Below are 46,391 nucleotides of genomic sequence, written 5' to 3'. Positions count from 1 at the left end.
AGTTCGAGCTCGACCCCGTTTTCGGCGAGCACCGCAGGTTGCCCGCAGCGAAGCGAAGGGACCCGGACCATCGGGTCGCCTTTTTCTTTGCTTACTTTCTTTTTGGCGACGCAAAAAGAAAGTGAGTAGCCGCCGGGCTACCCCCGGCAAGTTGGCGTGCCCGCCCGTCGGAAATAGTGGAGGCGGTCAACCAACCTTGCCAAGCAACAAAAACTCCATCAGTGCCTTCTGCGCATGCAATCTGTTTTGGCTACGGCACGCGGCTTGATGCCGCTTCACGTGTGCTGCGCACACATGAGCCTGCGCCGAAACAGATCGCCGGCACTGGCGGGCCGCGTGTTGAATGTTATTCGACCCGTCCGAGCAGAAGGAACTCCATCAGTGCCTTCTGCGCATGCAATCTGTTTTCTGCCTCGTCCCAGACCACGGACTGCGGCCCGTCGATCACATCAGCTTCAACTTCTTCCCCGCGGTGCGCCGGCAGGCAGTGCATGAAAAGCGCGTCGGGTTTGGCGGCTTTCATCATGTCGGTGTCCACACACCAGTCGGCAAAGGCTTTTTTGCGCTCTTCGTTTTCGGCTTCATAGCCCATGCTGGTCCAGACGTCGGTGGTCACCAGGTCAGCGCCGGCGCAGGCCTGCATCGGGTCCTTGAAGACCTTGTAGCTGTCGGCTGAGCGAATGCCAGCCACCGACTGGTCCACCTCGTAGCCGGACGGCGTGCTCAGATGTACCTTGAAGCCGAGGATTTCGCTGGCCTGCAGCCAGGTGTTGGCCATGTTATTGCCGTCGCCGACCCAGGCCACGGTTTTGCCCTTGATGCTGCCGCGGTGCTCGATATAGGTGAAGATGTCGGCCAGGATCTGGCAGGGGTGGAACTCGTTGGTCAGGCCGTTGATCACGGGCACGCGTGAATGCTCGGCAAACAGCTCGATCTTGGTCTGCTCGTAGGTGCGGATCATCACCAAGTCGACCATGCGACTGATCACCTTGGCGCTGTCTTCAATTGGCTCGGCGCGGCCGAGCTGGCTGTCGCCGGTGGTCAGGTTCACCACCGAGCCGCCCAGCTGGTACATGCCGGCCTCGAAGCTCACGCGGGTGCGCGTGGAGGCCTTCTCGAAGATCATCGCCAGCGTGCGGTCGGCCAGCGGGTGGTAGGTCTCGTAGCTCTTGAACTTCTTCTTGATGGCGGCCGCGCGGCGGAACAGCCACTCGTGCTCCTGCGCGGTGAAGTCGCTGAACTGCAGGAAGTGCTTGATCGGTGCGTGCGCGTTCATTCTTTGAGGAAGGTCTTGACCAGCGGCGCCAGGATCGCCACGACTTCGTCGGCCTGCGCCTGGGTCATGATCAGCGCCGGCACGATCCGGATCACGTTGCCGGCCGTCACGTTGGTGAGCAGGCCCGCATCCAGTGCGCGCTGCGTCAGCACGCCGCAGGACTTGGCCAGCTCGATGCCGATCATCATGCCCTGGCCGCGGATTTCCGTCACCCCCGGCAGCTCGCCCAGTTCGCGCACCAGTGCGTCCTTCAGGTAGGTGCCCACGCGCGCCGCGTTCTCCACCACGCCGTCTTCTTCCATGATGCGGATGGTTTCCACCCCGGCGCGCATGGCCAGCGGGTTGCCGCCGAAGGTGCTGCCGTGGTTGCCGGGCTGGAAGATGCCGGCCGCCTTCGGGCCCGCCACCACCGCGCCGACCGGCACGCCGGAGCCCAGGCCCTTGGCCAGCGGCATCACGTCGGGCACGATGCCCGCCCACTGGTGGGCGAACCACTTGCCGGTGCGGCCCATGCCGCACTGCACCTCGTCGATCATCATCAGCCAGTCGCGCTTATCGCACAGCGCGCGCACCTGGCGCAGGTACTCGTTGCGCATCGGGTTGATGCCGCCTTCGCCCTGGATGGCCTCGAAGAACACCGCCACCACGTTGGGGTTGCCCTCGGTGGCCTTTTTCAGCGCCTCGATGTCGTTCAGCGGCACGCGCACGAAGCCTTCCACAAGCGGGCCGAAGCCGCTGTACACCTTGGCGTTGCCGGTGGCCGCCATGGTGGCCATGCTGCGGCCGTGGAAAGCCTTCTCGTAGACCACGATCTCCGGGCGCTCGATGCCGCGGTCCACGCCGTATTTGCGCGCCAGCTTGATCGCGCACTCGTTGGCTTCCAGGCCGGTCGAGCAGAAGAACACGTTGGTCATGCCCGACAGTTCCACCAGTTTGGCCGCCAGCACCTCCTGGTTGGGCACGTGGTAGTAATTGGAGCTGTGGATCATCTTGGCCACCTGGTCCTGCAGCGCGGGCACCAGCTTCGGGTGGTTGTGGCCCAGCGTGCTGACCGCGATGCCGGAGAACGCGTCGAGATAGCGCCTGCCGTTCACGTCCCAGACGTGCACGCCGTCGCCGTGCGTGAGCGCGATCGGCAACCGGCCGTACGTGTTCATGAGGTGCGGAGAAGCCGCTTCGACGAATGCCATCTGGGTATCCTTGGGGAAGAGTCGCGGCCCAAAAAGGCGGGCCGCCGATGCGTGCAATTCTAGGCACACGGCCCGCCGCCGCGGGTTGAGAATTCCGCATCACTGCGATGCGCCCCGGCTTCCTGCCGGATGTTTCAAGTCTTATATAAGATACAATAGTTGTTGCGCCGCAGCAAACGCCTTATCGATGGTCCCCAGCTCCTACAAGGAAGTGTTCATCCAGGGCATCACCCGGGACGGGCGCACCTTTCGCCCGAGCGACTGGGCCGAACGCCTGGCCGGCGTGATGAGCTCGTTTCGCCCCGGCGGCGCCCAGCCCGGCGACCACATCAGCTATTCGCCCTGGTGCGTGCCCACGGTGATCGGCGGCATCAAGTGCGTGATCGTCAACAGCGCGCTGCGCACGCTCGAACCCATGGCCTGGGACTTCGTGATGAACTTCGCCAAGGACAACGACCTGCGGACCAGCGAAACCGCTCCGCCGGCGAGCGAGGCGTCACCGTCCGCATCCTCCGAATGACAATCGCCTGAAGGCCGCGTCCCAAGAAAAAACCGCCCGAAGGCGGTTTTTCTTTTTTGCTTTGCTGGCAGCGCACCGGGATCAAACGGCGCAGGCGGTGGGCCTGCGGGCTGGACCTGAGTGACTTGGAGTCTGGCTCAGGCGGTGGCAGGGGCGGCGGTGGCCAGGGCTTTCACCTTGGCCGACAGGCGGCTCTTGTCGCGAGCGGCCTTGTTCTTGTGGAAGATGTGTTTGTCGGCGACCGTGTCCACGATGCTCTGCGCTTTGGCGAACAGTTCGGTGGCCTTGGTCTTGTCGCCCGCGAGGACCGCCTTCTCGACGTTCTTCACAGCGGTACGGTACTTGGAGCGCAGCGAAGTGTTGGCTGCGTTGAGCTTCACGTCCTGGCGCGCGCGCTTGCGGCCCGACGCGAGGCGGGGGTTCTTTTTCTTCGGCTTGGTGGATGCCATGGGGAAATTCCTTGGAAGGGTTTGAGGATGATGCCAGCAAAGCCCTCCATTATAGCCGCGCGCCAAAGGCCCTTTGCGGCCGCCGCTCGCGCCGCAAACCCGCGGCTACACTCGCGCCGGTGAGCCTGTTCAAAGCCGCTTCCACCGTCTCGCTGCTGACCCTGGCGTCGCGCATCACCGGGCTCGTGCGCGACGTGCTGTTCGCCGCGTTCTTCGGCGTCAGCGCGCTGACCGACGCGTTCTACGTCGCCTTCCGCATCCCCAACCTGTTTCGCCGCGTGTTCGGCGAGGGCGCCTTCAGCCAGGCCTTCGTGCCGGTGCTGGCGAGCTGCCGCACGAAGGAGGGCGACGAGGGCGCCAGGCGCATGGTGGACCATGTCTCCACGATTCTGTTCTGGGCGCTGCTGCTGCTGTGCGTGGCCGGCGTGGCGGGCGCGCCGCTGCTGGTCTGGGCGCTGGCCAGCGGCATGAAGAAGACGCCGCACGCCTACGACGCGGCCGTGCTGATGACGCGCTGGATGTTCCCCTACATCGGCTTCATGTCGCTGGTGGCGCTGGCCGGCGGCGTCCTCAACACCTGGAAGCGCTTCGCCGTGCCGGCCGCCTCGCCGGTGCTGCTGAACGTCACGCTGATCGGCTCCATCGTGCTGGCCGCGCCCTGGTTCCAGCGCATGGGAATCGAGCCGATCTACTCGCAATGCATCGGCGTCATGCTGGGCGGCGTGCTGCAGCTGGCGATCCAGGTGCCGGCGCTGCGCCGCATCGGCATGTGGCCGCGCATCGGCCTGGCTTTCTCGGGCCTGCGCGCGGCGTGGCAGGACGAATCCACTCGCACCGTGCTGCGGCTGATGCTGCCGGCGCTGGTCGGCGTCAGCGTGGCGCAGATATCGCTGCTGATCAACACGCAGATCGCCTCGTACCTGCCGGCTGGCAGCGTGAGCTGGCTCAACAATGCGGACCGGCTGATGGAGTTCCCGACCGCGCTGCTCGGCGTGGCGCTGGGCGTGGTGCTGATGCCGCAACTGGCCGCCGCGCGCGCCAGCGGCGACGACGCGCGCTACTCCGGCATGCTCGACTGGGGCCTGCGGCTGGTCGTGCTGCTGGCCATCCCGAGTTCGGTGGCGCTGCTGGTGTTCGCCGCACCGCTGGTCGCGACGCTGTTCCACTACGGCGCGTTCAAGGACAGCGACATCCCGCAGGTGGCGCTCGCGCTGGCCGGCTACGGCTGCGGCCTGCTGGGGCTGGTGGCGATCAAGGTGCTGGCGCCGGGCTACTACGCCAGCCACGACATGAAGACGCCGATGCGCATCGCCATCGCGGCGCTGGTCGTCACGCAGCTGCTGAACGCGGCGCTGGTGCCGTTCCTGCACCACGTGGGGCTCGCGCTGTCCATCGGGCTGGGCGCGCTGGTGAACGCGGGCGCGCTGCTGGTTGGTTTGCTGCGCCGCGGCAAATACCGCCCTAGTCCGGGCTGGCCGATGTTCGCGCTGCGCGTGCTGCTGGCGAGCGCCTTGCTCGGCGGGTTCCTGTGGTGGGTGGCGGGGCAGTTTCCCTGGATCGGCTGGCGTACCGAGCCGCTCAAGCGGATCGGCGCAATGGCGGCGGTGCTGGTGGGCGCCGGCGTGCTGTACTTCGGCGCGCTCGCGGCGACCGGTGTTCGCCTGCGGCAATTTGTCACGCGATGATGCAGGGACCTCGACCGCGGCTTGACGGGTCCGGGCGCCTCCATTACAAAGAATCCATGCTCAACTTCCTGTCGCCAAGCTCGCTCGATTACTTCGGCTCGCTGGTGCACAGCGATGAGCATTTCCCGCTGCTGGAATCCGCCGCCTGCCTGGCGCAGGACGAGTACCCCGACCTCGACTTGCAGCAGGTGCTGGGCGACGTGGACCAGCTGCTCGCGCGCCTGAAACGCCGGATTCCGGCCGACGCCGCTCCCTTGCAGAAGCTGCGCACGCTCAATCAGTTTTTCTTTCGCGACCTCAGCTTCGGCGGCAACGTCAACGACTACTGCGACCCCGACAACAGCTACCTGAACGTGGTGCTGCGCACGCGGCGCGGCAACCAGATCTCGCTGGCGGTGCTGTGGATGGAGCTGGCGCAGGGCATCGGCCTGCACGCGCGCGGCGTGTGCTTTCCCGGCCACTTCATGATCAAGGTCAACCTGCCGCGCGGGCAGGTGGTGATCGACCCGTTCAGCGGCCAGTCGCTGTCGCGCGAAGAACTGTCCGAGCGGCTGGAGCCCTACAAGCGGCGCAGCGGGCTGATCGACGAGTTCGAGGTCCCGCTGGGCCTGTACCTGCAGGCCGCGCCGCCGCGCGACATCGTCGCGCGCATGCTGCGCAACTTGAAGGAAATCCACCACGCACAGGAAGACTGGCAGCGCGCCATCGCCGTGCAGGACCGCCTGCTGGTGCTGCTGCCCGACGCCTGGGCCGAGTATCGCGACCGAGGGCTGGCCCACGCGGAGCAGGGCCACACCAGCCTGGCGGTGGACGACCTGGAAACCTATCTCGTGCACGCGCAGGACGCGCTGGACATCGACGTGATCGCCGACCGCGTGGCCGACCTGCGCCGCGCCAAGCAGTAGGCGCGCCGGCTGCCCCGTTTTACCGTTTGAGGAATTGCGGAATCTGCCGCGCCTCGCGCGGCGTGGTGGCGCGCGGCCGCGCCGGCTGCGCTGCCGGCTCCTCCACCCGTGACCTGCCACCGGCAAGAACGGCCAGCCGCGCGCCGTGGATCAGCGACTCCTGCGCCGGCATCAGGCTGGCCGGGCGCGAGCCGCCGACGCGTTGGCCAGCGGCCGGCGCGGGGTCGTTTGCCGCCGGCTGCGGCGCCTGCATCAGCGGCTGCAGCCACGCAAGGATCGGCTCCCATTGCGCGAGGTCGATAGTGGCCTTGCCAGACGGCAGGTCAAACACCGTGAGGCCGCGCTCCAGCGCACGCACGTAGAGCTGCGTTTCGCGCAGCACGCCGAGGAACGGAACGCCCAGGCCGTCGGACCATTGGCGCAGCACCTCGCCGTGGCGGGTGCGCCCGTCCACCCGCATGCCCACGACGGCTACCTTGCAGCGCCCGGACGCGATGCGCGGCAGCGTGGCCAGTTCCGCGTGGCAGGCCGCCGCCGATTCGCGGTCGAACACCGAAGGGCACACCGGCATGACGATGGCGTCGGCGAACATCACGATGCGCGCCAGCTCGAAGCCGTGCAGGCCGCCCGGCGTGTCCAGCACCACGTGGGTGATGCTGGGCGGCACGCGCAGCATCTGCTTGTGGTCCATGGCCCAGGGCGCGATGGCGGGCAATTCCGCCGGCCGGCGCCGCAGCCAGCCCCGGCTGGACTGCTGGCGGTCCACGTCGCCCAGCATCACGGCGTGTCCCTGGCGCGCGGACCACGCCGCCATGTGCGCGGCGAACGTGCTTTTGCCGCTGCCACCTTTGCGGTTGACGACTGCGATGACGGGCATGGTGACTTTTTCTCGTTGCGGGAAAGAAACAGTTTGGTACGACTCGGCTTTGGAGTCCAGTGGGTCTTGGGTTTGTGCTAGAAATTTTGTAGCTAAAACAACGGTTCTGGCGGGGCTTGGGTGGAGGTGCGCCGCGTCAGGCGGTGCCCGCCGGGGCTCATGCTGTGGCGGTCGGCGCTGCGCGCCGACTTCGCTGGTCTGTTCGGTCCGCAGCCGGTGCGGGGGAACTCACTTCGCGCTCTGCGAGCGCTCCGTTCCGACAGCCCCCGCAAGTCAGTTCACAAAGCGCGCAAGCGCGCCCGGCTCCGGACCGAACAGACCAGCCGCCCCAGAAATCGCCCCCGCCGGGCACCGGCTGCCGCGGCGCGTGGCATGGGGGCGCTCAACCGGCGGCGCGCCTGCATCGTGCCTGCAAGTCGCGCGCGGGCGGGCCGTGGCGCGCAGTTGGGCATTGCGCCTGCGGTGGATGGGAGCGGGGCTGGCGCGCTTCAGCGCGCTCGTGAACTGACTCGCGGTAGCTGTCTGAGCGGAGCACCGCTTGCGGTGCGCAGCGAGTTCTACCGCTCAGACCCGCTCCCATCCGCCGCAGGTCTGCCCGCGCGAAGCGCGGGACGCCATGTCCGCGCGCTGCGGCCCGCCCGCGCGCGACTTGCCGCGAGGTCTACGCATGAAAAGGGCCGATTACGGCACCAACGTATGTGTCGCACCAGTGAATCCGCGCTCCTCGGCGAACCACCGCAGCACCGGCACCGTGCCGGGCAGCACCGGCTTCACCGCCACCGGCAGCGCCTCCCACGCGAAGTGCTGGCCTTCGCGCATGTGCATCGCGCCGGACCATTCATGGACTTTGCAGAAGTTCAGCCGCACCAGCGCATGCGGATAGTCGACAAGCTCCACGCGCCAGGGGTGTACCGCGCCGATGGTGACGCCGATTTCTTCCTGCAGTTCGCGGCGCAGCGCCTGCTCCACCGTCTCGCCGGCTTCGACCTTGCCGCCGGGGAATTCCCAATAGCCTTCGTACACCTTGCCGGCCGGGCGGCTGGTGAGCAGGAAGCAGCCGTCACCGCGGATCAGCACGCCGACCGCGACTTCCACTTCCTTGCGGTCCGGGCCGCCCTCGCGGGGTCGGTCTCCATCCGCAACGAGCACCTGGTTCATCCGCCCTGCCGCCCCGCGTAGTCGCGGGCGAACTGGTAGGCCACGCGGCCGCTGCGCGAGCCGCGCTCCAGCGCCCACACCAGCGCCTCGGGCCGCGCGGCGTCGACGCGCTCGGGCACCACACCGAAGTGCGACAGCCACTGCGCGGTGATCGCCAGGTACTCGTCCTGGCTGAAGGGATAGAAGCTGACCCACAGGCCGAAGCGCTCGGACAGAGAGATCTTTTCCTCCACCACCTCGCCCGGATGGATCTCGCCGTCGTCGGTGTGCTTGTAGGTGAGGTTGTCCTTCATGTGCTCGGGCAGCAGGTGGCGCCGGTTGCTGGTGGCGTACACCAGCAGGTTCGGCGTGGCCGCAGCCACCGAACCGTCGAGGGTGGACTTCAGCGCCTTGTAGCCAGGCTCGCCCTCCTCGAAGCTCAGGTCGTCGCAGAACACGATGAACTTCTCGTCGCGCGCCGCCACCACCTCCACGATGTCGGGCAGGTCCACCATGTCTGTCTTGTCGACCTCGATCAGGCGCAGGCCGCGCGGGGCGTATTCGTTCAGGCAGGCCCGCACCAGCGACGACTTGCCGGTGCCACGCGCGCCGGTCAGCAGCACGTTGTTGGCGGGCAGGCCCTCCACGAACTGCAGCGTATTGCGCTGAATCTTCTCCTTCTGCGGCTCGACTTCATTCAGGTCGTCCAGCCGCATCGCGCCGACGTGGCGCACCGGCTCCAGCACGCCATGGCCCGAAGCGCGCTTGCGGTAGCGCCACGCAATTGCCGCGTTCCAGTCGGGGGCGGTCAGCGGCTGCGGCAGGACGGCTTCGATGCGGTCCACCAGCGCCATCGCGCGCGCGATCAGTTGCTCGAACTTGTCGTTCATCATCGGATGGAGCCTGCCGGATTCAGCTCTGCCGCCACGGCAGGCCGCGCAGGCGCCAGCCGCCCTTGCGGCCGCGCTGTCCCTGTTCGTCGGGATCGCCTTCGAAGCCTTCGAGGATGTTGTAGGCCTCGATGCCCAATTCGGTGGCGCGCTTGGCGGCGGCGACGGAGCGCACGCCGCTGCGGCACAGCAGCAGCACCTTCTTGCCGGCGGGCGCCGCGGCCTGCAAGCCTGTATCGAAGCCGGCGTTCATCGCCATGCCGGGCCACTGCTTCCAGGCCAGCGGCACCGCGCCCGGCACGAAGCCGACCCATTCGCGCTCGGCATCGCTGCGCACGTCCACCAGGACGGCGTCGCCCGACTGCAACCACTGGTGGGCCAGTTCGGGCGTGACGTCGCCGGCATAGCCCTCGGCCGGGCGCGGCGACAGGTGGTCGGGGGAGATAGTGGCAGCGGGTGTGGTGCTCATGGCTGGATTTTGCCAGCCGCGCGCACGGGCGGGCCCGCCATCGGCTTCAGTGGCTGCCGCCCAGGTAGGCGGCCTTCACGGCCGGGTCGTCGCGCAGCTTGGCGGCTTCGCCGTGCACCGAGATGCGCCCGTTCTCCAGCACGTAAGCGTAGTCGGCGACGTTCAGCGCCGCGGCGGCGAACTGCTCGACCAGCAGCATGGTCATGCCCTCGCTGCGCAGCCGCTCGATGATGCGGAACACTTCCTGCACCAGGATCGGCGCCAGGCCCATCGACGGCTCGTCCAGCAGCACGACCTCGGGGTTGAGCATCATCGCGCGCGCCATCGCCAGCATCTGCTGCTCGCCGCCCGACAAGGTGCCGGCCAGCTGCTGGCGCCGCTCCTTCAGCCGCGGAAAATACTCCATCGCCCGCTCCAGGTCGGCCTGCACGTCGCCCTTGGGGCGCGCGCCGGTGAAGCGCGGAAAGGCGCCCAGCAGCAGGTTGTCGGTGACGCTCATGGTGGAGAACACGCGCCGGCCCTCGGGCGAGTGCGCGAGCCCCAGCTTGGCCACGCGGTAGGGCTCCTGGCCGGTCACGTCGCGCCCGCCCAGCATGACCGTGCCCTGGCTGGGCGCGATCATGCCGCTGATGGCGCGCATGGTGGTGGTCTTGCCGGCGCCGTTGCTGCCGATCAGCGTCACCACCTTGCCCTTGGGCACCTCCAGCGAAATGCCGTGCAGCACCTCGACCTTGCCGTAGCCGGCGTGCAGGTTGGAAATCGAAAGCATGTCGCTCCTCCCTGCCTCAGGCGTTCGCCACCTCGGCACTGCCGAGGTAGGCTTCGATGACCTTTGGATCGGCCTGCACGTCGGCCGGCCGGCCCTCGGCGATCTTCTGGCCGAAATCGAGCACGGTGACGGTGTCGCAGATCGACATCACCACGTCCATGTGGTGTTCGATCAGGATCACCGTGATGCCGTGTTCGCGGATCTTGCGCACGATGCCAACCAGCTCGCGGATGTCCGGCGCCGTGAGGCCGGCGGCGGGCTCGTCCAGCAGCAGCAGCTGCGGGCTGAGCGCCAGCGCGCGGGCGATCTCCAGCAGCCGCTGCTTGCCGTACGGCAGGTTGCGCGCCTCCTCGCCGGCCAGCGTGTCCAGCCCCACGAACTGCAGCAGCGCATGCGCGTGGGCCGCCGACGCGCTGTTCTCGCGGTTGTAGCGCGGCGTGTGCAGCGCCACGTCCAGCAGATTGCTGCGAAAGCTGTGGTGCAGGCCGACCAGCACATTCTGCAGCGCCGTCATCTCCCCGAACAGCTGCACGTTCTGGAACGTGCGCGCGATGCCCGACAGCGCGATCGACGACGAGGTGCGGCCGATGACGGTATTGCCCTTGAAGTCGATGCGGCCCGCCGTGGGCACGTAGATTCCGGTGAGCACGTTCATCATCGTGCTCTTGCCCGAGCCGTTGGGCCCGATCAGGCCGTGGATGGTGCCGCGCGCCACCTTCAGGTCGACGTTGTTGAGCGCCTTCAGGCCGCCGAACTGCATCAGCACGCCGCTCGCGTCCAGCATCACAGGCGGCGCGTCGGCGCCGGCCGCCGACACCGCGTCCTTCACCACCGGCAGGTCGCGCGCCGCCTCGGCGTCGGCCCGGGCGTGGCCCCGGAGGTTGAACATCGCGCGCACGAAGCCGACGATGCCGTCCTGCAGGTAGTAGACGACGAACAGCGTGATCACGCCGAAGACCGACAGCCGCCAGTCGGTCATGGTCTCCAGCACGAAGGACACGGCGGCCAGCGCGACGCTGCCGGCCACGGGAATCGCCACGCGCGCCAGGGTCGCCTTGCGCCGCTGCAGCAGCACCGCCGCGCCGATGGTCACCACCACGGCCAGGGCGACCGCCGCATAGCGGAAGGTCTCGATGTCGTCCAGCAGCTTGGGCAGCATCACGATGATGGTCGCGCCCAGCAGCGCGCCGGTGCGCGTCTTGCGCCCGCCCATGATGATGGCCAGCAGGAACAGCACCGTGAGCTCGAAGTTGTAGGTGTTGGGCGAGATGTACTGCTCGGAGATGGCGTACAGCGATCCCGCCAGGCCGGCCAGGCCGGCGCTGATGACGAAGGCGTAGACCTTGTAGCGGTACACCGACACGCCCATGCAGTCCGATGCGATCGGGCTGCCGCGCAGCGCCTCGAAGGCGCGGCCCAGCTGCGAGCGCAGGATGCGGTCCACCACGATCAGCGAGGCCATCAGCAGCACCGCCACCAGCCAGAAGAACTCGCGCTCGTCCAGCCGGTGCCCCAGCAGCAGCGGCTTGGCCAGCTTGATGCCCAGCGGTCCTTCGGTGAGGAAGGTCATCTCGTTGATCAGGATTTGCACGATGGTGCCGAAGGCCAGCGTCACCATCGCCAGGTAGGGGCCGGTGACGCGCAGCGCCGGCAGCGCCAGCACCGCGCCGAACAGCGCGGTGATGCCGATCGAGGCGATGCCGGTGACCAGCAGCGGCGTGCCCAGCTTGGTGACGAAGATGCCGCAGACGTAGGCGCCGATACCGAACAGGCCGGCGTGGCCGAGCGACACCTGGCCGGTGTAGCCCACCACGATGTCCAGCCCGAAGAGCAGGATCGCGTAGATCATGATCGTCTCGAGCAGGTGGATGTAGTACGGGTTGGTCACCGCCAGCGGGAAGGCGATCAGCAGCGCCAGGCCGACGGCGGCCGCCAGCAGGGTGGAGCGCGACGAAGACGCGATCTTCATCTCAGACTTTCTTGATGGTGGTCTTGCCGAACAGGCCCGCGGGCTTGAACGCCAGCACCAGCAGCAGCAGCACAAGGCCCGGCACGTCCTTGTAGCCGGTGGAAAGATAGAAGCCGGTGGTGGTCTCGGCCACGCCGAGGATGATGCCGCCCACGATGATGCCCATGCCGCTGGTCAGCCCGCCGATGATGGCCACCGCGAAGGCCTTCAGGCCCAGCACCGCGCCCATGGTGGCGCCGGTCAGCGTGAGCGGCGCGATCATCACGCCGGCGAAGGCCGCCGACAGCGACGACAGCGCGTAGGAAAACGTGATCACCAGGCCGGTGTTGATGCCCATCAGCTTGGCGGCATCGCGGTCGTTGAAGGTCGCCACCACCGCCTTGCCGTAGATCGACTTGCGGTTGAACACCTCCACCGCCGCCATCATGGCGATGGCGCCGACCACCACCAGGATTTCCATCGGCAGCACGTTCGCGCCGAACAGCGGGATCGGCGACTCGGGCAGCGGCGACGGGAATTTCAGGTCGTCGTGGCCCCAGACGTTCTCGGCCACGTTCTTGAAGATGATGCCCAGCGCGATGGTGGACATGATCCAGCCGAACTCGCTCTTGATCTTGATCGCGGGGCGCACGCCGATGCGCTCGACCACCGCGCCCTGCACCGCGCCGAACACGCACACGATGGGGATCATCAGCCAGTAGTTGACGCCGGCGCCCACCAGGGTCAACCCCACCAGCGCGCCCAGCATGAGCGCGTCGCCCTGGCCGAAGTTCAGCGTGTCGGACGTGGCGAAGGTCAGCTGGTAGCCGAAGGCGATGACCGCGTAGATCATGCCCAGGGCGATGCCGCTGTAGACGAGTTGCAAGAGGATCTGCATGACCACCCCTCCGGGAAATGGGCCGCTGCGATGTGCAAGCGCCGCCGCGGGACGGGGCCCGGGCGGCGCGCGCGGCGATTGCGTTTACTTCTTCTTGGCCGGTGCCAGGGCACCCTTGGCGTTGGCGTCCTTCAGGCGCACTTCGGCGGCCTTCTTCTGGTCGTCGGCGTAGGCGTAGACCACGCGCTGGCCCTTGACTTCGCCGAACACCGGGATGTTGGCGGTGATGGCGTCGTGGTCGGCCTTGGCGAACGGCTTGTTGTAGATCGTCACCACGCCTTCCACCGGCGCCTTCAGGTCCTCCAACGCTTCCTTGACCTTGGGGCCTTCGGTGGAGCCGGCCTGCTTGATGGCCGCGGCCAGCAGGTAGATCGAGTCGTAGCCCTGCGCGGCCGACACCGGCGAATCGATGCGGTTGTTCTTCGGCTTGAAGGTCTTCAGGTAGTTGTCGATGAAGGCCTTGCGCTTGGGCGTGGTGGCTTCCTGGATGAAGGTCTGCGGCATGCGCGCGCCCTCACCGCCGGGGCCGGCGTTGTCGATGAAGTTGGCCATCGACAGCGTCCAGCTGCCGACGATCGGCACCTTCCAGCCCAGCTTGGTCATGCCGTTGGCGATCTGCGCCAACTCGGGGCCGATGCCGTAGGTCAGCACCGCTTCGGCGCCGGCTTCCTTGGCCTTGAGCAGCTGGGGCGTCATGTCGACGTCCTTGATGTTGAACTTCTCGACCGCCACCGGCTTCACGCCCTTCTGCTCCAGCGCCTTCTCCAGGTCGGCGCGGCCCAGCTGGCCGTAGTTGGTGGAGTCCGCCAGGATTGCGACCTTCTTGAAGCCGCGGCGGGAAATCGCCTCTTCCACGATCATCGGCGCCTGGATGGAATCATGCGCGGAGTTGCGGAAGATGTAGTTCTCCGGCTGGTCGTCGAACTGGTGGGTGACCAGCGAGCCGGTGGCCACGTTGTTCATCACCGGGATCTTGGCTTCCTGGAAGAAGCGCTGCGAGGCGAGCGCCACGCCGGTGTTGATGTAGCCGACCACCGCGGTGACCTTCTCCTTGTTGATCAGCTCCTGCGCGATCTGCACGCCGCGCTCGTTCTTGGCTTCGTCGTCGCGCTCGACCAGCGCGATCTTGCGGCCGAGCACGCCGCCGGCCTTGTTGATCTCTTCCACGGCGAGGCGCACGCCGTCGCGCATGCTGACCCCCATCGAGGAGGAGCCGCCGGTGAACGGTCCGTCGACGCCGATCTTGATCGGGTCCGCTGCGAAGGCCATGCCGGCCGACAGCGCGAGCGCGGCAACGGCGGTGAGTTTGATCGAGGGCATCATGTGTTGTCTCCGAGTCTTGTGAAAATCGATGCAATCGGCATCCGGCATGACGCAGGGGCCTTCGGTCCATGCTAACCCAGCGGCCCCGCTGCATGCCCTGACGGCTGGCTGTCATCCCACCCCGGACAAACCCGCATCTGCACCGTGGCGGTGCACCGGGTTGACATTGACGTTGACGTAAACGTCAAGTAAGGTAGCGATCATTCCCGGGAGCCCCATTCCATGACCGACCTGTCCGCCGAATACAAGGCGCTCGCCAGCTACCGTCCCACGCACAAGGTGCGTTTCGTCACCGCCGCCAGCCTGTTCGACGGGCACGACGCGGCCATCAACATCATGCGGCGCATCCTGCAGGGCATGGGCGCCGAGGTCATCCACCTGGGCCACAACCGCAGCGTGGACGAGGTGGTCACCGCGGCTCTGCAGGAAGACGTGCAGGGCATCGCCATCAGTTCCTACCAGGGCGGCCACGTCGAGTACTTCAAGTACATGGTCGATCTGCTCAAGCAGCGCGGCGGCGAGCACATCCAGGTGTTCGGCGGCGGCGGCGGCGTGATCGTGCCCTCGGAAATCCGCGAACTGCAGGACTACGGCGTCACGCGCATCTACAGTCCCGAAGACGGCCAGAAGATGGGCCTGCAGGGAATGATCGGCGAGATGGTGATGCGCTGCGACAAGGACCTCACCTCCTTCGCGCCGCGCCGCGCCGAGGCCATCCAGGGCCAGGACGACGCCAGCTGGCGCGCGCTGGCCCAGCTCATCACCGCGCTGGAGAACGGCAACGCCGACGCCGAACTGGTCAACACGGTGCGCAAGCACGCCGACACGCGCCACGTTCCCGTGCTGGGCGTCACCGGTACCGGCGGCGCCGGCAAGTCCTCGCTCACCGACGAACTGATCCGGCGGCTGCGCCTGGACCAGGACGACAGCCTGCGCATCGCCGTCATCTCCATCGACCCGTCGCGCCGCAAGAGCGGCGGTGCCCTGCTGGGCGACCGCATCCGTATGAACGCCATCAACCCGTGGCCCAAGCCCGTCGGCCAGGCGGCTTCTCCCGATTCCGGGCAGCGCGTCTTCATGCGCTCGCTGGCCACGCGCGACTTCGGCAGCGAGATCTCCCCGGCCCTGCCCGACGTGGTGGCCGCCTGCAAGGCCGCCGGCTTCGACCTGGTGATCGTCGAGACCTCCGGCATCGGCCAGGGCGACGCCGCCATCGTGCCGCACGTGGACGTGCCGCTGTACGTGATGACGCCCGAGTTCGGCGCCGCCAGCCAGCTGGAAAAGATCGACATGCTGGACTTCGCCGAGTTCGTGGCGATCAACAAGTTCGACCGCAAAGGCGCGGCCGACGCGCTGCGCGACGTGAGCAAGCAGGTCCAGCGCAACAAGGAAGCGTGGACCAAGCGGACCGAGGAGATGCCGGTGTTCGGCACCATGGCCGCCCGCTTCAACGACGACGGCGTGACCGCGCTGTTCCAGGCGCTCAAGCCGCGCCTGGGCGAGCTGGGCCTGAAGCTGCAGGACGGCCGCCTGCCCTCGGTCGACGTGCGCCACAGCACCAACCAGACGCCGATCGTGCCGCCGCAGCGCACCCGCTACCTGGCCGAGATTTCCGAAACCGTGCGCGCCTACAAGAAGAAGGTGCGCGCCCAGGCCAAGCTCGCGCGCGAAGTCCAGCAGCTGCGCGCATCGGCGGCCATGCTGCGCGCCGACAAGCCCGACCGCGCCCAGGCCGCGGAAGCCGCGGACGACCTGGCGGTGCAGCGCGAGCAGCACTTGGAAGCGCCCGCGCGCCACCTGCTGGCCCAGTGGCCCGACATGCAGAAGGCCTACGCCGGCGACGAGTACGTGGTGAAGATCCGCGACAAGGAAATCCGCACCCGGCTGACCACCAAGTCGCTCTCGGGCACCACCATCCGCAAGGTCGCCCTGCCCCAGTACGAGGACAGCGGCGAAATCCTCAAGTGGCTGATGCTGGAGAACGCGCCGGGCAGCTTCCCCTACACCGCCGGCACCTTCGCTTTCAAGCGCGAGGGCGAGGACCCCACGCGCATGTTCGCCGGCGAAGGCGACCCGTTCCGCACCAACCGCCGCTTCAAGCTGCTGTCGGCCGGCACGCCGGCCAAGCGCCTGTCCACCGCCTTCGATTCGGTCACGCTGTACGGCAACGACCCCGACCTGCGCCCGGACATCTACGGCAAGGTCGGCAACTCCGGCGTGTCCATCGCCACGCTGGAGGACATGAAGGTGCTGTATTCGGGCTTTGACCTGTGCGAGCCCAGCACCTCGGTGTCGATGACCATCAACGGCCCGGCGCCCAGCATCCTGGCGATGTTCATGAACACCGCCATCGACCAGCAGATGGAGAAGTTCAAGGCCGACAACGGCCGCGAGCCCACGCCCACCGAAACCGCCAAGATCCGCGAATGGGTGCAGGCCAACGTGCGTGGCACGGTGCAGGCCGACATCCTGAAGGAAGACCAGGGCCAGAACACCTGCATCTTCTCCACCGAGTTCAGCCTGAAGGTGATGGGCGACATTCAGCAGTACTTCGTGCAGCACAACGTGCGCAACTTCTACTCGGTGTCGATCTCGGGCTACCACATCGCCGAAGCCGGCGCCAACCCGATCAGCCAGCTGGCGTTCACCCTGTCGAACGGCTTCACCTTCGTCGAGGCCTATCTCGCACGCGGGATGCACATCGACGACTTCGCGCCCAACCTGTCGTTCTTCTTCTCCAACGGCATGGACCCGGAGTACACGGTCATGGGCCGGGTGGCGCGCCGCATCTGGGCGGTGGCCATGAAGGAGAAGTACGGCGCCAACGAACGCAGCCAGAAGCTCAAGTACCACGTCCAGACCTCCGGGCGCAGCCTGCACGCGCAGGAGATCCAGTTCAACGACATCCGCACCACGCTGCAGGCGCTGATCGCGATCTACGACAACTGCAACTCGCTGCACACCAACGCCTTCGACGAGGCGATCACCACGCCGACCGAGGAGTCCGTGCGGCGCGCCATGGCGATCCAGCTGATCATCAACCGCGAGTGGGGGCTGGCGAAGAACGAGAACCCCAGCCAGGGCTCGTTCATCATCGACGATCTGACCGAGCTGGTGGAAGAGGCCGTGCTGAGCGAGTTCGAGCGCATCTCCGAGCGCGGCGGCGTGCTGGGCGCGATGGAAACCGGCTACCAGCGCGGCCGCATCCAGGACGAGAGCATGCATTACGAGATGCTCAAGCACACCGGCGAGCTGCCCATCGTCGGCGTCAACACCTTCCGCAACCCGCACGGCGACACCGTCATGGACAAGCTGGAGCTGGCCCGCTCGACCGAAGAAGAAAAGCAGAACCAGCTCACGCGCCTGCAGGACTTCCACGCCCGCAACGCTGTCGAGGCGCCCGCCATGCTGCAGCGCCTGCGCCAGGCGGTGATGGACAACGGCAACGTGTTCGAGGTGCTGATGGACGCGGTGCGCGTGTGCTCGCTGGGCCAGATCACCGCCACGCTGTTCGAAGTCGGCGGCCAGTACCGCCGCAACATGTGAGCGCGCGGCCGGCGTCCGATGCCCCCGCCGGCATCGCGCCGGCCAGTTGGTGAAAACCCGACCCGCCCCTTAGCTACAAAAAGTGTAGCATCCGGGCCTCCCCGCGCGGGCTTCGCCGCGAGGCCTCGCCTGGCCGGCGGTGAACCAAGCAAAACTACTTAAGGTTTACCCCCCTTACTGCGGTGCGGCATGCTTTTTACAGTTGCTTGCTTCGCGGGAGTTTTTTTGACCCCCGCACCTGGAGCAGGAGTGCGATTTGCCGGCTGAGTACATTCTGGAGACGAAGGGCCTGACGAAGGAGTTCAAGGGCTTCGTCGCGGTCAACAACGTGGACCTGCGGGTGCGCCGCGGCGACATCCACGCCCTGATCGGCCCCAACGGGGCCGGCAAGACCACCTTCTTCAACCTGCTGACCAAGTTCCTGCCGCCCACCCGCGGCACCATCACCTACCTGGGCCACGACATCACCCACGAGAAGCCGGCGCAGATCGCGCGGCGCGGCATCGTGCGCTCGTTCCAGATCTCCGCGGTGTTCCCGCACATGACGGTGCTGGAGAACGTGCGCGCCGCACTGCAGCGCAACCTGGGCACCTCGTTCCATTTCTGGAAGCCGGAGAAGTCGCTGTTCCACCTGCACGACCGCGCGCTGGAGCTGCTGCACACGGTGGACCTGCAGGATTTCGCGCGCGAAATGACGGTGAACCTGCCCTACGGCCGCAAGCGCGCGCTGGAGCTGGCCACCACCATGGCGCTGGAGCCCGACCTGATGCTGCTGGACGAGCCCACCCAGGGCATGGGCCACGAGGACGTGAACCGCGTCACCCAGCTGATCAAGAAGGTGTCCGAGGGCCGCACCATCCTGATGGTGGAACACAACATGAACGTGGTCTCCAGCATCGCCGACCGCATCACGGTGCTGCAGCGTGGCGCGGTGATCGCCGACGGCCCGTATTCCGAGGTGGCGCGCAACCCGCTGGTGGTCGAGGCCTACATGGGCAGCGCCGACGCGGCGCTGCAGGGCGCCCACTGAGCACCGCCATGGCACGACAAGAACTCCTGCGCATCGACAACCTCCACGCCTGGTACGGCGAATCGCACGTCCTGCACGGCGTGAACATGACCGTCAACGAGGGCGAGGTGGTTTCCATCCTGGGCCGCAACGGCGCCGGGCGCACCACCACGCTGCGCGCCATCGTCGGCCTGACCGGCGCGCGCACCGGCTCCATCCGCATCGCCGGCCAGGAAGCGATCAAGCTGCCGCCGCACAAGGTGGCGCGCCTGGGCGTGGGCTACTGCCCGGAGGAGCGCGGCATCTTCGCCAGCCTCTCGGCCGAGGAAAACCTGCTGCTGCCGCCGGCGGTGGCCGCGGGCGGCATGAGCGTGGCCGAGATCTACGACATGTTCCCCAACCTGAAGGAGCGCGCCGCCAGCCCGGGAACGCGCCTGTCGGGCGGCGAGCAGCAGATGCTGGCGGTGGCGCGCATCCTGCGCACCGGCGCGCGGCTGCTGCTGCTGGACGAAATCTCCGAGGGCCTGGCGCCGGTCATCGTCCAGAAGCTGGGCGAAACCATTGGCACGCTCAAAGCCAGGGGCTACACGGTGGTGCTGGTGGAACAGAACTTCCGCTTTGCCGCCCCGCTGGCCGACCGCTTCTACGTGATGGAGCACGGCAAGCTGGTGCGGGAATTCGCGCAGCACGAGCTGCAGGACAACATGGCGATGCTGCAGGAATACCTGGGCGTCTAGGCACAGCTTTTCACACGAAGGAGACCCCACATGAAACTTACAACCCTGGTCGCGGCGATGGCCGCCGGCCTCGCCAGCTTCGGCGCGATGGCGCAGTCCCAGACCGGGCCGGTCCGCATCGGCTTCATCACCGACATGGCCAGCCTGTACGCCGACATCGACGGGCCCGCCGGCGCCGAGATGATCAGGTGGGCGGTGGAAGACTTCGGCGGCAAGGTGCTGAACCGCCCGGTTGAAGTGATGGTGGCCGACCACCAGAACAAGGCCGACGTCGCCGCCTCCAAGGCCCGCGAATGGATCGACAGCCAGAACCTGTCCATGCTGATGGGCGGCACCAACTCGGGCGCCAACATCGCCATGGCCGGCGTGGCCAACGAGAAGAAGCGCCCGTTCCTCACCATCGGCGCCGGCTCCGCCCGCCTGACCAACGAGAACTGCACGCCCTATACCGTGCACTACGCCTACGACACCGTGTCGCTGGCCAAGGTGGCGGGCAACGCGCTGATCAAGGCCGGCAACAAGAGCTGGTTCTTCCTGACGGCGGACTACGCCTTCGGCCATTCGCTCGAGGGCGACGCGTCCAACGTCGTCAAGTCCAACGGCGGCACGGTGGTCGGCGCGGTGCGCCATCCGCTGAATGCTTCCGACTTCTCGTCGTTCCTGCTGCAGGCGCAAGGCTCAAAGGCGCAGATCCTGGGCCTGGCCAACGCCGCCGCCGACTTCACCAACGCGATGAAGGCGGCCAAGGAATTCGGCATCACCAAGACCATGAAGGTCGCCGGCCTGCTGGTGTTCATCAACGACGTCCACTCGCTGGGCCTGGCCAACACCGAAGGCCTGCAGCTGGCCGACAGCTGGTACTGGAACCAGGACGACGAGTCGCGCAAGTTCGCCAAGCGCTTCTTCGACAAGTTCAAGCGCATGCCCTCGTCGCTCCACGCTGCCGACTATTCGGCGGCCACGAGCTACCTGAAGGCCGTGCAGCAGGCCGGCACGACCGACGCCGACAAGGTGATGAGCACGCTGAAGTCCATGAAGTACAACGACTTCTACCAGAAGAACGGCACCCTGCGCGCCGACGGCCGCATGCTCCACGACATGTACCTGTACCAGGTGAAGAGCCCGAAGGAATCGACCACGCCGTGGGACTACTACAAGCTCGTGACCAAGGTGCCGGGCGAGCAGGCGTTCACCACGGTTGCCGAGAGCAAGTGTTCGCTGCTCAAGAAGTGATCGGCGCACGGCGCTGATCCCAGACGCGGGGCCTGGCCCCGCGTCCCGCTTTCCCTGTCCCTTGTCCCCGCCCCGAGCTGCCGCCCTAGCCTCTAGCCATTCATGGAAATCTTCGGAATCCCTCTCCAGGCCTTTCTCGGCCAGCTGATGCTGGGCCTGGTCAACGGCGCGTTCTACGCCATGCTCAGCCTCGGCCTGGCGGTCATCTTCGGCCTGCTGGACATCGTGAACTTCGCCCACGGGGCGCTCTACATGGTCGGCGCCTTCTTCGCCTGGATCATGCTGGACCGCTGGGGCGTGAACTACTGGGCCGCGCTGGTCGTCGCCCCGCTGCTGGTCGGCATGCTCGGCGTCGTCATCGAGCGCCTTTTCCTCAAGCGGCTGTACGGGCTGGACCCGCTGTACGGCCTGCTGCTCACCTTTGGCCTGTCGCTGGTGCTGGAAGGCATCTTCCGCGACCAGTACGGCGTGTCCGGCCAGTCGTATCCGGTGCCCGAGCTGCTGTCGGGCGCCACCAACCTGGGCTTCATGGTGCTGCCGAACTACCGCGCCTGGGTGATCTTCGCCTCGCTGGTGGTCTGCCTGGGCACCTGGTTCCTGATCGAGCGCACGCGGCTGGGCGCCTACCTGCGCGCCGGCACCGAGAATTCCAAGCTGGTCCAGGCGTTCGGCGTGAACGTGCCGCTGATGGTCATGCTGACCTACGGCGGCGGCGCCGCGCTGGCCGCACTGGCCGGCGTGCTGGCGGCTCCGGTGATCCAGGTGGCGCCGCTCATGGGCTCCAACATCATCATCGTCGTGTTCGCCGTCGTCGTGATCGGCGGCATGGGTTCCATCCTGGGTTCGGTGATCACCGGCCTCGGGCTGGGCGTGATCGAAGGACTGACCCGCGTGTTCTACCCCGAGGCCTCCAACGTCGTGGTGTTCGTCATCATGGCCATCGTGCTGGTGCTGCGGCCCGCCGGCCTGTTCGGCAAGGAAGCCTGACATGACAACCACAGTCACCTCCGCCGCGCCGGACGCTCCTGCCGCGGCGAAAGAAACTCCCGCCGCGGCGAACACCGCAGCCAGCGTCGTCGCCGACAGCGCGCCCACCGGGCAGGCGCAGTCGGGCATCGGCGGCGGCGTGCGGATCGTCTACCTTGCGCTGCTGGTGCTGGCGCTGGTGGCGCCGCTGATCGGCCTGTACCCGGTGTTCGTGATGAAGCTGCTGTGCTTCGCGCTGTTCGCCTGCGCGTTCAATCTGCTGCTGGGCTTCACTGGACTGCTGTCGTTCGGGCATGCCGCCTTCTTCGGCTTCTCCGCCTACGTCTGCGGCTACACCATCAAGTCGCTCGGCTGGTCGCCCGAACTGGGGCTGCTGGCCGGCACCGGCACTGCTGTCCTGCTCGGGCTGGCATTCGGCCTGATCGCCATCCGCCGCCAGGGCATCTACTTCGCCATGGTCACGCTGGCGCTGGCGCAGATGGTGTATTTCTTCTGCGTGCAGGCGCCGTTCACCGGCGGCGAGGACGGGCTGCAGGGCGTGCCGCGCGGCAACCTGTTCGGCTTGCTGCCGCTGGGCAACGACACGGTGATGTACTACGTGGTGCTGGCGATCTTCGTCGCCTGCTTCGTGGCCATCCTGCGCATCGTCACCTCGCCGTTCGGCCAGGTGCTGAAGATGATCCGCGAGAACGAGCCGCGCGCCGTGTCGCTGGGCTACCAGGTGGACCGCTACAAGCTGCTCGCCTTCGTGCTGTCTGCCGGGCTCGCCGGGCTGGCCGGCTCCCTGAAGACCGTGGTCATGAAGTTCGCCACCCTGTCGGACGTGCACTGGTCGATGTCCGGCGAGGTCATCCTCATGAGCCTGCTGGGCGGCGTGGGCACCTTCTTCGGCCCGGTGCTGGGCGCGGGTACCGTCATCGGCCTGCAGAACCTGCTGGCCGACAAGGTGGGCGCCTGGGTCACGGTGATCATCGGCGCCATCTTCGTGGTGTGCGTGCTGGCCTTCCGCAAGGGCGTGGTGGGCGAGCTCATCGCCTGGCGCGAGCGCCGCGCCGCCCGCGCCTGAACCAATCAGCGGCTACAGGCCTTCGAGCGTGTAGTTCTGCGGGCCGCGGCTGGCCACCTTGATGGCGCCCACCTTGTTGCCCAGTTCGGCGCAGCGCGCCAGCGGCCAGCCCTGCTCCAGCCCGTGCAGCAGCGCGCCGCGCCAGGCGTCGCCGCAGCCGGTGGGGTCCACCACCTCGCGCGGCCGCACCGGCGCCACCACCGTCTTCTCGCCGCCGACCCACACTTCGCAGCCCTGCGCGCCCAGGGTCACCACCAGTCCCTGCGTGCGGCGCGAGATTTCGGCGTTGGACAGGCCGGTGCGATCGCACAGCATCTTGCCTTCGTAGTCGTTGACGGTGACCCAGCTCGCCTGGCCGATGAAGCCAGCGAGCTCCTTGCCGTCGAACATCGGCAGGCCCTGGCCCGGGTCGAACACGAAGGGGATGTCCGCGGCCTGGAACTGCGCGGCGTGCTGCAGCATGGCGTCGCGCCCGTCCGGCGAAATGATGCCCAGCTTGACGTCCGCGCGCTTGTCGATGCGGGTGACGTGCGCCTGCATCATGGCGCCCGGGTGGAAGGCGGTGATCTGGTTGTTGTCCCGGTCGGTCATGATCATTGCCTGCGCCGTGTAGGTGCCTTCCACCTGCCGCACGAATTCGCCGGAGATGCCCAGCTCGCGCAGCCGCGCCATGTAGGTGTCGCCGTCGGTGCCCAGCGTGGCCATCGGCAGCGGCGTGCCGCCCAGCAGCTTCAGGCTGTAGGCGATGTTGCCGGCGCAGCCGCCGAAGTCGCGCCGCAGCGAAGGCACCAGGAACGACACGTTCAGGATGTGCAGCTGCTCGGCCAGGATCTGGTCGGCGAAGCGGCCCTCGAACGTCATGATGGTGTCGAAGGCCAGTGAACCGCAGATGATGGCTGCCATGGTGTGTGTCTCGAAAAGAAGGGGAATTGTTCAGGGATAGAAGGCGAGCAGCCGGTAGCCGGCAATGCGTCCGGCCTGGCCATCGGCCGCGATGGCCAGCGTCACGGCGCCGGACCATTCGGCGCCCGCGCCCAGCGTGGCCACCGGGGCGCCCATTTCGGCCGGCGTGAGCACGCGGCGCAGCACCGGCTGGTCCTGCGTGTCGGTGAGCGTGAGCTCCATCGCCGGCACGGCGATCGGGAACACGGCGCCGTTCTTCAGCGTGAACGCCAGGCGGTAGGTGTCGCCGCGCAGCTTGTTGAAGGCGGAGCTGTCGATCGCCACCGCATCGATCTGCCGCGGCGGCCCGACGCGGCAGGCCAGCGGTGCGCACAGCGCTTCCAGCAGCGGCTTGAGCCCGGGCTGCGCGGCGGCGATGCGGTCGCGGTCGTGCACGGCGAACTGCGCCGCGAGCAGCGCGCCCAGCAGCAGGCCCAGGACCACCAGCAGCCCGCGCATGCGGGGCGTGTGCCAGAGCGCGCGGCTGCGCGCGGCGCGCAGGAACGACACGCCCTGCGGCTGCTCGGCCTCCCAGCCGCTTTCGCTTTCGCCCGGCCGCGACAGCCCGAAACCGCTCTCGGCGATCGGCGGCGACACCGAGGGCGCGCCCTCGCTCTCGGCCAGGTCGGATCGCCGGAACACGAAGGGCTGGTCGAGCGGCGACTCCTCCAGCTCGCTGTCGGGCGGTGCGTCCCGCGCGTCCTGGGGTCCGTCTTCCCGCGCCAGCGCCGCGGGCTGGGTGTTCGCCTCGCCGGCGAGCACTTGCGCCACCAGTTCGGCGGGTGGTTCGGTGATCGGGGGTTCCGCGTCCGCAGGCGCCACTGCGGCGTGGGGTTCGACCGGGGGCTGCAACAGCGCAGGGATCTGCGGCTGCAGGGCCGGCGGGTGCAGCACCTGCGGGTGCAGCACCTGCGGCTGCGGAACCGGCGGCGCGGGAGCCGGCGCGGTGACGGCATCGGCCTGCTCCACCAGCGTGGCCGAGGCGTCGAACACCTCGGAACAATGCCCGCAACGCACCCAGCCCTCGGAGATCTTCAGCTGGTCGGGGACCACTCTGAACATCGTCCCGCAGGCAGGGCAGCAGGTGATCAGGCTCATGAGCCCGGGATTGTAAGAGCCGGTGTGCGGTGCGCGGCGTTCACAGCCGCGCCGTCATCAGGATCCAGCCGTCCTCGGTGTCGCTGACCTCCAGCGCGCAGTACGGCGCGTAGGCGGCCTTCAGCTCCCCGGCCTGGCGCTCCAGGATGCCGGCCAGCACCAGGTGGCCGCCCGCCTCCACGTGCGCGCACAGCAGCGGCGCAAGCACCTTCAGCGGCGTGGCGAGGATGTTGGCCAGCACGGTCCGGTACTTGCCCTGCGCGCGGTCCGGCAGGCCGGCTTCCAGCACAACGCCGTTGGCGGCTGCGTTATCGCGCGTGGACTGCACGGCCGCCGTGTCGATGTCCACCGCATCCACCCGCGCCGCGCCGTGCTTGGCCGCGCCGATGGCCAGGATGCCGGAGCCGCAGCCGTAGTCCAGCACACGCTGGCCGGCCGGCGGGTTGCGGGCGATCCAGCGCAGGCACATGCGCGTGGTCGGGTGCGTGCCGGTGCCGAATGCCAGGCCCGGGTCCAGCCGGATCACCAGCTTGGCGCTGGCGGGCGGCTCGTGCCAGGTCGGCACGATCCAGAACTCGGGCGTGATGTCCACCGGTGCGAACTGCGACTGCGTGAGCCGCACCCAGTCCTGGTCGGCCACTGCGGCGACCTCCAACACGGCGCAGCCTTCGAAGAAGTCCTGCACCGCGAGCAGCCGCGCCGCGTCCTGCGCGGCGTTTTCGTCGGGGAACAGCGCCAGGATGCGCGAGCGTTGCCAGCCGTCCTTGGGCGCCGGCATGCCGGGCTCGCCGAACAGGGCGCGCTCGGCCGGCGTCTGCGCATCGGCGTCCTCCACCGACACGCTCAGCGCGTCCAGCGCTTCGAGCGCGTCGCTCAGCGCTTCGACGCGCTCCTCGGGGCACAGCAGGCGCAGCTCGAACATCAGCCCCGCTCCCGGCCGGCGCGCGCCATCAGCGCTTGTGGTGCGACAGCCACTCTTCCAGATAGTGGATGTTGGTGCCGCCGCTCATGAATTTGGCGTCCACCATCAGCTCGCGGTGCAGCGGGATGTTGGTGTTGATGCCTTCGACGACCGTCTCGGCCAGCGCCGTGCGCATGCGCGCCAGGGCCTGGTCGCGCGTGTCGCCGTGCACGATGATCTTGCCGATCATCGAGTCGTAGTTCGGCGGCACGAAGTAGTTGGTGTAGACGTGCGAGTCCACCCGCACGCCCGGGCCGCCCGGCGCGTGCCACATGGTGATGCGCCCGGGCGAGGGAACGAAGTTGTACGGATGCTCGGCGTTCACGCGGATTTCCAGCGCGTGGCCGCGCAGCACGATGTCGCGCTGCGCGAACGGCAGCTTCTCGCCGGCCGCCACCATGATCTGCGTCTTGACGATGTCGATGCCGGTGATGAGCTCGGTCACCGGGTGCTCCACCTGCACCCGCGTGTTCATCTCGATGAAATAGAACTCGCCGTTCTCGTACAGGAACTCGAAGGTGCCGGCGCCGCGGTAGCCGATGCGCTTGCAGGCGGCGGCGCAGCGGTCGCCGATCTTCTCGATCAGCTTGCGCGGAATGCCGGGCGCGGGCGCCTCCTCGATGATCTTCTGGTGGCGCCGCTGCATGGAGCAGTCGCGCTCGCCCAGGTAGACCGCGTTCTTGTACTTGTCGGCCAGGATCTGGATTTCGATGTGGCGCGGGTTCTGCAGGAATTTCTCCATGTAGACCGCCGGGTTGCCGAACGCCGCCTGGGCCTCGGCCTTGGTCATCTGCACCGCGTTGACCAGCGCCGCCTCGGTGTGCACCACGCGCATGCCGCGCCCGCCGCCGCCGCCGGCCGCCTTGATGATCACCGGGTAGCCGATCGACTTGGCAATGCGCCGGATCTCCGCCGGATTGTCCGGAAGCTCGCCTTCCGAGCCGGGCACGCAGGGCACGCCGGCCTTGATCATGGCCTGCTTGGCCGACACCTTGTCGCCCATCAGGCGGATGGATTCGGGCGTGGGGCCGATGAACTGGAAGCCGCTCTTCTCCACCCGCTCGGCGAAGTCCGCGTTTTCGGAAAGGAACCCGTAACCCGGGTGGATCGCTTCGGCGTCGGTGACTTCGGCCGCCGAAATGATGGCCGGCATGTTGAGATAACTCAGCGCCGACGGCGGCGGGCCGATGCACACCGCTTCGTCGGCCAACTTGACGTATTTGGCCTCGCGGTCGGCCTCCGAATACACCATCACGGCCTTCACGCCCAGCTCTTGGCAGGCGCGCTGGATTCGCAGGGCAATCTCGCCGCGGTTGGCGACCAGGATCTTCTTGAACATGCGGTGCGCCGCTTACTCGATGATGAACAGCGGTTGGCCGTATTCCACCGGCTGGCCGTTTTCGCAGAGGATCTGGGCGACGGTGCCGCTCTTGTCGGCTTCGATCTCGTTGAGGATCTTCATCGCCTCGATGATGCAGAGCGTCTCGCCTTCCTTGATCTGTGAGCCGATTTCCACGAACGACTTGGCGCCGGGCGACGAGGCGCGGTAGAAGGTGCCGACCATCGGCGACTTCACGGTGTGGCCGGTGGGTGCGGCAGGTGCCGGGGCAGGCGCGGCCGGCGCGGGCGCGGCAACGGAGGTCACTCCGCCTTGCTGTTGCCCCGGGGCCAGCATCATCGGCTGCATCTGCGCGCCCGCCATGCCCTTGACGATGCGCACCTTGCCTTCCGCTTCGGTGATTTCGAGTTCCGAGACATTGGACTCGGAGACCAGATCGATCAGGGTCTTGAGCTTGCGCAGGTCCATGACTTGTTCACCTTGAAAACACGCGAATCTACAGGAAAACTCGACTTTTTCTCCCTTTTGCAGGGATTTTTATTTTAATTTCATAGCTTCAATGTCGCCTTATTAGTTTGATGGCGACAAATCCTATCAAGCCAGAGAGGCCCATTTTATTAACTCTTCGTTGCGAATTTTTCCCATTCTACGTTGCAGCAGTGTACCGTCGGCCCCCAGAACGACAGTGAACGGCAGTCCGCCATTCAAGTTTCCCAGATCGCGCGTGAGTTGCGGGCCGTCCAGGCCTGCCAAGCCAATCGGAAAACCGACCGGCGTGCGTTGCAGGAAACTGCGCACCGCGCTCGGCTGGTCGATGGCCAAACCGACGACTTGCCAGCCTTTTGCCGACTGTTGGCGGTAAAAGGCATCCAGCATCGGCAATTCTTCTACGCAAGGCGGGCACCAGGTGGCCCAGAAATTCACCAGCAGCGGGCGGCCACGCAATGACGCCATCGCCAGCGCGCTGCCCTGCGGCGTCTGGAAATTCAGGGGCCAGAGCAGCTTCGCGGCGTTATCCGGCGGCGGGGCCAGCCGCGTGCGCCACAGGGCCACACCCGCGCCAACGGCGGCAGCCCCGATGCCGATGCCCGCCATCAGCAGCCCGCGCCGACGCACCGGCTTGATCGGCAGGCTGTCGTTTGCGGCTTCATTCATGCGAGGCCTCCTCCACCAACGCCCGCACCGCCGCCAGGTCGCCGCGCGGCGACCGGCCCTTGGCGTCCTTGCGCAGCGCGCCGCGCACGTCGTCGTGGTCGTAGACCATCAGGTGCACGCCGACCGGCTCGCCCAGTTCGGGACTCATGCTGCTCAGGCTCAGCGCTTCGACCGATTCGCCGTGGAAGCCGGTCACGGTGCGCGCTTCGTAGTCCACGCCATGGTCGATCAGCGCGATCTCCGTCGATTTGGGGTCGTCGCAGAACAGCTGGATATAGATGTCCGACAGCCGCGTGGCCGTGCCGTGCCAGACCGCGCCGCCCAGGTAGGGCCGGAATTCGGGCAGCCGCTCCATCCAGGTGATGGCGAGTTTGCGCAGCGCCGCCAGCTCCGCCGGCTGGGTCTCGGCACAGAACAGGGCGATGTATTCGCGCACCGAATCTTCCACTGCATCGTTGTCCGGCAGCGCGGTGCGGGTGTTCAGGCCGAGCTGCTTGACCGCGCGGCGCTTGGCCGGGCCGTATTCCAGACCTTCCTCGACCACCATGCGCGCGGCGGTCGCCGCGATTTCGAAGGCGATGCTGTCCATCCGGAGCATTGTGCATCGCCGGATAATCGCGCGATGCATATCCATATTCTCGGCATCTGCGGCACCTTCATGGGCGGCGTGGCCGCGCTCGCGCGCGAGGCCGGCCACAAGGTGACCGGCTGCGACGCCGGCGTCTACCCGCCGATGAGCGACCAGCTGCGCGCGCTCGGCATCGACCTGATCGAAGGCTTCGGCGCCGACCAACTGGCGTTGAAGCCCGACGCCTGGGTGGTCGGCAACGTTGTCTCCCGCGCCCGCCTGCCTGACGGCACGCCGCGCTATCCCTTGATGGAAGCCATCCTGGACCAGGGCCTGCCATACACCAGCGGACCGCAATGGCTGGCCGAACACGTGCTGCGGGGCCGGCACGTGCTGGCCGTGGCCGGCACCCATGGCAAGACCACCACCACCTCGATGCTGGCCTGGATCCTGGAACACGCCGGGCTGCAGCCTGGTTTCCTGGTGGGCGGCGTGCCGATGAATTTCCAAGCCTCGGCCAGAATTGGCGCCCCCACGCTCCCCGCTGTGCGAGGTTCGCTGCCCCCCGAGGGGGCTGTTCCGCCTTGGGGAGGCCCGGCGGCGGAACGGCCCGGCGTGTTCGTCATCGAGGCCGACGAATACGACACCGCCTTCTTCGACAAGCGCAGCAAGTTCGTCCACTACCGCCCGCGCACGGCCGTGCTGAACAACCTGGAGTTCGACCACGCTGACATCTTCGACGACCTGGCGGCCATCGAGCGGCAGTTCCACCACCTGGTGCGCACCGTGCCGGCCAGCGGCCGCGTGGTGAGCAACGGGCTGGAGGAAAGCCTGGCGCGCGTGCTGCACACGGGTTGCTGGAGCGAGGTGCGCAGTTTCGGCGCGACCGACAGCGACTTCACGGCCGAGGGCGAACCCCACTGCTTCGCCGTGCTGGAGCGTGGCCGGCGCGTTGCCGAGGTCGCCTGGGAGCTGACCGGCGTGCACAACCAGCTGAACGCGCTGGCGGCCATTGCCGCGGCGGACCACGTCGGCGTGCGACCGGAGGTGGCCGCGGCGGCGCTGGGCAGTTTTCGCAACGTCAAGCGCCGCATGGAAGTGCGCGGCACCGCGGGCGGCGTCACGGTCTACGACGATTTCGCGCATCACCCCACTGCCATCCGCACCACGCTGGACGGGCTGCGCCGCAAGATCGGCGGCGCGCGCATCCTGGCGGCGTTCGAGCCGCGCAGCAACACCATGAAGCTGGGCACGATGAAGGCGCAGCTGCCCTGGAGCCTGGAGCCGGCCGACCTGTCCTTCTGCCACGCCGGCGGGCTGGGCTGGGATCCGCGCGAGGCGCTGCAGCCGATGGGCACGCGCGCGCAGGTGGCCGACACGGTGGACGAACTGCTGGCGCAGCTGCGGCAGGCGGCGCGGCCGGGCGACCATATCGTGTGCATGAGCAACGGCGCCTTCGGCGGCGTGCACGACAAGCTGCTGCAGGCGCTGGGCAGCGCGGCGGCAGGCCGCTGATTCAGTAGGGCGTCAGCGAAACGGGCGCGGTCATGTCCGGCCCGGCAAGCCGGCGGCGCGGCGGGGCGATTCCCACCGGCACCTGCTCGCCGGTGGTCAGGTTCGGGCGGCTGAGCAGCGAGTCGTCATCCCGCAGCGCCGCGGCGCGCTTGGCGTTGGAGGTGATGGTGCCCACCAGGTACAGCGCGGCCAGGCCATGCGCGGCAACCGTCTCGTCCATGCCGGTTCGCTTGGCCAGCTCGCGCAGGGTGGCGGGGGCGCTGGCCAGTTCGCGCATCAGCAGCAGGTGCGAGTCCTTCAGCAGCCGGTGCGCCAGCCGCGGCGGCCGGCGGAAATAGAGGGTGGCGGTGCGGTAGCGCGGCGGCAGCATGTCGCGGCGGGTGCGCATCGCGAACTGCCACATCAGCTGCGACAGGCTGAGGCGCACATAACCTGAGGGAATCTCCGCCGGCTCGCTCACCCGGCGCCACAGCGCATCCTCGAAGTCGAGCAGCGCGGCCGACGGCAGCACGCCGACATCGCCACGCATGTTCACCACCGCGATCAGCCGGCCGTTGAAGATCACCTGGAAGCTGCCGCCGCCGAGCGCGGCATATTGGTCGATCACCACCGAGGCCAGCGCGAACTGCGAAATCGCGGGCTGCAGCCAGCCGGCGAAACGTTCCAGCACCGCATTCTGCTGGGCGCGCTCGGCAAGGTCGAAGGCGTAGGCAGGCGAGAAGCCGGCGCCGGGCAGCGGCCGGGCGAAAGCCACGGGCCGGTCCACGTCCGCAAGGTCGAGCTGCAGAGAGCGGCCGGACGGCGTGCCCGGTCCGACCCGCAGCGTGCCGTCGGGCAGCAGCTGGGTGCGCTGGCCGCTGATCCACCAGGCGTCGGCGTCGGTGAAGGAGCTCACCTCCCAGGTCGCGCCGAAGGCCACCACGCTGCCCACCACCGCACGCGCGGCATCCTGCTGCTCGGCCGAGAAGCCGGCCAATCCCAAGCGCAAAACGGGAAGCTCGAGGGTCATTGCGGGAAGCCTCAAAGGGCGGTGGACGTTCTCGGCAATATAACAGTTATGTTACTTTGTGTAAATTAAAGCCGACGCGAATGTCAGCGGGCGCGGCGCACCTGGACGGCTTCGGCCAGTACCTCCAGGAGGCCCAACGATTCCTCCCAGCCCAGGCAGGCATCGGTGATGCTCTTGCCGTATTCAAGTTGCGTCGCGTCGTCCTTGCCGGGGGTGAACTTCTGCGCGCCGGGCTGCAGGTGGCTTTCCACCATCACGCCGAACACGCGCCGCGAGCCGCGCGCGATCTGCTCGGCGATGCTGCGCGCCACGTCGACTTGCCTGCCGTGCTGCTTGCTGCTGTTGGCGTGGCTGCAGTCCACCATCAGCGCGGGCGCGAGTTGCGCCGCCTCCAGCTCCTTGCAGGCGGCCTCGACGCTGGCCGCGTCGTAGTTGGGTTCCTTGCCGCCGCGCAGGATGACGTGGCAGTCGCGGTTGCCGTTGGTCTGCACGATGGCCACCTGGCCGTTCTTGTGCACCGACAGGAAGTGGTGGCCGCGCGCGGCCGCCTGGATGGCGTCGGTGGCGATCTTGATGTTGCCGTCGGTGCCGTTCTTGAAGCCGATCGGCGCCGACAGGCCCGAGGCGAGTTCGCGGTGCACCTGGCTTTCGGTGGTGCGCGCGCCGATGGCGCCCCAGGAGATCAGGTCGCCGATGTACTGCGGCGAGATCACGTCCAGGAACTCGCTGCCGGCCGGCAGCCCCAGCCGGTTGATCTCGATCAGCAGCTGCCGCGCGATGCGCAGGCCCTCGTCGATGCGGAAGCTCTCGTCCAGGTAGGGGTCGTTGATCAGCCCTTTCCAGCCGACCGTGGTGCGCGGCTTTTCGAAGTAAACGCGCATCACGATCTCCAGCCGGTCGCGGTACTTGGCGCGGACTTCCTTCAGGCGGCGCGCGTATTCCAGAGCGGCGCCGGGGTCGTGGATCGAACAGGGGCCGATCACGGCCAGCAGCCGGTCGTCCTTGCCGTGCAGGATGTTGTGGACCGCGCGGCGCGTGTCGGTGATGAGGCTTTCCACGGCCGTGCCCTGGATGGGGAAGAAGCGGATGAGATGTTCGGGAGGAGGCAACACGGTGATGTCCTTGATGCGTGCGTCGTCGGTCTGGCTGGTTTTGTCGACGGGGCGCGCATGCCAGGCATCGCTGGCGGCGGGGGACGTGGTGTTCATGTGCTGGTTCCTCTCGGTGGATTGGGGCCCCAAAAAAAAAAACCGCCGGGGGTACCGGCGGTTTGTCGAGGGGTCTGTTTGCGTTTGTTGCGCGTACGCTCAGATCTCTCTTCCGCCGGGGGCGTTGGAGAACCAGAAGTAGCCAAAAAAGAAGGGGCGGACGAAACGCATGACGGCCAATGTAGCACAGGGCCATGTCAGCGCAGCCGGCGTGCGGGCGCCCTGTCTCACAGCCGCAACTTCTTCCACCAGGCCACGGCGCGCTGCACCTGCGGCTCGCGCAGCTCGCCCAGCGCCGAGGCGGGGGGCTCGGCAGGGTCGCGCGACAGCCACTGCTCGTACATGTCGATCAGCAGCGTGCCGTCGCCCAGGGTTCGCCAGGCGATCAGCTCGAAATCCTCGGCGCCCAGCATCAGCTCCCGGCTGGCCGGCCCGCCCTCCAGCAGCCACTGGCCGATCAGCACGCGGAAGTTGTTCAGCGCCTGCAGGTACATGGCGTACTCGTACAGGCCACGCCACGGCAGTCCCAGGTTTACCACCAGTTGGCGGTGGCCACGCCGCACGGTCAGCAGGTCCACCAGCTGCGGCGCGACGATGCTGCGCTGGCGGTTCAGCCGCAGCGCTGCCACGATGGCTTCGATGTGCACGGCCAGCTGGGCCAGGCTTTCCGACAGCTGGCGGCTTTCCTCGTCAGCCACCGCGCCTCGCAGGAAATGGCTGAGCCCGCCGAAAGTGTTGATGCTGGGTGCGTTGCTGCCCCGATCGAGGGGCAGGCGGGAGGGGCGGGTGGTCATGCACGCCCCTCGCTGCGCTCAGGCCGTGCCGCCGACGGTCAGCCCGTCGATGCGCAGGGTGGGCTGGCCCACGCCCACCGGCACGCTTTGGCCTTCCTTGCCGCAGGTGCCCACGCCGGTGTCGAGCTTCATGTCGTTGCCGATCATGGTCACGCGGGTCAGCGCGTCCGGGCCGTTGCCCACGATGGTGGCGCCCTTCACCGGATACTGGATCTTGCCGTTCTCCACCCAGTAGGCCTCGCTGGCGGAGAACACGAACTTGCCGGAGGTGATGTCCACCTGGCCGCCGCCGAAGTTGGTGGCGTACAGGCCCTTCTTGATGCTGGCGACGATTTCCGCCGGGTCCCGGTCGCCGCCCAGCATGTAGGTGTTGGTCATGCGCGGCATCGGGATGTGCGCGTAGCTCTCGCGCCGGCCGTTGCCTGTGGGCGCCACGCCCATCAGGCGCGCGTTGAGCGCGTCCTGGATGTAGCCGCGCAGGATGCCGTCTTCGATCAGCACGTTGCGCTGGCTGGGGTTGCCTTCGTCGTCCACGTTCAGCGAACCGCGGCGGTCGGTGATGGTGCCGTCGTCCAGCACCGTCACGCCCTTGGCCGCCACGCGTTGGCCGATGCGCCCGGAGAACGCACTGGATTCCTTGCGGTTGAAGTCGCCTTCCAGGCCGTGGCCCACCGCCTCGTGCAGCAGGATGCCGGGCCAGCCCGGACCGAGCACCACGGTCATTTCGCCGGCCGGCGCGGGGCGCGATTCCAGGTTGGTCAGCGCCGCATGCACCGCGTCGTCCACATAGGACTGGATGTGCTCGTCGTCGAAATACGCCAGGCCGAAGCGCCCGCCGCCGCCGCCCGAACCCATTTCGCGCCGGCCGTTCTGCTCGGCAATGACGGTCACCGACAGCCGCACCAGCGGCCGCACATCGGCGGCGATGGTGCCGTCGGCGCGCGCCACCAGCACCACGTCGTATTCACTGGCCAGCCCGGCCATCACCTGCACCACGCGCGGGTCCTTGGCGCGGGCGGCCTGCTCGGCCTTTTCCAGCAGCTTGACCTTGGCCGTGCTGTCCAGCGTGGCGATGGGGTCCAGGCCGCCATAGAGCGAGCGGCTCTCGGCGATGCGCTGGCGGGGCACCTTGGCGCGGCCGCCGCGCGACGCCTGCGCGATGGAGCGCACGGTGCGCGCCGCATCCAGCAGCGAGGCTTCGGAGATGTCGTCGGAATAGGCGAAGGCGGTCTTCTCGCCGGCCACGGCGCGCACGCCCACGCCCTGGTCGATGCTGAAGCTGCCGGTCTTGACGATGCCCTCTTCCAGGCTCCAGCCTTCGCTGCGCGTGTACTGGAAATACAGGTCGGCGTCGTCCACGCGGTGCGTGCGGATCTCGGCCAGCGCGCGCGCGAGGTGCGTTTCGTCCAGGCCGAAGGGTTCGAGCAGCAGAGCGCGGGCCGTGGCCAGGCGCTCAATCGTGGGTTCGCGGGAGATCATCGGTCCATTGTAGGACCGCACTCAGCTCTGCGAGAGCAGCTTGAACAAGGCCGCATCGTCGAGCTGGGCCAGCCCGGCGTCGCCAGCGCGCTGGAACAGGTCGCGCGCGGCCGGGCCCAGCGGCCCCTCGAAGCCGGCGGCACGCGCCGCCTCCACCGCCAGGCGCGAGTCCTTTTGCAGCAGCGACACGTGCGCGCGCGGCACGTAGTCGCCCTCGATGGCGCGGCTCATGCGGTCGGTGCCGATCCAGCTCTGCCCGCTGGACTGCTGGATCACCGCCAGCGTGGTGGGCAAGTCCAGGCCCATGCGCTGGGCCATCGCCAGCACCTCGGCCGCGCCGCCCAGGTTGATGGCGGCCAGCAGGTTGTTGACCAGCTTGGTGCGTGCACCGTCGCCCGGCCGCTGGCTGATGCGGAACACCTTGCCGCTCAGCATTTCGACCAGCGCGCGGTGCTGCTCGAACACCGCGTCCTCACAGGCCACCATCAGGCTCATCGACCCGTCGCGCGCCCGCGCCGGGCCGCCGGACATCGGCGTGTCGATGGCCGCGAAGCCGCGTTCGGCGAGCTCGCGCGCGAACGCTTCCACGTCCTGCGGCGCGATGGTGGGGCACAGCAGCACGCCAGCGCCGGCCGCCAGGCCATGCACGGCGCCATTGGCGCCGAACAGCACCTCGCGGGCCTGTGCGGCGTCGACCACGCAGATCACCAGCGCCGATGCGCCGGTTGCCGCCTCGGCCGGCGTCGCGCAGGGCCGGGCACCAAGCGCCTGCAGGGCTTGGACCTTCACCGTGTCGATGTCGCACACCTGCACGGCCCAGCCGTGCTTCAGCAGGCGGGCGGCCATGGCGCCGCCCATGTTGCCCACGCCCACGGCGCCGACGGTGCGTGGAGCTTCCATCGTCAGCTCTGCACCAGCCGCCTGGCCTTGGCGATGGACATCAGGATGCCCAGCCCCAGCCCCAGCGTGACCATGGCCGTGCCGCCATAGCTGATGAAGGGCAGCGGCACGCCCACCACCGGCAGGATGCCGCTGACCATGCCCATGTTCACGAAGGCATAGGTGAAGAAGATCATGGTGACCGAACCGGCCAGCAGGCGCGAGAACAGCGTGGACGCGTCCAGCGCGATCGCCAGGCCGCGCAACACCAGGAACAGGAACGCCAGGATCAGGCAGGCGTTGCCGACGAGGCCGAACTCCTCGGAGAACGCGGCGAAGATGAAGTCGGTGGTGCGCTCGGGAATGAATTCCAGGTGGGTCTGCGTGCCCTGCATGAAGCCCTTGCCGAACATGCCGCCCGAGCCGATGGCGATCATCCCCTGGATGATGTGGAAACCCTTGCCCAGCGGGTCCTTGCTCGGGTCCAGCAGGGTGCAGATGCGCTGCTGCTGGTAGTCGTGCAGGATCGGCCAGCGCACGCCCTCGGCGCAGATGCGCGGCTCGAACATCACCACCAGCACCACCACGCCCAGGCCCAGCACCAGCGGCGGCACGATCAGCTTCCACGACAGGCCGGCAAAGAAGATCACCGAAATGCCGGCCGACAGCACCAGCAGCGCGGTGCCCAGGTCGGGCTGCTTCATGATCAGGCCCACCGGCACCGCCAGCAGCAGCGCGGCCACCACGAAGTCCAGCGGCCGCAGCTGGCCCTCGCGCTTCTGGAACCACCAGGACAGCATCAGCGGCATGGCGATCTTCAGGATCTCGCTGGGCTGGATGACCACGCCGACGTTCACCCAGCGCTTGGCGCCCTTCTTGGTGACACCCATGACGGCCACCGCGATCAGCAGCGCCACGCCCACCGTGTAGAGCGGCACGGCGAACACCATCAGCCGCTGCGGCGGAATCTGCGCCACCACGAACAGGATCACGCCGGCCAGCACCATGTTGCGGCCGTGGTCCGCGAAGCGCGTGCCGTGGTCGAAGCCGGACGAATACATGGTCAGCAGGCCGGCGCAGGCCAGCAGGAACACGGCAAAGGCCAGCGGCCCGTCGAAACCCTGCAGCACGGGCAGGAGGCGATTCCTTAACGGGGGTTTGTCGAATACGGCGGCCATCTGCAAATTATCTCCTGCGCACGCGCACGTGCGGCTGTCATCATCGCCCGCATGCAGCCATTGCCGCCCGCCACCCACCTTCTTTACCTGCACGGCTTCCGCTCTTCGCCGCAATCCATGAAGGCGCAAAAAGTCGCGGCGCGCGTGCAGGAACGCCATCCGGCGGTGCACTGGTGGTGCCCGCAGCTGCCGCCCTCGCCGCGCGAGGCGATGGCGCTGGTCGAGGACGGCATCGCCGGCTGGCCGCGCGACCGCATGGCGGTGGTCGGCTCCTCGCTGGGCGGCTTCTACGCGACGCACGTGGCCGAGGCCACCGGCTGCCGCGCGGTGCTGCTCAATCCGGCGGTGGATCCGGCGCGCGACCTTTCCAACTACATCGGCGAGCAGACCGCCTGGCACGACCCGCAGCAGCGTTTCTACTTCGCGCCGAGCTTCGTCGATGAGCTGCGCGTGCTGGAACACGGCGCGGCAGCCCATCCCGAGAATTATTTCGCGGTCATTGCCAAGGGCGACGAGGTGCTCGACTGGCGGGAGATGACCGGGCGCTACCCCGGCGCGCGCATCAAGCTGCTGGAAGCGGGCGACCACGCGCTGTCGGACTTCGACGCGCACATCGGCGAGGTGTTCGCGTTCCTGCACCTCGCCTGACCCGCGCGGGGCGCATGGGAGAATCGATCCCATGTTCCTGTTATTCGAAGAAGCCGGGAAGTTCCTGGCGGGCCGTGTGCTGTCCGAAGCCGATGCCTCCGCGCAGGTCGAGCTCGACAGCGGCAAGCGCGTGAAGGTCAAGGCTGCCAACGTGCTGCTGAAGTTCGACAAGCCGCAGCCGGCCGACCTGCTGCGCGAGGCCGCGGACGTCGCCTCCTCCATCGAGCTCGACCTGGCCTGGGAGTTCGCGCCCGACGAGGAATTCGGCTTTGCCGATCTGGCGCGCGACTACTTCAGCGCCAACGCCACCCTGGTCCAGCAGGCCGGCGCGCTGCTGCGCCTGTTCGAGGCGCCGCATTACTTCCGCCGATCCGGCAAGGGGCGTTTTCGCAAGGCGCCGGCCGAGACCGTGCAGCTGGCGCTGGCCGCCATCGAGAAGAAAAAGCAGGTGCAGGCGCAGATCGTCCACTGGGCCGAGGAGCTGGCCGCCGGCCGCTGCCCGCAGCCGGTGCGCGAGCAGCTGTACAAGCTGCTGTTCAAGCCGGACAAGAACGCGCCCGAATACAAGGCGGTGGTGGACGCCTCGCGCGCCACCCAGACCGCGCCGCTGGTGCTGCTGCAGCGCGCCGGCGCCATCGACTCGCCCTATCAGTTCCACTGGAAACGTTTCCTGCTGGAATATTTCCCGAAAGGCACGGGCTTTCCCGCGCTGGCCGCGCCGCAGATCAAGGACGACCTGCCGCTGGCGCCGGTGGCCGCCTTCTCCATCGACGACTCCGCCACCACCGAAATCGACGATGCGCTGTCGGTGCAGGGCCTGGGCACCGGCACGGTTACCGTGGGCGTGCACATCGCCGCGCCCGGCCTGGCGCTGCAGCCCGGCGACGCGCTGGACCAGATTGCGCGCAACCGGCTCTCCACCGTGTACATGCCGGGCTACAAGATCACCATGCTGCCCGACGCGGTGGTGCAGGCCTACACCCTGCAGGAAGGCCGCGACTGCCCCGCCGTGTCGCTGTACGTGACGCTGGACGAAGCCACGCTGGAACCCAAGGGGTCCGAAACGCGCCTGGAGCGGGTGCCGATTTCCGCCAACCTGCGCCACGACCAGCTGGATGCGCACGTCACCGAAGGCTGGCTGGAAGGCGCGGCCTCGCCCGAGGGCGTGCCCGCCGCAGCGGCGCAGCTGCGCGGGGAAATGTCCTTCCTGTTCCGGCTGGCCAAGCACCTGAAGGCGCAGCGCGAAATCGTGCGCGGGCGGCCCGAGAACTTCAACCGGCCCGACTACAACTTCCGCCTGGCCGGCCACGACGGCAGCGAACCCCGGGGCGACGAGACGGTGGAGATCAGCGTGCGCCGCCGCGGCGCGCCGCTGGACCTGATCGTCGCCGAGGCCATGATCCTGGCCAACAGCAGCTGGGGCCAGTGGCTGGCCGAACTGGGCGTGCCCGCCATCTACCGCAGCCAGGCCAGCATGGCGCCGGGCGTGAAGGTGCGCATGGGCACCAAGGCGATGCCGCACGCCGGCATCGGCGTGAAAAGCTATGCCTGGAGCACCTCGCCGCTGCGCCGCTACACCGACCTGGTGAACCAGTGGCAGATCATCGCCGCCGCCCGCCACGGCCGCACCGCGGCGCTGGCCGCGCCGTTCAAGCCGAAGGACGCGGAGCTGTTCTCGGTGATTTCCGCCTTCGACGCCGCCTACAGCGCGTACAACGGCCACCAGGCGACCATGGAGCGGTTCTGGACGCTCCAGTACGTCGCACAGCACGGCCTGCACGAACTCACGGGCAGCGTGTTCAAGGAAGGCCTGGTGCGCGCCGACGACCTGCCGCTGGTGCTGCCGGTGATGGGCGCCAACGGCCTGCCGCGCGGCGCCCACCTGCGGGTGAAGCTGGGCGAGGTGGACCCGATCACCCTGGACCTCGCCGGCACCCTGCTGGAGCGCCTGGACAGCGTGCCCGAGGCAGCGCCGTCGGAAGAAGACGACAGCGACGACCAACCGGTGGCCGGCCCGATTGCCATTGCCGTCGATGTCAACGACACTGGGGAAACCGCCACCGCCGGCGGCGATAATCCCCCACCGTGAACTGGAAGTCCCTCAGCACCCTGCAGATCGCACTGGGCGTCTCGTTTCTCGTGCACGCAGTGTTGCTGACGGTGCGCATCGTCGATCCGGAAGGCTTCAACCGGGTGTTCCAGGACACCCCGCTCGAAGTGATCCTGGTCAACACCAAGACCAACGAGCGCCCGGAAAAAGCGCAGGCGATCGCGCAAAGCAGCCTGGCCGGCGGGGGCGAGGCCGCCCAGGGCCGCGCCACCTCGCCGCTGCCGCCGTCGGCGCTCAGCGAATTGGGCGACGCCGCCGAGGACGCGCAAAAGAAGATCGAGGCCATGCAGGAGCAGCAGATGCTGCTGCTGTCGCAGCTGAAGCGCCAATTGGCCGCCATGCCGCCGCCCGACCCCAAGCAGGCCGCCAACACCACGCCGGACGCCAAGGCGCAGGAAGACAAGCGCCGGCAGCTTACGCGCCTGCTGGCGGAAATCGAGCGGCGCATCAACGAAGAAAACGCCCGGCCCAAGAAGCGCTACATCAGCCCTGCCACGCGCGAGGAGGTGTACGCCGTCTATTACGACGGCCTGCGCCGCAAGATCGAGGAAAAGGGCACGCACAATTTCCCCGAAGCCGCCGGGCGCAAGCTGTATGGCGAGCTGACCATGATCGTCACCGTCAACCACGATGGCCGCGTGCTGTCCACCGAGATCGCCGAAACCTCGGGCAATCTCACGCTGGACCGCCGCGCGCAGGCCATTGCCCGCGCGGCCGGCCCGTTCGGCCGCTTCAACGACGCCATGCGGCGCCGCGCCGACCAGATCGTGGTGGTGTCGCGCTTCAAGTTCACGCGCGACGAGACGCTGGAAACCAAGCTGACGAACCGATGAGCGCGATGGACCTTTACTGTGTGATGGGCAACCCTGTCGAACACAGCAGGTCGCCGTGGGTGCACGCACGCTTCGCCGAGCTCACTGGCCAGCAGCTGCAGTACGGCAAGCGTCTGGTGCCGCTGGACGGCTTCGCGCAGGCCGTGCGCGAATTCCGCGCCGAAGGCGGCAAGGGCTGCAACGTCACGGTACCGTTCAAGTTCGACTCGCCCGCGCTGGCAACCGAGCTGACGCCGCGCGCCCAACTGGCCGGCGCGGCCAACACGCTGCGCTTCGAAGGTGACCGCGTCTTCGCCGACAACACCGACGGCATCGGCCTGGTCGGCGACATCGCGCGCAATGCAGGCGTGGACATCGCCGGGGCCCACGTGCTGCTGGTGGGCGCCGGCGGCGGCGCTTCCGGCGTGCTGGGCCCGTTCATCGAGGCGCGTCCGCGGCGCGTCGTGGTCGCCAACCGCAGCCGGGACAAGGCCGAGGCGCTGGTCGCGCGGCATGCTGCGCTGGCGGCGGCGCACGGCGTGGAACTGGCGGCGCGCGGCCTGGACGATGCCGGCGGCGGCTTCGGCATCGTCGTCAACGCCACGGCCACCAGCATGGCCGGCACGGGCGTGCCGGTACCCGCGTCGGTGCTCGCGCCCGGGGCGCTGGCCTGCGACATGATGTATGGCCCCGCGGCGCAAGGCTTCATGGCCTGGGCGCGCGAGAACGGCGCGGTGCCGCGCGACGGCCTGGGCATGCTGGTGGAACAGGCGGCCGAGGCCTTCCTGGTCTGGCGCGGCGTGCGCCCGCCTTCGGCCCAGGTCCTGGCCGAACTGCGCGCCACCCTTCCCGCCTGACGCATGCGCGCCCTTCTGCGTTGGCTGGCCCTGGTGGTGGTCGCGGCGGCGGTGCTGGAACTGTTCTTCCTGGTGCGCATCGCCACCATGGCCGGGATCGACCCGCAGTCCACCACCTTCCAGCGCTCCGAAGCCTGGCGCATCGCCACGCACAAGGGCCAGCTGCGCTGGCGCCAGCAATGGGTGCCGTACCCGGCCATCTCCGAGAACCTCAAGCGCGCGGTGATCGCCTCGGAGGACGGCACCTTCGCCAACCACGAGGGCGTGGACTGGGAGTCGCTGGAAAAAGCCTGGCAGCGCAACGCCAAGGCGGAAGAACAGGCGGCAAGGCGCGCGCAGGCCGCGCGCGGTACCGCGCGCGCACCGAAGGTGGTCGGCGGCTCCACCATCACGCAGCAGCTGGCCAAGAACATCCTGCTGTCCGGCGAGCGCACCCTGCTGCGCAAGGGCCAGGAAATCGTGCTCACCTTCGCGCTGGAAAGAATGCTCTCCAAGGAGCGCATCCTGGAGATCTACCTGAACAGCGTGGAATGGGGCGAAGGCGTGTTCGGCGCCGAAGCCGCGGCGCAGCACTACTACCGCAAGAGCGCGCGCCAGCTCTCGGCCTACGAGGCAGCGCGGCTGGCGGTGATGCTGCCGCGCCCGAAATACTTCGAGAAGCTGCCCAACTCCGGCTACCTGGCCAGCCGCGCGTCCACCATCGCCGCGCGCATGCGCGACGCCGAGTTGCCATGATGCGGCAGCCATGAAGCGCCATCTGTCTCCCGTGATGGCCAAGGCCATGAGCCTGTTCCTGCTGGGACTGGTGCGCGTGCTCACAGGCGCGCAGGCGCGCTGGTACGGTTGCCCGCCCAAGGCGGAACAGCGCATCTACTTCGCCAACCACCAGAGCCACGCCGACCTGGTGATGATCTGGGCTGCGCTGCCGCAGGAATTGCGCTCCATCACACGGCCCATCGCCGCCAAGGACTATTGGACCAAGACGCCGCTGCGCCAGTGGATCACCACCGCCGTCTTCAACGCCGTCTACGTGGACCGCGAGCGCAAGGACGGCGAGGACCCGCTGCAGCCGCTGGCCGACGCGCTGCAAAGCGGCGACTCGATCGTGCTGTTTCCCGAGGGCACGCGCGGCAACGCGGAGGAGCCGCAGCCGTTCAAGTCGGGCCTGTACAGCCTGGCGCAGCGTTTCCCTGAAGTGGTGCTGGTGCCGGCCTGGATCGACAACGTGCAGCGCGTCATGCCCAAGGGCGAGGTGGTGCCGGTGCCGATCCTGTGCTCGGTCACCTTCGGCGCGCCGGTGCGGCTGGAAGCCGGCGAGGAGCGGCGCGCCTTCCTGGACCGCGCGCGGCTGGCCGTGATGGCGCTGCGCGACATATGAACGCATTGCGCGCCATGAACGAATATCTGCGCGCGCTCACGCCCACGCAGCAGGTGGCGGCGCTGTTCCTGTTCGTCTTCGGCATCCTGGTGCTGGTGAGCGTGGCCACCACCCTGCTCGCGCTGCGCGAGCGCAAGGCCGCGCCCGGCGCCGAGCGCGAGGCCGAGCTGCGCGATTCGCGCCAGCTGCTGGGCAGCTCGTGGATCACCGTGCTGGTGTTCTGGGTGGCATGGGCCGCCGGCGACGCGTTCGCCCTGGTGCTGTTCGCGCTGATCGCGTTCTTCGCGCTGCGCGAATTCATCACGCTCTCGCCGACGCGGCACGGCGACCACCGCAGCCTGGTGCTGGCCTTCTTCATCGTGCTGCCGGTGCAGTTCTGGCTGGTGGGTGCGCGCCACTTCGATTTGTTCACCGTGTTCGTGCCGGTCTACGTGTTCCTGGCCATGCCGGTGGCCAGCGCGCTGGCCGGCGACACGCAGCGCTTTCTGGAGCGCAACGCCAAGCTGCAGTGGGGCATCATGGTTTGCGTCTACGGCATGAGCCACGTGCCGGCCCTGCTGCTGCTGGACTTCCCGGGCCGGGGCTATGAGGGCAAGAGCGCGTTCCTGGTGTTCTTCCTGGTCTTCATCGTGCAGACCACCATGGTGATGCAGCACCTGGCGGCGCGCCGCCTGCGCCGCGCACCCAGCATTCCCAACGTGAGCAAGAGCTTCAGCTGGCACAGCTGGGGCCTGGGCGTGGCGGCCGGCGGCCTGGCCGCGGGAGTGCTGTCCTTCATCACACCGTTCAAGCCCGGCCAGGCCCTGGGCATCGGGCTGGTGGCGTGCATCGCCGGGTCGATGGGCCACCTGGTGATGAAGGCCCTGAAGCGCGACCGCGGCGTCACGTCATGGGGCAAGCGCGCCTCGGTGACGGGCGCCAACGGCCTGCTGGACCGGGTCGACGCCCTGTGCTTCGCGGCGCCGATCTTTTTCCATTCGGTGCGCTGGTATTTCCGGGTCTAATCGGCGCGAGGCGAACAACATCCCATGCGCATCCTCGGCATCGACCCCGGCCTGCAGACCACCGGCTTCGGCGTGATCGACGTCGCCGGCCATGCACTGACGTACGTGGCCAGCGGCACCATCACCACCACGCATCTCGCGCGCGGCGACCTGCCGGCGCGGCTGAAGGTGCTGTTCGACGGCATCGGCGAGGTGCACACGCGCTACCAGCCCGACGCGTCGGCGGTGGAGATCGTTTTCGTCAACGTCAACCCGCAAGCCACGCTGCTGCTCGGCCAGGCGCGCGGCGCCTGCCTCACGGCGCTGGTGTCCTGCGATCTCCCTGTGGCCGAGTACACGGCGCTGCAGATGAAGCAGGCCGTCGCCGGCCACGGCCAGGCCGGCAAGGCGCAGGTGCAGGAAATGGTCAAGCGGCTGCTCAAGCTGCCCGGCCTGCCCGGCAAGGACGCGGCCGACGCGCTGGGCATCGCGATCACGCATGCGCACGCGGGCCAGTCGATGGCGCGGCTGGCGGCGGCATCGAAGACCGAACGCAAGACCACCGGCATGTACCGGTCCGGCCGCACGTACTAGAAGCGATCACCCCTTTCCGTTCGGGCTGAGCTTGTCGAAGCCCCCCATGCGCACCCTTCGACAGGCTCAGGGCGAACGGTGATCCCGCTCAGGCGACCGTCAGGCGCGCGCCGGTGCCACCGGGCTGGGCCTCGCCGATCACCGCCGCCTGGCCGAAGCCGTGGCGGCGGAACACCTCCAGCACCTTGTCCACCGCCGCCGGCGTGCAGGACACCAGCAGGCCGCCGCTGGTCTGCGGATCGGTCAGCAGCGCGTGGTCGGCATCGCCAAAGTTCGTCGGCAGCGCCACGTCCGCGCTGTAGCCGGCCCAGTTGCGCCCCGAGGCACCGGTGACGAAGCCGGCGGTCGCCAGCGCATGCACGCCTTCCAGCAGCGGCACTGTGTTCCAGTCGATCCGCACCGACAGGCCGGCGCCGCGCGCCAGCTCCAATGCGTGGCCGGCCAGCCCGAAGCCGGTGACGTCGGTCAGCGCATGCACGCCCTCCAGCGCCGCCAGCTCGGGGCCGGGCGTGTTCAGGCGTGTGGTGGTGGCGATCATGCGTTCGTAGCCGGCGGCATCCAGCTGCTCTTTCTTCAGCGCGGCGGACAGCACGCCGACGCCGAGCGGCTTGCCCAGCACCAGCAGGTCGCCGGCGCGCGCATCGGCGTTGCGCTTCACGCGGTCCGGGTGCACCAGCCCCAGCGCCACCAGGCCGTAGATCGGCTCGACCGAGTCGATGGTGTGGCCGCCCGCGATCGGGATGCCGGCGGCCTTGCAGACCGACTCGCCGCCTTCCAGGATGCGGCCGATGGTGCGCGTGCTCAGCACGCTGATCGGCATGCCCACCAGTGCCAGCGCCATGATGGGTTTGCCGCCCATGGCATACACGTCGGAAATCGCGTTGGTGGCGGCGATGCGGCCGAAGTCGTAGGGATCGTCCACGATCGGCATGAAGAAGTCGGTGGTGGCGATCAGCGCCTGCTCGTCGTTGAGCTTGTAGACGGCGGCGTCGTCGGCCGTCTCGATGCCCACCAGCAGCTCGGGCGGCAGCGGCATGCGCGCCGTGCCCTTCAGAATTTCGGACAGCACGCCGGGCGCGATCTTGCAGCCGCAGCCGCCGCCGTGCGACAGCGAGGTGAGGCGGGGTTCGGCGGCGGCGGAAGAAGAGATTGCGTTCATGGCTCGGTTTCCAGTTCGTGCAGCAGATGGAGGAGCGCCTCGCGCTCGGCGCTGGCGTCGAACAACGGCGCGCGCCGTTCGCATTGTGCGCGCAGGCGTTCCAGCAGACCTGCCGCGGGGGCTTGCGCCAGCTGTGTGGCGCGGCAGGCCGACAGCAGAGCAGCCAGCGCGCCGGCGTCGCCCGGCGGGAAGTAGCCGGCGTAGTCGCCGCCCAGCATGCCGACGTTGCCGTCCACGCGGCTGGCCAGCACCGCCGTGCCGCAGCGCACCGCCTCCATAACCACATGGGCACCGCCTTCCAGCGTGCTGGTGTGCACCAGCACGTGGCCAGCGCGGATGTGCTCCAGCGTCTCGGCGTGCGGCAGCGCGCCGAGCCAGCGGTAGCCGGGGCACACCGCGGCGGTGTCGCGCGCCTGCTGTGCCAGTGCCGGTTCGCCTGCGCCGTCGCCGATGTGCGTGATGCGGATGCCCGCATCGCCGCGCAGCAGCCGAGCCGCCGCGAACAGCGTCTGCGGCGCCTTCACCGCGCGCAGGTGGCCCACCATCACGGCGTCCAGCCGGTCGCTGTCCTTGGGCAGCGGCGGCAGCGCCGGCGTGGACTGGAACACCACGCGTGCCTTGTGGCGCTGCTCGGGCGGCAGCGCCGCGGCGCCGCGTTCCTGCAGCACCACCAGCCGCTGCGCCAGCATGAGCGAGCGCCGGGCCGCCGCATCGACGCCGATGTCCTGGTACAGGTCGGTGCCGGTCAGCACCACGGCAAGGCCGCGGCCGGGATGCGCGCGCGCCCAGGCGGCGACGGCGGGGGCGGAGC

The 46,391-nt window shown here is 68.2% G+C and carries 44 protein-coding genes; 18 read left to right on the top strand and 26 right to left on the bottom strand.

Annotated features, from left to right (window positions below; translation table 11 throughout):
* Positions 1 to 346: 346 nt before the first annotated feature.
* Entirely contained in the window at positions 347 to 1,276 is a 930-nt protein-coding gene (gene argF, locus H0U68_RS02320) for an ornithine carbamoyltransferase (protein WP_296352551.1), read from the bottom strand.
* On the bottom strand, positions 1,273 to 2,466 hold the full coding sequence (locus H0U68_RS02315; protein WP_296352550.1) for an aspartate aminotransferase family protein: 1,194 nt from the start codon (positions 2,464 to 2,466) through the stop codon (positions 1,273 to 1,275). Before H0U68_RS02315 ends, argF begins: the two co-directional genes overlap by 4 nt.
* Before the next feature lie 187 nt (positions 2,467 to 2,653).
* Between H0U68_RS02315 and H0U68_RS02310 the strand changes: the two genes are divergently transcribed.
* Complete coding sequence (locus tag H0U68_RS02310) at positions 2,654 to 2,986, top strand: DUF3579 domain-containing protein (RefSeq protein WP_296352549.1); 333 nt, start codon at positions 2,654 to 2,656, stop codon at positions 2,984 to 2,986.
* 137 nt (positions 2,987 to 3,123) lie between these two features.
* Here H0U68_RS02310 and rpsT read toward each other — a convergent pair whose 3' ends face one another.
* Positions 3,124 to 3,435 carry a 30S ribosomal protein S20 gene (rpsT, locus tag H0U68_RS02305; protein WP_296352548.1) on the bottom strand — a complete coding sequence of 104 codons (312 nt, stop codon included), beginning with the start codon at positions 3,433 to 3,435 and terminating at the stop codon, positions 3,124 to 3,126.
* 119 nt (positions 3,436 to 3,554) lie between these two features.
* On the opposite strand from rpsT, the gene murJ reads away from it, so the two are divergent.
* Together murJ and H0U68_RS02295 are read left to right on the top strand one after the other, a co-directional pair.
* Positions 3,555 to 5,120, top strand: coding sequence for a murein biosynthesis integral membrane protein MurJ (gene murJ / locus H0U68_RS02300; protein WP_296352547.1), 1,566 nt, complete (start codon positions 3,555 to 3,557; stop codon positions 5,118 to 5,120).
* Between the two features lie 56 nt (positions 5,121 to 5,176).
* A complete protein-coding gene (locus H0U68_RS02295; protein WP_296352546.1) occupies positions 5,177 to 6,025 on the top strand; it encodes a tetratricopeptide repeat protein in 849 nt (282 codons plus the stop codon).
* A gap of 19 nt (positions 6,026 to 6,044) precedes the next feature.
* Here the strand turns inward: H0U68_RS02295 and H0U68_RS02290 are convergent, their stop codons facing one another.
* From H0U68_RS02290 to H0U68_RS02255, 8 genes are all read right to left on the bottom strand, one after another.
* On the bottom strand, positions 6,045 to 6,902 hold the full coding sequence (locus H0U68_RS02290; protein ID WP_296352545.1) for a ParA family protein: 858 nt from the start codon (positions 6,900 to 6,902) through the stop codon (positions 6,045 to 6,047).
* A 681-nt stretch (positions 6,903 to 7,583) separates the two neighbouring features.
* Positions 7,584 to 8,060, bottom strand: coding sequence for an NUDIX domain-containing protein (locus H0U68_RS02285; protein WP_296352544.1), 477 nt, complete (start codon positions 8,058 to 8,060; stop codon positions 7,584 to 7,586).
* Complete coding sequence (locus H0U68_RS02280) at positions 8,057 to 8,929, bottom strand: ATP-binding protein (protein ID WP_296352552.1); 873 nt, start codon at positions 8,927 to 8,929, stop codon at positions 8,057 to 8,059. Before H0U68_RS02280 ends, H0U68_RS02285 begins: the two co-directional genes overlap by 4 nt.
* A 22-nt stretch (positions 8,930 to 8,951) precedes the next feature.
* Positions 8,952 to 9,398, bottom strand: a complete 447-nt coding sequence (locus tag H0U68_RS02275) for a rhodanese-like domain-containing protein (protein ID WP_296352543.1) — start codon at positions 9,396 to 9,398, stop codon at positions 8,952 to 8,954.
* A gap of 46 nt (positions 9,399 to 9,444) precedes the next feature.
* On the bottom strand, positions 9,445 to 10,167 hold the full coding sequence (locus H0U68_RS02270) for an ABC transporter ATP-binding protein (protein WP_296352542.1): 723 nt from the start codon (positions 10,165 to 10,167) through the stop codon (positions 9,445 to 9,447).
* Positions 10,168 to 10,183: 16 nt separating this feature from the next.
* Positions 10,184 to 12,136: a branched-chain amino acid ABC transporter ATP-binding protein/permease gene (locus H0U68_RS02265; protein WP_296352541.1), complete on the bottom strand. Its 1,953-nt coding sequence runs from the start codon at positions 12,134 to 12,136 to the stop codon at positions 10,184 to 10,186.
* Position 12,137: 1 nt separating this feature from the next.
* Positions 12,138 to 13,013 (bottom strand): branched-chain amino acid ABC transporter permease, encoded by an 876-nt coding sequence (locus H0U68_RS02260; RefSeq protein WP_296352540.1) that lies wholly within the window; start codon positions 13,011 to 13,013, stop codon positions 12,138 to 12,140.
* A gap of 84 nt (positions 13,014 to 13,097) precedes the next feature.
* Positions 13,098 to 14,336 carry an ABC transporter substrate-binding protein gene (locus H0U68_RS02255; protein ID WP_296352539.1) on the bottom strand — a complete coding sequence of 413 codons (1,239 nt, stop codon included), beginning with the start codon at positions 14,334 to 14,336 and terminating at the stop codon, positions 13,098 to 13,100.
* A 222-nt stretch (positions 14,337 to 14,558) separates the two neighbouring features.
* Between H0U68_RS02255 and icmF the strand changes: the two genes are divergently transcribed.
* The 6 genes from icmF to H0U68_RS02225 all read left to right on the top strand — a co-directional run bounded on the left by icmF (position 14,559) and on the right by H0U68_RS02225 (position 22,914).
* The gene (icmF, locus tag H0U68_RS02250) at positions 14,559 to 17,882 is read left to right on the top strand and encodes a fused isobutyryl-CoA mutase/GTPase IcmF (RefSeq protein WP_296352538.1); all 3,324 of its coding nucleotides are present in this window, start codon (positions 14,559 to 14,561) and stop codon (positions 17,880 to 17,882) included.
* Between the two features lie 256 nt (positions 17,883 to 18,138).
* Positions 18,139 to 18,912: an ABC transporter ATP-binding protein gene (locus tag H0U68_RS02245; RefSeq protein ID WP_296352537.1), complete on the top strand. Its 774-nt coding sequence runs from the start codon at positions 18,139 to 18,141 to the stop codon at positions 18,910 to 18,912.
* 8 nt (positions 18,913 to 18,920) lie between these two features.
* Entirely contained in the window at positions 18,921 to 19,628 is a 708-nt protein-coding gene (locus H0U68_RS02240; RefSeq protein WP_296352536.1) for an ABC transporter ATP-binding protein, read from the top strand.
* Between the two features lie 30 nt (positions 19,629 to 19,658).
* Entirely contained in the window at positions 19,659 to 20,861 is a 1,203-nt protein-coding gene (locus tag H0U68_RS02235; protein ID WP_296352535.1) for an ABC transporter substrate-binding protein, read from the top strand.
* 102 nt (positions 20,862 to 20,963) lie between these two features.
* Positions 20,964 to 21,848 (top strand): branched-chain amino acid ABC transporter permease, encoded by an 885-nt coding sequence (locus H0U68_RS02230; protein WP_296352534.1) that lies wholly within the window; start codon positions 20,964 to 20,966, stop codon positions 21,846 to 21,848.
* Between the two features lies 1 nt (position 21,849).
* Positions 21,850 to 22,914 carry a branched-chain amino acid ABC transporter permease gene (locus tag H0U68_RS02225; RefSeq protein WP_296352533.1) on the top strand — a complete coding sequence of 355 codons (1,065 nt, stop codon included), beginning with the start codon at positions 21,850 to 21,852 and terminating at the stop codon, positions 22,912 to 22,914.
* Between the two features lie 12 nt (positions 22,915 to 22,926).
* On the opposite strand, the gene H0U68_RS02220 is transcribed toward H0U68_RS02225, so the two are convergent.
* From H0U68_RS02220 to H0U68_RS02190, 7 genes are all read right to left on the bottom strand, one after another.
* Positions 22,927 to 23,817, bottom strand: a complete 891-nt coding sequence (locus tag H0U68_RS02220; RefSeq protein WP_296352532.1) for a carbohydrate kinase family protein — start codon at positions 23,815 to 23,817, stop codon at positions 22,927 to 22,929.
* 30 nt (positions 23,818 to 23,847) lie between these two features.
* The gene (locus H0U68_RS02215) at positions 23,848 to 24,954 is read right to left on the bottom strand and encodes a DUF3426 domain-containing protein (RefSeq protein ID WP_296352531.1); all 1,107 of its coding nucleotides are present in this window, start codon (positions 24,952 to 24,954) and stop codon (positions 23,848 to 23,850) included.
* Between the two features lie 40 nt (positions 24,955 to 24,994).
* The gene (prmA, locus tag H0U68_RS02210) at positions 24,995 to 25,876 is read right to left on the bottom strand and encodes a 50S ribosomal protein L11 methyltransferase (protein ID WP_296352530.1); all 882 of its coding nucleotides are present in this window, start codon (positions 25,874 to 25,876) and stop codon (positions 24,995 to 24,997) included.
* A 28-nt stretch (positions 25,877 to 25,904) separates the two neighbouring features.
* Positions 25,905 to 27,254 (bottom strand): acetyl-CoA carboxylase biotin carboxylase subunit, encoded by a 1,350-nt coding sequence (gene accC / locus H0U68_RS02205; RefSeq protein ID WP_296352529.1) that lies wholly within the window; start codon positions 27,252 to 27,254, stop codon positions 25,905 to 25,907.
* A 12-nt stretch (positions 27,255 to 27,266) separates the two neighbouring features.
* Positions 27,267 to 27,722 (bottom strand): acetyl-CoA carboxylase biotin carboxyl carrier protein, encoded by a 456-nt coding sequence (accB, locus tag H0U68_RS02200; protein WP_296352528.1) that lies wholly within the window; start codon positions 27,720 to 27,722, stop codon positions 27,267 to 27,269.
* A 126-nt stretch (positions 27,723 to 27,848) separates the two neighbouring features.
* The gene (locus H0U68_RS02195; RefSeq protein ID WP_296352527.1) at positions 27,849 to 28,409 is read right to left on the bottom strand and encodes a TlpA disulfide reductase family protein; all 561 of its coding nucleotides are present in this window, start codon (positions 28,407 to 28,409) and stop codon (positions 27,849 to 27,851) included.
* Positions 28,402 to 28,998 carry a hypothetical protein gene (locus tag H0U68_RS02190; protein ID WP_296352526.1) on the bottom strand — a complete coding sequence of 199 codons (597 nt, stop codon included), beginning with the start codon at positions 28,996 to 28,998 and terminating at the stop codon, positions 28,402 to 28,404. The genes H0U68_RS02195 and H0U68_RS02190 overlap by 8 nt, the downstream gene beginning before the upstream one ends.
* Before the next feature lie 33 nt (positions 28,999 to 29,031).
* On the opposite strand from H0U68_RS02190, the gene mpl reads away from it, so the two are divergent.
* Positions 29,032 to 30,492 carry a UDP-N-acetylmuramate:L-alanyl-gamma-D-glutamyl-meso-diaminopimelate ligase gene (gene mpl, locus H0U68_RS02185; RefSeq protein ID WP_296352525.1) on the top strand — a complete coding sequence of 487 codons (1,461 nt, stop codon included), beginning with the start codon at positions 29,032 to 29,034 and terminating at the stop codon, positions 30,490 to 30,492.
* 1 nt (position 30,493) lies between these two features.
* On the opposite strand, the gene H0U68_RS02180 is transcribed toward mpl, so the two are convergent.
* The 6 genes from H0U68_RS02180 to rodA all read right to left on the bottom strand — a co-directional run bounded on the left by H0U68_RS02180 (position 30,494) and on the right by rodA (position 37,039).
* Positions 30,494 to 31,501 carry a hypothetical protein gene (locus H0U68_RS02180; RefSeq protein WP_296352524.1) on the bottom strand — a complete coding sequence of 336 codons (1,008 nt, stop codon included), beginning with the start codon at positions 31,499 to 31,501 and terminating at the stop codon, positions 30,494 to 30,496.
* A gap of 83 nt (positions 31,502 to 31,584) precedes the next feature.
* Positions 31,585 to 32,709 (bottom strand): 3-deoxy-7-phosphoheptulonate synthase, encoded by a 1,125-nt coding sequence (locus H0U68_RS02175; RefSeq protein WP_296352523.1) that lies wholly within the window; start codon positions 32,707 to 32,709, stop codon positions 31,585 to 31,587.
* Between the two features lie 227 nt (positions 32,710 to 32,936).
* Positions 32,937 to 33,503 (bottom strand): hypothetical protein, encoded by a 567-nt coding sequence (locus H0U68_RS02170; protein WP_296352522.1) that lies wholly within the window; start codon positions 33,501 to 33,503, stop codon positions 32,937 to 32,939.
* A gap of 18 nt (positions 33,504 to 33,521) precedes the next feature.
* Entirely contained in the window at positions 33,522 to 34,982 is a 1,461-nt protein-coding gene (gene tldD / locus H0U68_RS02165; protein ID WP_296352521.1) for a metalloprotease TldD, read from the bottom strand.
* Positions 34,983 to 35,003: 21 nt separating this feature from the next.
* Positions 35,004 to 35,882 carry an NAD(P)-dependent oxidoreductase gene (locus H0U68_RS02160; RefSeq protein ID WP_296352520.1) on the bottom strand — a complete coding sequence of 293 codons (879 nt, stop codon included), beginning with the start codon at positions 35,880 to 35,882 and terminating at the stop codon, positions 35,004 to 35,006.
* Between the two features lie 2 nt (positions 35,883 to 35,884).
* Positions 35,885 to 37,039, bottom strand: a complete 1,155-nt coding sequence (gene rodA, locus H0U68_RS02155; protein WP_296352519.1) for a rod shape-determining protein RodA — start codon at positions 37,037 to 37,039, stop codon at positions 35,885 to 35,887.
* Between the two features lie 51 nt (positions 37,040 to 37,090).
* Here rodA and H0U68_RS02150 point away from each other — a divergent pair, with 51 nt between their 5' ends.
* The 8 genes from H0U68_RS02150 to ruvC are packed head-to-tail and all read left to right on the top strand — an operon-like array spanning position 37,091 to position 44,421.
* Entirely contained in the window at positions 37,091 to 37,687 is a 597-nt protein-coding gene (locus H0U68_RS02150; protein WP_296352518.1) for a YqiA/YcfP family alpha/beta fold hydrolase, read from the top strand.
* 31 nt (positions 37,688 to 37,718) lie between these two features.
* Complete coding sequence (locus H0U68_RS02145) at positions 37,719 to 39,776, top strand: RNB domain-containing ribonuclease (RefSeq protein ID WP_296352517.1); 2,058 nt, start codon at positions 37,719 to 37,721, stop codon at positions 39,774 to 39,776.
* Positions 39,773 to 40,630, top strand: coding sequence for a TonB family protein (locus H0U68_RS02140; protein WP_296352516.1), 858 nt, complete (start codon positions 39,773 to 39,775; stop codon positions 40,628 to 40,630). The genes H0U68_RS02145 and H0U68_RS02140 overlap by 4 nt, the downstream gene beginning before the upstream one ends.
* Entirely contained in the window at positions 40,627 to 41,466 is an 840-nt protein-coding gene (gene aroE / locus H0U68_RS02135) for a shikimate dehydrogenase (protein WP_296352515.1), read from the top strand. Before H0U68_RS02140 ends, aroE begins: the two co-directional genes overlap by 4 nt.
* A gap of 3 nt (positions 41,467 to 41,469) precedes the next feature.
* Positions 41,470 to 42,201, top strand: coding sequence for a monofunctional biosynthetic peptidoglycan transglycosylase (gene mtgA, locus H0U68_RS02130; protein WP_296352514.1), 732 nt, complete (start codon positions 41,470 to 41,472; stop codon positions 42,199 to 42,201).
* Positions 42,202 to 42,211: 10 nt separating this feature from the next.
* On the top strand, positions 42,212 to 42,844 hold the full coding sequence (locus tag H0U68_RS02125; protein ID WP_296352513.1) for a lysophospholipid acyltransferase family protein: 633 nt from the start codon (positions 42,212 to 42,214) through the stop codon (positions 42,842 to 42,844).
* A 14-nt stretch (positions 42,845 to 42,858) separates the two neighbouring features.
* Complete coding sequence (locus H0U68_RS02120; protein ID WP_296352512.1) at positions 42,859 to 43,848, top strand: phosphatidate cytidylyltransferase; 990 nt, start codon at positions 42,859 to 42,861, stop codon at positions 43,846 to 43,848.
* A gap of 24 nt (positions 43,849 to 43,872) precedes the next feature.
* The gene (gene ruvC / locus H0U68_RS02115) at positions 43,873 to 44,421 is read left to right on the top strand and encodes a crossover junction endodeoxyribonuclease RuvC (protein WP_296352511.1); all 549 of its coding nucleotides are present in this window, start codon (positions 43,873 to 43,875) and stop codon (positions 44,419 to 44,421) included.
* Between the two features lie 88 nt (positions 44,422 to 44,509).
* Here the strand turns inward: ruvC and selD are convergent, their stop codons facing one another.
* Both selD and senB read right to left on the bottom strand, forming a co-directional pair.
* Positions 44,510 to 45,580: a selenide, water dikinase SelD gene (gene selD, locus H0U68_RS02110; RefSeq protein ID WP_296352510.1), complete on the bottom strand. Its 1,071-nt coding sequence runs from the start codon at positions 45,578 to 45,580 to the stop codon at positions 44,510 to 44,512.
* The coding region (gene senB, locus H0U68_RS02105; protein ID WP_296352509.1) for a selenoneine biosynthesis selenosugar synthase SenB at positions 45,577 to 46,391 on the bottom strand (815 nt) is incomplete at its 5' end. The genes senB and selD, both read right to left, overlap by 4 nt.

This window comes from Ramlibacter sp. (assembly GCF_013697775.1).
GTDB lineage: Bacteria > Pseudomonadota > Gammaproteobacteria > Burkholderiales > Burkholderiaceae_C > Ramlibacter.
This window is presented reverse-complemented; position numbering and strand designations above follow the sequence as displayed.

Excerpts from the sequence above, each read along its gene's own strand:
- H0U68_RS02255 (WP_296352539.1), bottom strand. The coding sequence starts at position 14,336 with ATGATGCCCTCGATCAAACTCACCGCCGTTGCCGCGCTCGCGCTGTCG.
- H0U68_RS02160 (WP_296352520.1), bottom strand. The coding sequence starts at position 35,882 with ATGGAAGCTCCACGCACCGTCGGCGCCGTGGGCGTGGGCAACATGGGC.
- H0U68_RS02260 (WP_296352540.1), bottom strand. The coding sequence starts at position 13,013 with ATGCAGATCCTCTTGCAACTCGTCTACAGCGGCATCGCCCTGGGCATG.
- H0U68_RS02230 (WP_296352534.1), top strand. The coding sequence starts at position 20,964 with ATGGAAATCTTCGGAATCCCTCTCCAGGCCTTTCTCGGCCAGCTGATG.
- icmF (WP_296352538.1), top strand. The coding sequence starts at position 14,559 with ATGACCGACCTGTCCGCCGAATACAAGGCGCTCGCCAGCTACCGTCCC.
- H0U68_RS02265 (WP_296352541.1), bottom strand. The coding sequence starts at position 12,136 with ATGAAGATCGCGTCTTCGTCGCGCTCCACCCTGCTGGCGGCCGCCGTC.
- H0U68_RS02220 (WP_296352532.1), bottom strand. The coding sequence starts at position 23,817 with ATGGCAGCCATCATCTGCGGTTCACTGGCCTTCGACACCATCATGACG.
- ruvC (WP_296352511.1), top strand. The coding sequence starts at position 43,873 with ATGCGCATCCTCGGCATCGACCCCGGCCTGCAGACCACCGGCTTCGGC.
- rodA (WP_296352519.1), bottom strand. The coding sequence starts at position 37,039 with ATGGCCGCCGTATTCGACAAACCCCCGTTAAGGAATCGCCTCCTGCCC.
- prmA (WP_296352530.1), bottom strand. The coding sequence starts at position 25,876 with ATGTTCGAGCTGCGCCTGCTGTGCCCCGAGGAGCGCGTCGAAGCGCTG.
- H0U68_RS02285 (WP_296352544.1), bottom strand. The coding sequence starts at position 8,060 with ATGAACCAGGTGCTCGTTGCGGATGGAGACCGACCCCGCGAGGGCGGC.
- selD (WP_296352510.1), bottom strand. The coding sequence starts at position 45,580 with ATGAACGCAATCTCTTCTTCCGCCGCCGCCGAACCCCGCCTCACCTCG.
- H0U68_RS02270 (WP_296352542.1), bottom strand. The coding sequence starts at position 10,167 with ATGCTTTCGATTTCCAACCTGCACGCCGGCTACGGCAAGGTCGAGGTG.
- H0U68_RS02175 (WP_296352523.1), bottom strand. The coding sequence starts at position 32,709 with ATGAACACCACGTCCCCCGCCGCCAGCGATGCCTGGCATGCGCGCCCC.
- argF (WP_296352551.1), bottom strand. The coding sequence starts at position 1,276 with ATGAACGCGCACGCACCGATCAAGCACTTCCTGCAGTTCAGCGACTTC.
- H0U68_RS02235 (WP_296352535.1), top strand. The coding sequence starts at position 19,659 with ATGAAACTTACAACCCTGGTCGCGGCGATGGCCGCCGGCCTCGCCAGC.
- accC (WP_296352529.1), bottom strand. The coding sequence starts at position 27,254 with ATGTTCAAGAAGATCCTGGTCGCCAACCGCGGCGAGATTGCCCTGCGA.
- H0U68_RS02190 (WP_296352526.1), bottom strand. The coding sequence starts at position 28,998 with ATGGACAGCATCGCCTTCGAAATCGCGGCGACCGCCGCGCGCATGGTG.
- aroE (WP_296352515.1), top strand. The coding sequence starts at position 40,627 with ATGAGCGCGATGGACCTTTACTGTGTGATGGGCAACCCTGTCGAACAC.
- H0U68_RS02180 (WP_296352524.1), bottom strand. The coding sequence starts at position 31,501 with ATGACCCTCGAGCTTCCCGTTTTGCGCTTGGGATTGGCCGGCTTCTCG.
- H0U68_RS02225 (WP_296352533.1), top strand. The coding sequence starts at position 21,850 with ATGACAACCACAGTCACCTCCGCCGCGCCGGACGCTCCTGCCGCGGCG.
- tldD (WP_296352521.1), bottom strand. The coding sequence starts at position 34,982 with ATGATCTCCCGCGAACCCACGATTGAGCGCCTGGCCACGGCCCGCGCT.
- H0U68_RS02125 (WP_296352513.1), top strand. The coding sequence starts at position 42,212 with ATGAAGCGCCATCTGTCTCCCGTGATGGCCAAGGCCATGAGCCTGTTC.
- mpl (WP_296352525.1), top strand. The coding sequence starts at position 29,032 with ATGCATATCCATATTCTCGGCATCTGCGGCACCTTCATGGGCGGCGTG.
- rpsT (WP_296352548.1), bottom strand. The coding sequence starts at position 3,435 with ATGGCATCCACCAAGCCGAAGAAAAAGAACCCCCGCCTCGCGTCGGGC.
- H0U68_RS02295 (WP_296352546.1), top strand. The coding sequence starts at position 5,177 with ATGCTCAACTTCCTGTCGCCAAGCTCGCTCGATTACTTCGGCTCGCTG.
- H0U68_RS02120 (WP_296352512.1), top strand. The coding sequence starts at position 42,859 with ATGAACGAATATCTGCGCGCGCTCACGCCCACGCAGCAGGTGGCGGCG.
- H0U68_RS02145 (WP_296352517.1), top strand. The coding sequence starts at position 37,719 with ATGTTCCTGTTATTCGAAGAAGCCGGGAAGTTCCTGGCGGGCCGTGTG.
- accB (WP_296352528.1), bottom strand. The coding sequence starts at position 27,722 with ATGGACCTGCGCAAGCTCAAGACCCTGATCGATCTGGTCTCCGAGTCC.
- H0U68_RS02240 (WP_296352536.1), top strand. The coding sequence starts at position 18,921 with ATGGCACGACAAGAACTCCTGCGCATCGACAACCTCCACGCCTGGTAC.
- H0U68_RS02195 (WP_296352527.1), bottom strand. The coding sequence starts at position 28,409 with ATGAATGAAGCCGCAAACGACAGCCTGCCGATCAAGCCGGTGCGTCGG.
- H0U68_RS02290 (WP_296352545.1), bottom strand. The coding sequence starts at position 6,902 with ATGCCCGTCATCGCAGTCGTCAACCGCAAAGGTGGCAGCGGCAAAAGC.
- mtgA (WP_296352514.1), top strand. The coding sequence starts at position 41,470 with ATGCGCGCCCTTCTGCGTTGGCTGGCCCTGGTGGTGGTCGCGGCGGCG.
- H0U68_RS02170 (WP_296352522.1), bottom strand. The coding sequence starts at position 33,503 with ATGACCACCCGCCCCTCCCGCCTGCCCCTCGATCGGGGCAGCAACGCA.
- H0U68_RS02150 (WP_296352518.1), top strand. The coding sequence starts at position 37,091 with ATGCAGCCATTGCCGCCCGCCACCCACCTTCTTTACCTGCACGGCTTC.
- H0U68_RS02315 (WP_296352550.1), bottom strand. The coding sequence starts at position 2,466 with ATGGCATTCGTCGAAGCGGCTTCTCCGCACCTCATGAACACGTACGGC.
- H0U68_RS02280 (WP_296352552.1), bottom strand. The coding sequence starts at position 8,929 with ATGAACGACAAGTTCGAGCAACTGATCGCGCGCGCGATGGCGCTGGTG.
- H0U68_RS02310 (WP_296352549.1), top strand. The coding sequence starts at position 2,654 with ATGGTCCCCAGCTCCTACAAGGAAGTGTTCATCCAGGGCATCACCCGG.
- H0U68_RS02275 (WP_296352543.1), bottom strand. The coding sequence starts at position 9,398 with ATGAGCACCACACCCGCTGCCACTATCTCCCCCGACCACCTGTCGCCG.
- H0U68_RS02215 (WP_296352531.1), bottom strand. The coding sequence starts at position 24,954 with ATGAGCCTGATCACCTGCTGCCCTGCCTGCGGGACGATGTTCAGAGTG.